Consider the following 55236-nt stretch of genomic DNA (forward strand, 5'->3'; position numbering starts at 1 on the left):
ATAGCGATTGCGCGAGCGGTGTAAACCCGTGTGTTCGGTGCCAGATAGGCTGAAAGGCTCGTGATGAGTGCATCTGGCGCTGTAAGTGTCTTGTTTATGCACAAAGATGGGGCGATCTGCGCAATTGTTGCGTCGGTGTTGTGCTGTAACTCACGTTTTATTGCAAGTCTTTGTTTTTATTGAATTTATGAAATTGGCTGAAAATTGGTCAGCTGTTCGCAGGGCGCTTTGGCTGGGCGTTTGCGGCATTTGCCCAGAAAGGCTCAACAGACTTATCCACAGCTTGTGTGGGCAACTCAGGGGCGTTCGGCCAGCAGAAGCAGGTTGCGTGGACTCAGTCGGTAGTCGCAGAAGCTGCCGAGCCTGACGCTGTAGCCCTGTTCCATCAGGTAAAGAGCCCGATCGAGCAGCAGCCAGAGTTCCAGCGGTCGGCGGAACAGGTTGCGCAGCAGTTCCAGGTTGCGTACTTCGGCCAGGCGTTGCCAGCCGCGTGCTTCCAGATCCTGCCAGTCCTGGGAGCCAGGCGATGGCAGGTTTCGCAGGTTGGCGAGATCCTCGCAGAACTGCGGGAAGGGCTTGTCGAACCAGTGACCGGGTAGCGAGGGGGTCGGCAGGTACTGGTCGATATTACGCAGTTGGCGCTGTAGCAGGTCGAAGGCTAGTCGCCAGGCCATCGAACGGTCGCGCAAGCGGCGTACTCGGGCGCCTGCGGTGACGGTTTCGCACAGGGGCAGGGCGAGGTCGTCGCGGCTAAGTAGCAGTTGTGAGGCCTGGGCTGCGGCAGAAAGTGGCTGGTAGTGCGTGCTGGCGATGCGGTTGTAGCAGCAGGGGGCGACCGCCAGCTGCGTGCAGCCGCGACTACTGGCCAGTTGTAGCAGGCGTACGTGCAGGTCGCCGCAGGCATGCAGGGCGACCGGTGTGCGTGTCGCGTCGAGGTGGCGGTCGCTGTCTGCGGCCAATACGTCCTGTTGCAGGTGTTCGGCATCGACGCCCAGACGAAGGCTGAGCTGGTTGCCGGATTCGACCAGTGCCGGGTCGTACTCCAGGCAGGTCAGGCGCTGCTGTGCCTGCGTCAGCCAGCGGCCGAGATGCCCCTTGCCTGAGCACCAGTCGACCCAGTGACGGGGTTGGCGGGCGAAGGGCAGGTGGCTGGCGAAGGCCTGAATTTGCGCCAGTTTGCGTCCGGGCACGTCGACGCTGAAGCTGTCCGGGTGTGTCAGGGCGCTGCTGCAGGGCAGCTCGCCGAGGGCGGCAAGGTGAAAGGCCTGGCGGGCCAGTTCGGGAAAAGGCTCCGGTGCTGCCAGATTTGCCAGGCAGGCATCGCTTTCCTTGGCCTGTTCCAGCGTGCGGCTGCGCAGCCAATTGGCCAGCTCCGGAAATTCGGCTTCCCAGGGCAGGCTCAGGTGCTGGAACGGGCGCGGGCGCCAGAGGTGTTGGTGAGCGTGGAGAAATTGATCCAGTGCCTGGAAGCGCTCCAGCAACTCGTCGGAACAGAGAAAAGCGGTGGACATGTTTTCAGAGCGGCGAGGCCGGCCGCCGTTGCCGGCGGCCGGGAGGATGGTCAGCGGCCCTGGCAGGCGTCGACGCGCAGCCAGCGTTCAAGCAGGCGGAAGGCGCGAACCAGCACGAACGCGATCACCAGGTAGAACAGCCCGGCGGCGAAGAAGATCTCCACCGGCAGGTAGGTGCGCGCGATGATGGTGCGTGCCATCCCGGTCAGCTCCAGCAGGGTGACGGTGCTGGCCAGCGAGCTGGCCTTGAGCATCAGGATCACTTCGTTGCTGTAGGCCGGCAGGCCGATGCGCGCAGCTCGCGGCAGGATGATGTAGAACATCGCCTGGGCGCGCGACATGCCCAATGCCCGGGCTGCTTCGATCTCGCCGGGCGGTACGGCCTGGATGGCGCCGCGCAGGATCTCGGCGATATAGGCCGCGGTGTGCAGGGTCATGGTGACCACGGCGCAGACGAACGGATCGCGCAGGCCCTTGATGCGGAGGCTGAAGTCCCAGCTCCAGTCGCCGAGTGAGAAGCTGTGGGCCAGGGTCGTGCCGGTCCACAGTGCGCTCTGGCGTACACTTTCGAACTGCGATAGACCGTAGTAGAGCAGAAACAACTGCACCAGCAGCGGCGTACCACGGAAGAAGAAGATGTAGCCGTAGGGCAGAGCGCGTACGTACCAGTGCCTGGATGCGCGGGCGATGCCTATGGGCAAGGCGAGAATCAGCCCGGCGAGCACGGCGATGGCCACCAGCTCCAGGGTCAACATGGCCCCTTCGGCCAGGCGCGGCAGCCATTTGATGATGACTTCCCAGTTCATGATGCGCTCCGGATGAAGCCTCGGCTGGCGCGCTTCTCAAGGAAGTACAGGCCGATCATGGCGAGGATGGTCAGGCCCAGATAGATGAAGGCGGCGACCATGTAGAAGGTGAAGGGCTCCTTGCTGGCGGTCACGGCGATCTGCGAGCGGCGCATGATCTCTTCCAGGCCAATGACCGAGACCAGGGCGGTGTCTTTCATCAGGATCATGAACAGGTTGCCGAGGCCGGGCAGGGCGATGCGCCACATCTGCGGCAGGATCAGCTTCCAGAGAATGCGCGGGCGGGACAGGCCCAGTGCCAGGCCGGCCTCGCGGTGCCCCTTGGGAATGGCCAGGATGGCGCCACGGAACACTTCGGTGGCGTAGGCGCCAAAGCACAGGCCCAGGGCAATGGTGCCGGCGGCGAAGGCGGAAAGCTCCAGGCTTTCAACGCCAAGCAGGTCAGCCAGGCTGCGCATCAGGCCGACGGTGCCGAAGTAGATCAGCAGTACCCATAGCAGCTCGGGCACGCCGCGCACCAGAGTGGAATAACTGCCGCCGAGCCACTGTAGCAGCTTGTACGGCGAAGTCTTGGCCAGAGCGCCGAGCAGACCAAGCACCAGGCCCACCGCCAGCGCCGAGAGCGCCAGTTTGATGGTCATCAGAGTGCCGGCCGCCAGGGCGGGGCCGAATCCATGGAGATCGAGAATCATCGGAGGGCTCGAGCGATTGCGCCGCCGCAGGAGGCGGCGCAACGTCTTCAGGTCATCAGTAGATGCTGAACGGGAAGTACTTGTCGTTGATCTGCTTGTAGGTGCCGTCTTCGATGATGGCCTGCAGAGCAGCATTCAGCTTCTCGCGCAGCGGATCGCCCTTGCGCACGGCGATGCCGATCTTGTCGTTGTCGAATACCGGCTCCCCCTTGAACTCGAAGTCCTTGCCGGCGTCACTCTTGAGCCACTCCCAGTTGACGAAGGTGTCAGCCAGTACGCCATCGAGGCGACCCGAGGACAGGTCGAGGTAGGCGTTTTCCTGAGTGTCGTAGAGCTTGATGTCGACTACCTTGCCCAGGTTGTCTTCCAGCCAGGTGCCGGCGATGGTGGCGCGTTGGGCGCCGATCACCTTGCCCTTGAGGCTGGCTTCGTCGGTTTTGAAGTCGGCCGACTTGGGTGCGATGAACTGCAGTTTGTTGGTGTAGTAGGGCTCGGTGAAGTCCACGGCGGCCTGGCGTTCTTCGGTGATCGACATGGAGGCGATCAGGAAGTCGAACTTCTTGGCGTTCAGGGCCGGGATGATGCCGTCCCAGTCGGAAGTGACCACTTCGCACTCGACGGCCATCTTGGCACACAGCGCCTGACCGATTTCTACGTCGAAGCCGGTGACCTGGCCGCTGGCATCGATCAGGTTGAAGGGAGGGTAGGCGCCTTCGGTACCGAGTTTCAGTTTGTCAGCTGCGACAGCGCTGGTGCCGAAAGCCAGGGTAGCGGCTGCGGCCAGCAGGATCTTCTTATAGTTCTGCATGCGTGTTGCTCCGTATTAGCGATTGCTGGACATGAATTGTTTACAGCGTGCCGAGGTCGGGTTATCGAATACCTGAGCGGGTGGGCCCTGTTCCTCTACCAGGCCCTGGTGGAGAAACACCACCTCGCTGGAAACCTGGCGAGCAAAACTCATCTCGTGTGTTACCAGCAGCATGGTACGCCCCTCTTCGGCGAGCGCGCGAATCACATTAAGCACTTCTTGTACCATTTCCGGGTCGAGCGCCGAGGTCGGCTCATCGAACAGGATTACCTTTGGCTGCATGGCCAGAGTCCGGGCAATGGCTGCGCGCTGCTGCTGGCCGCCGGACAGTTGGTTGGGATAGACATGGCGCTTGTCGGCAATACCGACCTTGGCCAGCAGGGCTTCAGCTACCTCGATGGCTTCAGCCTTGCTCTGGCCCAGTACGCGGCGTGGTGCTTCGATAATGTTGTCGAGCACGCTCATGTGTGGCCAGAGGTTGAAGTTCTGGAAGACGAAGCCGATCTCGCTGCGCATGCGGTTGATCTGGCGGTTGTCCGCAGCGATCAGCTCGCCATTCTTGGCCGCCTTGAGCTTGAGCTCTTCGCCGGCGACGAAAATCTGCCCCTCGTGCGGGTTTTCCAGCAGGTTGATGCAGCGCAGGAAGGTGGACTTGCCGGAGCCGGAGGAGCCGAGAATGGAGATGACGTCGCCGTCTCTGGCCGTCAGTGAGATGCCCTTGAGCACCTCCAGATCGCCGTAGCGTTTGTGCAGGTTGCGTATTTCCAGCGCGGGCGTCGCCTGGGCCATGGGGTTGGATCCTCTTCTTCTTCGTATGCGCTCCGGCGACCTTCTGCCGGCCTGGCTGGCGGCCAACCTAGCATAGCGTTTCATTGAGCGCCAAGCCGTTTGCCCGGCTTGCGGCGGTTGCGTCGCTTGGTCGCAGCAGGTTGTCGCGAAGGCGCAATATTGCCGTATGGAATGACGAAGGACTGAAACAAAAAAGCCCCAGCGCATGGCTGAGGCTTTTTATAGGGGTATTCATGGTGCCCAGGGACGGAATCGAACCGCCGACACGGGGATTTTCAATCCCCTGCTCTACCAACTGAGCTACCTGGGCCAACGGGGCGCTATTAGACGGTTTTGATGGATCAGTGTCAAGCGCGAGTTGGAAAAAATTTAAATATATCGGGCGTTTAGCGTCACGGCGGGGCCGCACGGCGGCTTCAGGCCTCCGGCGGCACGTAGCCTTCGGCTTTGGCGTAGTCCTCGCCGGAGAGGAATTTGTCCATTTCGCTCTGCAGGAACTTGCGATCTTCGGCGTTCATCATGTTCAGACGACGCTCGTTGATCAGCATGGTCTGGTGCTTCTGCCATTCGTCCCAGGCCTGGCGGGAAACGTTGTTGAAAATGTCCTCGCCTTTCGGGCCGGGGTAGGGCGCGCGATCCAGGCCGGGCAGTTCCTGTTTGTACTTGCGGCACATCACAGTACGGGTCATGTCGGTTCTCCAGCAGTAATGGCTTGGGCCGCGCGTTTCAGTAGCTTTTTCACCGGGGCTGCCAGGCCCAGGCGCGGCGGGGTGGCGAGGTTATACCAGAGCCAGTCGGCCTCGGCCACGCGCTGCGGCTGTTCGCTGGCCGGTATCAGCCAAGGCTCGATGCTCAGTTGAAAGTGGCTGAAGGTGTGCACCAGGCGTGGTAGCGCGCGGGGCCGGCCGAGCTGCAGTTGCTGCTGGTGGCCCAGCTCGCTCAGCCGGTCGAGGCTGTCCAGTTCCGGCAGGCTCCATAGGCCGCCCCACAGGCCGCTGGCCGGGCGACGGTAGAGCAGGATCTCGCCGCTGGCGTTGACCAGCAGGGGCATTAGCGTGCGTCTTTGCGGTAGTGCCTTGCGCGGTTTGGGCATCGGATAGCTGGTCTCCCGGCCCTGAAGATGGGCCTGGCAGCCGCTACGCACTGGGCAGAGCAGGCAGCTTGGTTTGCTGCGGGTGCAGAGGGTGGCGCCAAGATCCATCATCGCCTGGGTGTAGTGGCCGACCCGATCGTGCGGCGTCAGGCGTTCGGCCAGTTCCCATAGCTGGCGGGCCACCTTCGGTTCGCCTGGATAGCCTTCCTGTGCGGCATAGCGTGCCAGCACGCGCTTGACGTTGCCGTCGAGGATCGGAGCGCGCAGGCCCATGCTCAGGCTGGCGATGGCTCCGGCGGTGGAGCGGCCGATGCCCGGCAGTTCGCTGAGGGCCTCGACGCTGCGCGGAAATTCGCCGCCATGCTCGCGCATGATGATTTGCGCGGTCTTCTGCAGGTTGCGGGCGCGGGTGTAGTAGCCCAGCCCCGTCCACAGGTGCAGCACTTCATCTTCGGGGGCTGCGGCCAGGTCTTTTACGCTCGGCAGGGTGGCCATGAAACGGTCGAAATAGCCGAGTACGGTGCTGACCTGGGTCTGCTGCAGCATGATTTCCGAGACCCAGACGCGATAGGGCGTGATGTTCTGCTGCCAGGGCAGATCCTTGCGGCCGTGCTGGTCGTACCAGGCTAGCACGGCGCTGTTGAACTGCTCGGGAGTCATCGGTTGAACAGACCCTTGAGCGCGTCTTTCAGATCCGGACTGACCTTGTCGCCGAGCTTCTTCTCCAGCTTCTCAGTCAGCTTGTTGCCGGCCAGGCGTGCGGCAATCTTGCCGAGACCATCCTGATCCAGGCGGCAGGCCTTGGCGCCCAGCTCCAGCGGGCCGCGGCAGCGCAGCGGCCACTCGATGCCGACGTAGCGTTCGTTGATCTGGCAGGCTGGATCCGGCATTTCGCGGCTGTCGCCTTCGAGAGTGACGCCGATGCGGTAGTCCAGGCCAAGTACGCGTAGGTCGAGGTCGCCGCTGCCGGCCACTGACAATCCGGGGATCTGTACCAGTAGGTCCGGGGTGTGGGCTATGCCGTTACGGACACTGAGGCTGCCCTTGAGTGTGCGGAAAGGGGTGTCGCGGCCTGAGGGTGGATTGCTCAGAGGCTTGCGGTTGAGTGTGGCGATGCCGCGACAGAGCTGCTGCTCAAGGTTGGCATCCGGCAGTACACCGTCATTGAGGACGAAGCCGGCGTCGCCATTGAGTGTCTCGATCCAGGCTTTCTGGCTGTTGCCGCGGGTTTCGAAGCGGGCATCCAGATCCAGCAGGCCACGAACCGGCGCGGGCTGGTTCTCCTGCTTAAGCAGTGGCTCGACGGGCAGGCGGCTGACGCGTTGCTCCAGAGTCAGTTGTGGTTCGGCCTGGCGTACGTCGATCCGTCCCTTGCTGTTGAAGCTGCCGCCGTGCAACTTGCCGCGTGCTTCCTCAAGGGTGATCAGTCCGGCGCGGCCTTTGGCCTTCAGATGCAGATCCTGCAGCGGGTACTGCTCGTACTGCAACTGACCGATGCTCAACACGGCTTCCAGATCAAGCTTGCGCAGCCGGTCCACGGGCAGCACTTGGGCGTCATTCCAGGCCTGCTGAGTGGGGGCGTTGGGCAGTGGCGTGGTACCGCTGGAGCCGGCGCTGGCAACGCTTTCCCGTACTTCGGCCCGGCGTGCCTCGGCGGGGCCGTCCTTATCCTTGGGGGGCAGGTAGCGGTTGAGGTCGAGGCGATCGGCCTTGAGTTCGGCGCGCAGTGCCTGGTGTGCCAGATCCGTAATGCCGAGCTGGCCGCTGAGGGTGGTGTCGTCGAGTTGCATCCGCAGTTCTTCGAACATCATGCCGTTGAGTGAGCCGTTCAGCCGGCTGGACAGCTCGAACTGGGCGAGGCTTTGCGCGTTGCGCATGGGCGGCAGTTCGATACCGATGCCCTGGAGAAATTCGCGCAGGTTGATGCTGGCAATGGACAGGCCGCCGGATATCTGCGGTTCCTTGTCCAGTTCGCGGACCTTCAGTTCGCCGAGGGCGCGCAGTTGGTTCGCCGACAGCTTCAGGTTGTTCCACTCGGCAATGTTGGCGGCCAGATCCACCAGCAGTTGGCCCTGGGCAGAGAAGTTGAGGGTCTTGCCCTTGAGCGGCTCGCCAGAGGCCTCACCGCTCAGGCGCAGATCTTCCAGCTGATAGCGACCGAGCTGGCGATCGAAGCGCAACTGGCCTTGGAGTTCGCTGCGGGCACGCAGCAGTGGCTGGTTGGTGCCGAAGAAGGCGCTGAAGCTGAGCGGAATGCTGCTGCCTTCACGGATGGCGCCGGTCTTCAGCTCGATGTTTTCGAGAGTGAACTGCTGGCCCTTCTGTGCATCGCTGTAGTCGATGCGCGAATTGCTCAGCGTCAGGCTGTCGATGTCCATCTTCAGCGGCTGGCTGGCGGGTTTTTCGCTCGACTGGTCTGGCGGCATGTTGTCACGCGGCGTCGATTCGCCGGGTGCTGGCTGTGCGGTGCTGGCCTGTGCCGGGCGGCCGATACCTTCCCAGTTGCCGCGGCCCTGTTCGTCACGCTGCAGGCTGAGGTTGAGGCCGTCGATGCGGATGTCGCTCATCTGCACTTCCTTGCGCAGCAGCGGCAGTACCCGAACCGACAGACCGAGCAGGCGCAGGTCGGCGAAGGGGGTGTCGGGGCTGTCGGCGCTGGCCAGGGTAGCATCGGTCAGTTCCAGACCCAGCCAGGGAAACAGGCTCCAGCCGATGTCGCCGCGCAGTTGCAGCTCCAGATTGGCCTTGTCGCGGGCAACCTGGCGGATCTCGTCCTTATAGTCGTTGGGATCGAACAGGTGTGTCAGGGCGAACAGCAGCGCCACGATGATCAGCAGCAGGCCGAGGATGAACAGGCCGAGAATCTTGCCTAGCGCTTTCATGGACGGTTCCTTGTTTGGTTGCAGGACGACAGCGGGCGCAAGAGGGCGATTATAGCGTCTTGCGGCAGCAGTCTGACGCCTCTGTCCACCGGCCCGGCAGGGGGTTGGATGCATGTCCGGTAATGCGGTTCCCTGTTTCTTTCGACAAGGTTTCTCTGTTCTCGGGAAGACTTCCCGAGCAATTCATCCTCTGCATGGGACGAAAGTCGTAGGTGGATCGATGTGCTCTATCGAGTGATAGATCGAGTCTTTTGTTTATTGCTAAAAATAAGAGAAAATCCAGATAAAAACTAAAAAAATACTGATTTTTTGGTGTTTTTTATCGCTGCATTGCTAGTCTTTGCCCGTCTATGGCTGCGGTTGGCTTTCGCGGTCGCCCTTGTTTGCACGAACCCATAACAAGAGATATTTCTCATGACTGACGCCTTCGTACTGGACGGCGCCGCCACGCGGCCGGCATTCCTGTCTAGGGAGCGCATCATTGCGCGTCCTGGTTTCAATCGCTGGCTGGTGCCGCCGGCGGCCCTCGCCATTCACCTCTGCATTGGCATGGCCTACGGTTTTTCCGTTTTCTGGCTGCCATTGTCCCAGTCCGTCGGCGCTGCCTGTGCTCCGGACATAGGGTTCTTTGAGCAGATATTCGCCAGCCACTGTGACTGGCCGATTTCCATGCTGGGCTGGATTTATACCCTGTTCTTCGTTTTTCTCGGCTGTTCGGCTGCCGTCTGGGGTGGTTGGCTGGAGCATGCCGGGCCGCGCAAGGCCGGTGTGGTATCGGCCCTTTGCTGGTGCGGCGGTCTGCTGATCTCGGCGCTGGGCGTATACAGCCACCAGATCTGGCTGATGTGGCTGGGCTCCGGGGTAATTGGTGGTATCGGTCTGGGGCTGGGGTACATTTCTCCGGTGTCGACGTTGATCAAGTGGTTCCCGGATCGTCGTGGAATGGCCACCGGCATGGCGATCATGGGCTTCGGCGGTGGGGCAATGGTCGGTGCGCCGCTGGCGACTCTGCTGATGAGCCATTTTGCTACTGACGGAGACGCAGGGGTATGGCAGAGCTTCGTGGCGATGGCGCTGATCTATTTCGTATTCATGATCGGTGGTGCGCTGTCCTATCGTGTGCCACCCAGTGGCTGGAAGCCTGCCGGCTGGGCTGCGTCGTCGGCCAGTACCGGCGGCATGATCACCCGTGGTCATGTGCATGTGAACACGGCCTGGAAAACCCCGCAGTTCTGGCTGGTCTGGGCGGTGCTGTGCCTGAATGTCTCGGCCGGCATCGGCATCATCGGCATGGCTTCGCCGCTGCTGCAGGAAGTGTTCGCCGGTCGCTTGATTGGTGTGGATCTGGCGTTCAACGAACTGAGCCCGGCGCAGTTGGGCGAGATCGCCGCGATTGCTGCCGGCTTCACCGGTCTGCTCAGCCTGTTCAACATCGGAGGGCGCTTCTTCTGGGCTTCCTGCTCGGATTTTATCGGTCGCAAGGGCACCTACTTCGTGTTCTTCGGGCTGGGGCTGTTGCTCTATGCCGCGGTGCCGATGCTCGGCCAGCTGGGTAGTCTGGCGCTGTTCGTGCTGGCGTTCTGCGTGATTCTGTCGATGTATGGTGGTGGCTTCGCTACGGTGCCGGCCTATCTGGCCGATCTGTTTGGTACGCAGATGGTCGGGGCGATCCATGGTCGCCTGCTGACTGCCTGGGCAGCTGCAGGGGTGCTGGGCCCGGTACTGGTCAACTACCTGCGTGAGTACCAACTGAGCCTGGGGGTGGAGAAGGCTGCGGCCTATGACATGACTCTGTACATCCTTTCCGGTCTGCTCGCGTTGGGTTTCATCTGCAACGCGCTGGTGCGCCCGGTTGCGCCGAAGTATTTCATGAGTGAGGCTGAACTGGCGGCCGAGTGCGCGCATGGAGAGCGCTCTGTGCCAGCGGAGAGCGAGTTGCAGTGGGCGGCGAATCCGTCCAGCCGGCCTTGGGTGGTGGCGGCCTGGCTGGTGGTCGGCATTCCTCTGGCCTGGGGGGTGTGGGTCACCCTGCAGAAGACCTTGGTGTTGTTCTGAGTCGCTGTTTGCGAGCACTTTTTCCGAGTGTTTTGCAGAGCTGCGCAGGGACCCGTTGCCTGTCGGCAGCGGGTCTTTCTTTTTATTAAGTGTCCTGTAGGTGTCCGCTGTCTGTTGGGCCGAGCGCTTCGGTAGCCCTTCATCGCCCGTCACGCCTATAATGCGAGCCTTTTCCCCCTGGCTATTTCGTGGAGCTGGTGATGGCCGAACGTACGGCGTCCGTCGAACGCAACACTCTGGAGACCCAGATCAAGGTCTCGATCAATCTGGATGGCACCGGCAAGGCCAAGTTCGACACTGGCGTGCCGTTTTTCGAACACATGCTTGACCAGATCGCCCGTCACGGGCTGATCGATCTGGATATCTACTGCAAGGGCGACCTGCATATCGATGACCACCACACAGTGGAGGATGTCGGTATCACTCTCGGTCAGGCTTTTGCCAGAGCCGTTGGCGACAAGAAAGGCATGACCCGCTATGGCCACTCCTATGTTCCGCTGGACGAAGCACTGTCGCGTGTGGTGATCGACTTTTCCGGCCGGCCCGGGCTGACCATGAACGTGCCATACACCCGCGCCACCGTCGGCGGCTTTGACGTCGACCTGTTCCAGGAGTTCTTCCAGGGTTTCGTCAACCACGCTCAGGTCACCCTGCACATCGACAACCTGCGCGGCAGCAACACCCATCATCAGATCGAGACCGTGTTCAAGGCTTTCGGTCGTGCACTGCGCATGGCGCTGGAGATGGATCCGCGCATGGCCGGACAGATGCCGTCGACCAAGGGATGCCTGTGATGCAAACCGTTGCCGTTATCGACTATGGGATGGGCAACCTGCACTCGGTGGCCAAGGCACTGGAGCATGTCGGAGCCGGCCGGGTGCTGGTTACCAGCGATGCTCGGGTGATCCGCGAGGCCGATCGCGTAGTGTTTCCGGGCGTTGGCGCGATCCGCGACTGTATGGCCGAGATCAGGCGGCTGGGCTTCGACGAACTGGTGCGTGAAGTCAGCGTGGATCGTCCGTTCCTCGGTATCTGCGTTGGCATGCAGGCGTTGCTCGAACGCAGTGAGGAGAATGACGGGGTCGATTGTATCGGCCTGTTCCCGGGACAGGTGCGCTTTTTCGGCAAGGATCTGAGCGAGGATGGCGAGCCTCTGAAGGTGCCGCACATGGGCTGGAATGAAGTCGCCCAGATCCATCATCACCCTCTGTGGCACGACATTCCGGATCGTGCCCGCTTCTATTTCGTGCATAGCTACTACGTCGAGGCGGCCCGTTCGCAGCAGGTGGTTGGTCGGGGGCACTATGGCAAGGATTTCGCCGCAGTACTGGCCGATGGTTCGCGCTTTGCCGTGCAGTTCCATCCGGAAAAGAGTCATCGCCACGGCTTGCAGTTGCTGCAGAACTTCATTGCCTGGGATGGCCGCTGGTAATGGCGTGCTCCAAGGGGCCAAGCCTGGCGCTGGAGCCTGTTCAGGAACGGGCTGCGCTGTTGCTGTTGCAGCGCTTTCTCGATGAGCGTTACGAGCTGCGTCTGGGCACCTTCGAGGTGCAGGAGCTGCTCGATCTGGTAACCCGTGAGCTGGCACCTCATTACTACAACAAGGCCATTCTCGATGTGCAGGAGCACCTGAAGAACAGGTTCGAAAGCATCGAGAGTGACCTATGGGCGCTCGAGAAGAGCTGACCCCACGGATTTTCCGATTCCACGATTTGAGCAGGTTCTACCGATGCTGATTATCCCCGCTATCGATCTTAAAGACGGCGCCTGCGTGCGCCTGCGTCAGGGCCGCATGGAAGACTCCACGGTGTTCTCCGATGATCCGGTGAGCATGGCGGCCAGGTGGGTCGAAGGCGGCTGCCGTCGTCTGCACCTGGTGGATCTGAATGGTGCCTTCGAAGGTCAGCCGGTCAACGGTGAAGTGGTCACCGCCATCGCCAGGCGCTACCCAACTCTGCCGATCCAGATCGGCGGCGGCATCCGCACCCTGGAGACCATCGAGCACTACGTGCGTGCCGGGGTCAGCTACGTGATTATCGGTACCAAGGCCGTTAAAGAACCCGAGTTCGTCACGGAGGCGTGCAAGGCCTTCCCGGGCAGGGTGATCGTCGGTCTGGATGCCAAGGATGGTTTCGTCGCCACCGATGGCTGGGCGGAAGTGTCCAGTGTGCAGGCGACCGACCTGGCCAGGCGCTTCGAAGCCGACGGTGTCTCGGCCATCGTTTATACCGATATCGCCAAGGACGGCATGATGCAGGGCTGCAACGTCGAAGCCACCGCCACACTGGCCGCGGCCAGCCGCATCCCGGTGATTGCCTCCGGCGGTATCCACAATCTGGGTGATATCGAGAAGCTGCTGCTGGCCCGTAGCCCCGGCATCATCGGCGCCATCACTGGCCGCGCCATCTATGAAGGCACTCTGGATGTGGCCGAGGCGCAGAGCTTCTGCGACAACTTCAAGGGTTAAGTCAGGCGTTGGGTGGAAAACCGCAAAGCGTTTTCCACCAGTCGATGGTGAGCAGACAGAGCATTGCCCACCCTAAAGAACTGCGAGAGCACCGATATGGCACTGGCCAAACGCATCATTCCTTGCCTGGACGTGGACAACGGCCGCGTGGTTAAGGGCGTCAAATTCGAGAATATCCGTGATGCCGGCGACCCGGTTGAAATCGCTCGTCGTTACGATGAGCAGGGCGCTGACGAAATCACCTTCCTTGACATCACCGCCAGCGTCGACGGTCGTGACACCACCCTGCACACTGTCGAGCGCATGGCCAGCCAAGTGTTCATTCCGCTGACTGTCGGCGGTGGCGTGCGCACCGTGCAGGACATCCGCAACCTGCTCAATGCCGGTGCCGACAAGGTGTCGATCAATACCGCTGCGGTGTTCAATCCGGAGTTCGTCGGTGAGGCCGCCGCGCGCTTCGGTTCGCAGTGCATTGTCGTAGCCATCGATGCCAAGCGTGTGGCGCCGGGGCGCTGGGAGATCTTCACCCACGGCGGGCGCAAGCCTACCGGCCTGGATGCCGTGGCCTGGGCAAAAAAGATGGAAGACCTCGGAGCTGGCGAGATCCTGCTGACCAGCATGGATCAGGACGGTGTGAAGAGCGGTTATGACCTGGGTGTGACTCGCGCCATAAGCGAGTCCGTACGCATTCCGGTGATCGCCTCTGGCGGTGTTGGCAATCTGCAGCACCTGGCCGATGGCATTATCGAGGGCAAGGCAGATGCGGTTCTGGCTGCCAGCATCTTTCACTTCGGTGAGTACACAGTGCCCGAAGCCAAGGCCTATCTGGCCAGTCGCGGCATCGTTGTGCGCTAGACCCTGCTGTCCCAGTGTCAGGAATGGACTCGTCTGCGGCTTCAGGCTGCGGGCGAGTCGACGGCAAATGATCCGCAGTTCGGCTAGGATTACCTCTGGTTTCCCTCCCACTCGTTTTTCGCCCTCAACATAAGAGCGAGCGTTCCGAGCATGTTCAATACGGAGATTTCATGTTCCTGCTTCGATTCGTGACTTTCCTGGCACTGTGCAGCAGCTTCAGTCTTGTTCGTGCGGAATCGCTGGTGCTGCTGACGGAAAACCTGCCGCCATTCAACATGTCGGTCAGCGGCAACAACTTCGCCCGTGACGCCAACGTGACGGGCGTGAGTTCCGACATTCTGCGGGCTGTATGCGAGCGTGCGCAGATCAAATGCCAGCTGATCCTGCGTTTCCCATGGCAGCGGGTCTACCAGCAGACCCTGGATGAGCCGGGTTACGGGCTGTTCTCCACTGCCCGCACGCCGGAGCGTGAAAAACTGTTCAAATGGGTGGGGCCGATTGCGCAGAACGACTGGGTGCTGTTTGCCAGGGGGGATAGCGACATCCGTCTGACCTCGCTTGAGGATGCACGACGTTACCGCATCGGCGGCTATAAGGGTGACGCCAAGACTCAGTTCCTGCTGGATCGTGGGTTGGAGGTACAGACTTCGCTGCGCGATACCGAGAATGTGCGCAAGCTGGAGCGCGGCCAGATCGATCTGTGGGTTGCCTCCAATCAGGCCGGTCGCTTCCTGGCACGCCAGGAAGGTATGGAAAACCTCAAGGTGGTACAGCATTTGTATGCGGCCGATCTATACCTTGCACTTAACCGGCAAACACCGGACGAACTAGTGCAAAAGCTGCAGCGCACTCTGGATAAACTGCGCGACGAAGGGGCACTGAAGGGCATCGAAGCCCGCTATTAAGGCATAGTGCCGCTAAGCGCTGGGCCAGGGCGAAGATGGCGAGTATGCTCATGGGGTCTGCCTTTAACAAAAAGAGAAACGTCATGCTCAAACGCCTGTTACTCGCGCTGGGTGGAACCCTTGCGTTACTGGCCGGCGCTGCACGTGCCGAAGTGAGTTCCGACTACACGGTAGTGCTGCTGACCGAAAACTTTCCTCCCTACAACATGGCGATTAACGGCAAGAACTTCGCACAGGAAGACAATATCGACGGCATCGCCGTGGATATTGTCCGTGAGATGTTTCGCCGGGCCGGGGTCAAGTACAACCTGACCCTGCGTTTTCCCTGGGATCGCATCTACAAGCTGGCGCTGGAGAAACCGGGCTACGGAGTGTTTGTCACAGCCCGTCTGCCCGAGCGTGAGGAACTGTTTAGATGGGTTGGCCCTATCGGTCCCGATGATTGGGTGATGCTGGCCAGGGGCGACAGCCAGATCAGTCTGGCCAGCCTGGATGACGCCAAGCGTTACCGCATCGGCGCCTACAAGGGCGATGCCATCGCCGAGTACCTGGTGGAAAAAGGCGTGGAGCACAGCACCTCGCTGCGTGACCAGGAGAACGCCCGCAAGCTGCAGGCCGGTCAGATTGACCTGTGGGCCACGGGCGATCCTGCCGGGCGCTACCTGGCCAGGCAGGAGGGCATTTCCGGTCTGAAGACAGTATTGCGTTTCGACAGTGCAGAGCTTTATCTGGCGCTGAACCGGGAGGTGCCGGACGAGATTGTCGGCAGGCTGCAAAGTGCGCTGGATAAGATGCGCAGTGAGGGCTTCGTCGAAGATATTCTGAACAACTATCTATAAGTGAAGAACCATGCGTCCGGCCAAAAGCCGGACGCATGCCATGGACGGCAGGGTTTCGAGTGCCAATTACAGGGTTCGAACCATGCACGGATGTCGCTAGCCATAATCACAAATCATGCGAGCGGAACGTCTTATGCTGAATATTTTCAAGAAAAGCCTGTTTGTAGCCTTGTTTCTCCTCTCCGGGTTGGCTCACGCGCAGTTGCCGGTCGATTACAAGGTGGTGCTGCTGACCGAGAACTTCCCCCCCTTCAATATGGCGGTGGACGACAAGAACTTCGCCCGCGACGACAGCATCGATGGTATCAGCGCCGACATCGTGCGCGAGATGTTCAAGCGCGCTGGCATCGATTACACCCTGACCCTGCGCTTTCCCTGGGATCGGCTCTATCGCCTGACTCTGGACAAGCCCAACTATGGCCTGTTCTCCACCACCTTTACTCCCGAGCGGCAACCGCTGTTCAAGTGGGTTGGGCCGCTGGCGAAGAGCGGTTGGGTATTGCTGGCTGCGCCGGGAAATGACATCCGCATTTCGAGTCTGCAGGAAGCTGCCAAGTTCCGCGTCGGCGCCTACAAGAACGACGCGGTCAGTCAGCATCTGGAAAGCCAGGGGTTGGCGCCGATCAACGCGCTGCGCGATCAGGAGAACGTGAAAAAGCTGGTGCGCGGGCAGATCGACCTGTGGGCTACCACGGATCCAGTCGGCCGCTATCTGGCCAAGCAGGAGGGGGTTACCGGGCTCTCCACGGTGCTGCGCTTCAATGACGCTGAACTTTATCTGGCGCTGAATAAGGACACGCCGGATGAAGTGGTCGAACGCCTGCAGAAGGCGCTCGACGACATGCGCCGCGAAGGCTTCATCGACGATATTACCGAAAGCTACCTGTAACTCCGGATGACGGTCGATGTTGCGCCGCCGGCGCGCCCGACCGCCCTCTTGCGTGCTCAGTCTCCACGGGTGACGTTCAGGCCCTTGAGCAGGTTGAGTGCCTGACTCAACTGGTAGTCATCGTCCTGCGGGCGTTGTCCGGTAGTTACCTTGCTGGCCTTGCTAGGTCGTTCTGAACCGCCGTTACCATTGCCCAGATGACCTTGCAGATCCGCCTCCTTGATGCCTTCGGCGTCCTGCTCGCGGGTGAGTTTGGCGCGGGCCACTTCGATGTCCGGGATGATGCCCTGAGCCTGGATCGAGCGGCCGCTGGGAGTAAAGTACAGTGCGGTGGTCAGCTTCAGGGCGCGGTCATTATTGAGTGGCAGCACGGTCTGTACCGAGCCCTTGCCGAAACTGTCGGTGCCCATCAGTACCGCGCGCTTGTGATCCTGCAGGGCGCCGGCAACGATTTCCGAGGCCGAGGCGCTGCCACCGTTGATTAGTACCACCAGCGGTACCCCTTCGCTGGCATCGGCCGGATCGGCGTTGAAGCGCAGCTCGGAGTTGGCCAGGCGACCCTTGGTGTAAACGATCAGGCCGCTTTTAAGAAAATGGTCAGCCACCTCCACTGCCGCCTGCAGCACGCCACCCGGGTTGTTGCGCAGATCCATCACCAGTCCGAGCAGCTTCCGATTGCCGTTTTCCTGGCGCAGTTTGTTCAGAGCCTTGCCGACTTCTTCGCCGGTGTTGACCTGGAATTGCGAGATGCGCAGGTAGCCGTAGCCGTCCTCAAGCATCTGGCTTTTAACGCTGCGTACCTTGATTACCGCGCGAGTCAGGGTCAGGTCGAATGGCCGGCCGCCGTCGCGCACCAGGGTCAGCTCGATTTTGCTGCCAGCCTTGCCGCGCATTTTGTCCACGGCTTCCATCATCGACAGTCCCTTGGTCGGCTGGCCGTCTATCTTGACGATCAGGTCGCCCGGCAGGATGCCGGCCGTGGAGGCCGGGGTGTCATCGATCGGCGAGACCACCTTGATGAAACCGTCCTCCATGCCGACCTCGATGCCCAGCCCGCCGAATTCCCCGCTGGTGCTTTCCTGCAGCTCCAGATAGGCCTGTGGCTCGAGGTAGGCTGAGTGCGGGTCGAGGTTGCTGAGCATGCCCTTGATGGCGTTCTCCAGCAGGGTCTTGTCGCTGACCGGCTCGACATAGGCGGCGCGAATGCGATCCATCACCTCGGCGAAGGTACGCAGGTCATCCAGAGGCAGTGGCGCCTGCTCGCTCGCCGCCGGCGCGGCCAGTGCCTCGTCGGCGTGCACGGCAGGAAGGCCGGGCAGCAGACCGAGGGCCAAAGCCAGGAGGGTAAGGCGAAAGCGTTGAGGCATGTCAAGCAACTCCTAAATGGATGGGGCGCCTACCAAAGTGGAGCGCGCCTGTCGGGCATCGGCGGCCTCGTCTGCAAAGCGGATCGAACTGCTCGTTTGCTCTGCATCCGTGACATCAGCCCTGTGTTCGGCACCACTGCGCGGGATCTGTCGGGCGGCCATTCTGGCGGATGGCGAAGTACAGGGCCGCAGTATCCTGGCCGCCACTGTTGCCCACGGTGGCAATGGCCTCTCCGGCACTGACCAGATCACCGGCGTTCTTGAGCAGGCTCTGGTTGTGACCGTAGAGGCTCAGATAACCGTTGCCGTGATCGAGAATCAACAGTAGTCCGGCACCGCGCAACCAGTCGGCAAATACCACCCGGCCACCGTGTACGGCTCGTACCTGGCTGCCGGCGGTTGCTCCGATAAGAACGCCGTCCCACTTAGTACGAGCGTCGCCGCCGCGTGGGGTTCCGTAACGTGCTACCAGTCGGCCATCCACCGGCCAGGGCAGTTTGCCCCGAGCGCTGGCAAATGGCCCGCCGTAGACCGCGCCGGAGCTGACCTGCTGGCCTTCGCCGGTATTCGGGCGGGTCTGCTGCGAGCGCTGTGCGGCGAGCTGACGCTGACGTGCTTCTTCGGCCTCACGGGCCTGGCGGGCCAGGGTTTCCTCGATGGTTTTAAGTACTCGGGCCAGCTCCGCCTGTTCCTGCTGACGGGCCTTGAGTCGCTGGTCGCGGCTGGCGTACTCGCCGTTGAGCTTGGCCAGTGCCTGTTGGCGCTCCTTGCGCGCCTGGGCCAGCTCGGCATGGCGCTGGTCGAGCCCGGCCTTCTGAATGGCCAGTTGCGACTGGTGGTGGCTGATCTCCTGCTCGACGTTGGCCAGTTGACGCAGCGTCTCGTTGAAGGTGGCCAGTTGTTCCAGACGGGCCTGGCTCAGGTAGTCGTAGTAGGTGAGGGTTCGCGAGAATTTTTCGGGGTTCTGCTGGTTCAGCAACAGCTTGACGTATTCCTGGCGGCCACTTTGGTAGGCGGCACGAGCCTGGATGGCAATCAGTCGCTGCTGCTCAGTGCGTGCGCTCTGGAGTTTTTTTTTCTCCTGATCCAGGCGTTGCAGTTCTTCCTCGCTGCTCTTGAGTTCGCGCTGAAGCTCCTTGACCTGGCTTTCGAGGTTGCCCATTTCGGTTTCGGTCTTTTTCAGCTGCTGCTGCACGCTGGACTTTTCCTGCTGCAGCTTTTCCAGCAGCTTTTTCAGTTCGGCCACGTCCTGGCGCGCGGCCTCCAGCTGGCGCTGGGTTTCGGCGCGCGAATCGGCGTAGGTCGGAGCAATCAGACTGCTGAGCAGGATCAGGGCAAGGATGCGAAGCATGGGCGAGGTGACACCGCAAGGCGAATTGAGGCCTAGTATGCCCGCGCCGCCAGGCAAAAAAAACGCCCCAGGCCTTCGGGCGCGGGGCGTTTCCTGTTTTCGTCGGGTTCCGTCACTCTTTTGGCGACGGCTGGCTCGCTTCAGTTGAACTCGACAATGCTGCGACCGGTCATCTCGCTCGGCTGCTCCAGCCCCATCAGCTTGAGCAGAGTAGGTGCCACGTCGGCCAGCACGCCGCCTTCGCGGATGCGTGCCGGGCGCTTGCCGACATAGATGAACGGCACCGGCTCGCAGGTATGGGCGGTGTGCGCCTGGCCGGTGCATTCGTCTTCCATCTGCTCGACGTTGCCATGATCGGCAGTGATCAGAGCCTCGCCACCGACCTTTCCCAGAGCATCGGTGATGCGGCCGAGGCAGTTGTCGAGGGTTTCCACGGCCTTGACCGCAGCCTCGAAAACGCCGGTATGGCCGACCATATCGCCGTTGGCGTAGTTGACGATGATCACGTCGTAGCGCTGGTTCTCGATGGCATCGACGATCCTGTCGGTAACTTCGGGGGCGCTCATTTCCGGCTTGAGGTCGTAGGTGGCCACATCCGGCGACGGGATGAGAATGCGTTCCTCTCCCTCGAACGGCTCTTCGCGGCCGCCGGAGAAGAAGAAGGTGACGTGAGCGTACTTCTCGGTCTCGGCGATGCGCAGTTGGGTTTTGCCGTTTTTCGCCAGGTATTCGCCAAGCACGTTGGTCAGCGCTTCCGGGGCGAAAGCTGCCGGAGCATCGATGCTGGCGGCGTACTGGGTGAGCATGACGAAGTTGACCTGCGGGGCGCGCTTGCGCTCGAATTCCTTGAAGTCGGGCTCGACGAAGGCGCGGGTCAGCTCGCGGGCGCGATCCGCGCGGAAGTTCATGAATACTACGGCATCGCCGTCCTCGACCTGCACCGCTGCACCGATGCTGGTGGCCTTGACGAATTCGTCGCTCTCGCCGCGTTCATAGGCAGCCTGTAGACCTTCCACGGCTCCGGCGGCGTTGAATTCGGCCTGGCCGTTGACGATCAGGTGATAGGCCTGTTCGACGCGATCCCAGCGGTTGTCGCGATCCATGGCGAAGTAGCGGCCGGTGAGGCTGGCAATGCGGCCCTTGCCGAGACGGGCGAAAGCAGTGTCGAGCAGTTCGATGGAGGGCAGGGCACTTTTCGGCGGGGTGTCGCGACCGTCGAGGAAGGCATGCAGGTAGATTTTCTCGGCCCCGCGGCGGGCTGCCAGCTCGGCCATCGCCACGATGTGATCCTGATGGCTGTGCACGCCTCCGTCGGAGAGCAGGCCGAGAATGTGTACCGCCTTGCCGGTGGCCACGGCCGTGTCTACGGCTTCGGTGATGACCGCGTTGTCGAAGAACTCGCCATCGCGGATGGCTTTGGTCACGCGGGTGAAGTCCTGGTACACCACGCGACCGGCGCCGAGGTTCATGTGGCCGACTTCGGAGTTGCCCATCTGTCCGTCCGGCAGGCCGACGTCCATGCCGCTGCCGGAGATCAGACCGTGCGGGTAGGTGGCGCGCAGGCGATCGTAGACCGGCGTACTGGCGGCGTGGATGGCGTTGTACTCGGGTTTGTCGCTGTGACCGAAGCCGTCGAGGATGATCAGAACCAAGGGTTTGGGCGTGGCGCTCATGAAGGTTGGCTCGCTCTGGGTCGATGGGCGGGAAACAAGGCCGTGCATTCTACGGACAAGCCTTTGCCGAGTCACTGTCGGACAGGCTTTGGCCGATCTTTGGGCCTGTGTATACTGGCCGGCATTTTACCGTCCTGGATCTTACAGATGTTCGCCAACCTGATTGAATTCGTCATTAACCACTATGTACTGAGTGGATTGTTCGTCATTCTGCTGGTGCTTCTGATCGTCACCGAGCTGCGCAAGGGTGGGCAGAGCCTGTCCAGCCGTGAGCTGACCGCGCTGGTCAACAGCGATAAGGGCGTGGTGCTCGATGTGCGTGCTCAGAAAGACTTCTCTGCCGGACATATCGTCGATTCGCTGCACATTCCCTACGACAAGCTGAAGGCCCGTATGGCCGAGCTGGAAAAGCACCGATCCAAGACCATCGTGGTGGTAGACGCCCTGGGGCAGCATGCCGGCAGCATCGCCCGCGAGCTGAAGAAGGCCGGCTATACAACCGCCAAGCTGTCTGGCGGCATTGCCACCTGGCGTGGCGACAACCTGCCTCTGGTAAAGTGATATGGCCGCAGTGGTCATCTATTCCAGCGACTGGTGCCCCTACTGCATCCGCGCCAAGCAATTGCTGGCGAGCAAGGGGGTGATCTACGAGGAAATCCGTGTCGACGGCCAGCCTCAGGTGCGGGCCGAGATGACCCGCAAGGCCGGCCGCACTTCGGTGCCGCAAATCTGGATCGGCGACACCCATGTGGGTGGCTGTGACGATCTCTATGCCCTGGAGCGCGCCGGCAAGCTCGACGCATTGCTGCAGAGGCCCGCTTGAAACCGCAACGTTGTTAAGGAAGGCAAACGCCATGACCGAGCAAGCCAACAGCGGCGCCGCCGCTGCCGAGCCGCAAACCCCGCAATTCTCCCTGCAGCGCATTTACGTCAAGGATCTCTCCTTCGAAGCGCCGAAGAGCCCGGAAATCTTCCGCCAGGAGTGGACGCCCAGCGTCGGTCTGGATCTCAATACCCGTCAGAAGGAGCTGGACGGCGACTTCCATGAAGTGGTGCTGACCCTGTCTGTGACCGTGAAGAACGGCGAGGACGTGGCCTTCATCGCTGAGGTACAGCAAGCCGGTATCTTCCTGATCAAGGGCCTGGATCCGGCTTCCATGAGCCACACCCTTGGTGCCTTTTGCCCGAACATCCTGTTCCCCTACGCCCGTGAGGCGCTGGACAGCCTGGTGATTCGCGGCTCCTTCCCGGCTCTGATGCTCTCGCCGGTGAACTTCGATGCGCTTTATGCCCAGGAGCTGCAGCGCATGCAGCAGGCCGAACAGACCCAGGTCGCGCACTGACGCCTGGCTCTGCCGAAAAGCGCCCTGCGGGGCGCTTTTTTGTGCGTGAAACTTTTAGTTGGCAGCGCCGGCAAAATCGTTCTGCCGCCATGCTTCGTACACTGTCACCGCCACACTGTTGGACAGGTTCAGGCTGCGGCAGCCAGGACGCATGGGCAGGCGTACGCGCCGTTCCGGTGGCAGCTCCGCGCGTACGTCCTCGGGCAGACCACGGCTCTCCGGGCCGAACAGAAAGGCATCGCCGGGCTGGTAGGACACCTCGTGGAAGGGCTGCGAGCCCTTGGTGGTAAAGGCGAACAGGCGCGGCTGGCCGAGGCTTTCCAGGCAGCCTTGCAGGTCGGCGTGACGGCGCAGTGTGGCGTACTCGTGGTAGTCGAGCCCGGCGCGGCGCAGACGCTTGTCGTCCAGTTCGAAGCCCAGGGGCTCGATCAGGTGGAGCTGGCAGCCGCTATTGGCGCACAGCCTGATAATGTTGCCGGTATTGGGCGGGATTTCCGGTTGGAAGAGGATGACGTGGAACATGCAGGGCTCCGTACACGAGGATGAGGGACATTCTACGCCGGTCGAGGATCCCCGGCCCCGGCTTCTCCGGCGTTTTCTCGCCTCGCTGGCGTTAATCGCCTTCCTGCTGGGAGTGTTGCTCGGGCGCCTGTTCGAGACGCCGCCGCTGTACATCGAAGAGGCCCAGGCCAGCGAGCGGACGCTGCAGTTGTGGTTCAACCGTGAGCCGCAGGCTAGTGCCGAGCATCTTGATGGCGCCCTGATCTACCGTTTTGCCGATGCCTACGGGCGCGAGCGTGCCGGGCGTCTGGTACTCGATGGCGTTCCGGTCAGCTGGCGTATCCGGCGTGACGGAAGGGATTTGCGTCTGCTGTTGTTGGCGAGTCGGCCCTTGTATGGGGACTGGCAGCTGAATAAGGAGGACGGGCGCTGGCGCTTGCAACTGACTTTGCAGTTCCTGTCGCCTGATGTCGGACAAGAGTAGAAGAGCGTATCTCTACGACGATTGGGAGGCTGTCATCGGGTCTGGCCGATGCGATACCGGCGCAGACCCGCAGCGGAATAAAAGAGGGGAATCCCCGGCCTGCCTGTACCAAGGCCCCCGAAACTGGTGGTACATGGCTATAAGCAGGAGGCGTGCCAAGTTTGTTTTTTCCGTCAAACCGTTATTTCGAGCCCTGGCGCGGTCGGTTCGGTAGGCGAAGCCGGCCGGCACCGGCCTTTGTGCGCCATCAAGGGGCACGGCCGGCACCGGATGGTGCATTTACGCGGCTAGCGCGGTTGCAGGCGCAGGGTGCTCTGGCGGTGGGCTGCTACGTCGGCCTCGCTCAGGTGCTGAGGCTGGTACTGACCGGCTACATGGTCCGCAGCCTGGTCGGCGTAGTGCCGGTCGAAGGGTACGCCGCTCTGCCCGACCGGAATGCCGCCGAGGGCTGTGCTGGCATCGGCCAGATCGATCAGGCGGCGGGTCGAAGGGCCGTAAACCACGTTCCAGGGCGCTGGGCCAACCCGGTGTGAGAGGTTGTTCGGCATCTCATGACCGCCTGGGGCGGCGAAAGGCCCGGCATTCAGCAGCCAGGCCAGTGGCTGCTGAACACCCAGCGGATGGGCGTGGGTCAGGGTGTGGGCACGTCCCCACTGCCAGTCTTGCGGGTTGTCACCCAACTCTTTGCGCAGGTGTGCCAGGCTGGCCTGCCAGGCCGCAGCCACTACCGCGGCGCGATCCACCGGTTGTTCGCTGCCGTTGCGCTGCCACCAGGGCGAATCTGCACTGGCGGTAAGGCGCGGCAGGGCACTGTCCAGCGCGCGGGTTTGCAGCAGGCTGTCGAAGAATACCTCGCCCAGTTCATCAGCCATCGCCTCGTGAGCCAACTGATAGGTCAACTGGTTGAACAGGGTGGCGGCTACCGAGTCGAGCCCGTGGTCGCCGTTCCAGGCTGCCAGTTGCTCCACCAGTGTGCGTTCCTGCTCGTCGGCGGCGGCCGCACGCAGCTCGTCCAGAATCGGTGCCAGCAGGCGCGGGCCGTAGCCGGTGCCCGGATCGAGTTGCAGCGCCTGGCTGTTGTATCGATCCCATTTCACCGTGGCGTCGCTCAAGCGCTGATCCAGCCGCTGGCCGCGATCCGGCAGGTTGTAGTAACCGGGAATCACGATGCCACTGGCTGGTACGGGCTGGTAATTGGCCGAGACGATGTAGCCGCGCGGCGGGTTTTCTTCCTGCGGGTTGGCGCTGAAGGGGTGGAAGCCGGGTTTATCAGCCTCGTTGCCGGCACCGTCGAGGATGAAGGCCGGGTTGACTCCGTCTGGGCGCATAGGCAGGCGTGCCGAGGCCCACCAGCCGATGTCGCCGGTTGCATTGGCCCACACGACGTTGAGCCCGGGAGCCTCGATCTTCTCGGCGGCGGCACGGGCCTTGTCCAGGGTGTCGGCACGACCGAGCTGGTAGAAGGCTTCGAGCAGCGGGTTGTCGGTTTCCAGGAAGGCCCACCACATGGCGATGGGTGTGCTGCCGCTGGTCTGGCCCAGGGCGTCATTGATGATCGGGCCATGGGGCGAGCGGCGCAGGGTAAGTTGTACCGGTTCGCCACCCTTGACCCGGATGGTTTCGTTGCGTTGTTCAAGGTCTACCCAGCGGTCTTTGTACCAGACCTGGTTGGGGTTGTCCGGGTTGACCCGTTCGGCGATCAGGTCGAGATCGTCGTTCTGGAACATGGTCAGGCTCCAGGCGAAGTCGCGGTTGTGACCGAGCATTGCGCTGGGGATCAATGCCTGGTGATAGCCGTACATTTCATAGCCTGGCGCCTGCAGGTGGGCCTCGTACCAGACAGCAGGCAGCGAGAAGCGGATGTGCGGGTCACCGGCCAGTAATGGCTTGCCGCTGGCAGTCCGGCTGCCGGATACGGCCCAGGCATTGCTGCCCTCGAATTGCGGCAGGCCGCTGTCGGCCAGGGCGCTGTCGCTGAGGCGGGCGAGGGCGGCCAGATCCTTCCAGTCACCTGCGGCCAGCGGCGTGCCAACCACCCCTTCGGGGTGCCAATCGAGATCGAAGATCTTCAGATAATCGGCACCCAGGCGGTCGCGCACATGGGTCAGCACCGGCTCGGTACGAAAGGCTGCAGCAAAACTGTAGGCCATGTAGCCGGCAACGCTGAGTGTGTCGGCGGCGGTGAAGGGGCGCGGTTCGATGCCCAGCAGGGCGAATTCCGGCGGCAGCGGGCGGCTGGCCTGAAACTGATTGATGCCTTCCAGATAGTGCTGCAACGCTTGCGCGGATGGGCTGCTGGGGTCAAGCCGGGCGGCATAGCGGTCGGCATGCTGGCGGATCTCCAGAGTACGAAACAGGCGATCCGTGTCGACCAGTTTCTCTCCCAGTACCTCGGCCAGCTCGCCGCGTGCCAGGCGTCGTAGCATCTCCATCTGGAACAGTCGATCCTGGGCGTGGACGAAACCCAGCGCACGCTGCATGTCGGCCTCGTTGTCGGCGCGAATATGCGGTACTCCGCGCTCGTCGTAGTCCACGGTGACAGGCGCCTGCAGGCCTTCGAGCACCAGCTCGCCATCGCGCAGCGGCTGCTTGGAATACAGGTACCAGCTCAAGGCTCCGCCGGTAGTGGCCAGGATCAGGGCAAGGGCGGTCAGGGAGCGTTTCATCTGGCGTTCCTTCTTGTAGTGGGGGCGCGAATCCGGTCGACGGAAGTGTCCGGATATCCGGCTGCATTGTGCTAAGACGCGGGCAGATCGGCATTGACCGAATGCATCAAGGCTGAAATTCTATGGTCAATTTAGGGTCGACCGGAGCCGACATGGACGACATCGCCTTCGTACCTCTGACGCATTCCTCAACTCTGCGTCGCCTGCTCTACGAGGCGCTGGCGGCTTTGGGCTTCGATCCTACCGATATCTACCGCCGCGCCTATGCCGGTGTCCCTCTGGCGGCGCCGTTGCTGGAGGCGCGCGAGGATCATGACAATGCCCCGCGTTTCTGGCAGGCGCTGCCGCAGATTACCGCTGATGTCGATATTGGGCTGCATTTGGGTGAGGTAATGCAGCCGCGTCCGATGGACGTGGTCGGTTACCTGCTGCTGGCAGCGTCGGATTTGCGCCAGGGGCTGCAGGCCTTCGTGCGTTTCCAGCACATCCTTTCCGGCGGTTTTGCCGCGCGTCTTGAGGAGGTGGGTGAGCAGGCGCGGTTGGTGATCGATCTGAACTATCGGGGTGTTGGCTCGCTGCGTCAGCAGATGGAGTGTCTGGCGCTGTTGCTGAGGAAGATGCTGGCAGAGGCCGGCGGCGACCTGCCGCTGCTGGGGGTGGAGTTCCGCCACCCGGCGCCACGCCGGCTCGGCGAGCACCGGCGCCTGCTGGGTGTCGAGCCGCGCTTCGGGCAGCCTCGCGACGCGCTGATTTTGCCGCGAGCGGCGCTGTCGCGCCCTTCGCGCAGTGCCAGTCCGAGACTGTTCCAGGTGCTGACCGAGGAAGCGGAGCGACAACTGGCCGGGCTGGTGGAAAACAGGTTGCTGGCGCGGGTGCGCTACTGGCTGGAGACCTGTTTGGGGCAGGCGCCCTGTTCGCTGGAGGACTGTGCCCGGGCGCTGGGCTGCAACCGCAGTGCTCTGCAGCGTAGTCTGGCCGAGCAGGGCAGCAGCTTTCGCAAGTTGCATGACGAGGTGCGCCGGTTGCGGGCCTTGCGACTGCTAGAGCAGGGGCAGGGCGTGCGTGAGGTAGCGCGGGCCTGCGGCTTTGCCGAGCTGTCGCCGTTCTACCGAGCGTTTCGCCGCTGGCAGGGCGGTACGCCGCGCGGACGCGCCTGAGGCTTTCAGTCGCTGTCGCCCCAGTCGCAGAAACAGCCTACGGCCAGGGTGTTGCCGGCATTGACCGGTCGGCCGGCGATCAGGGCGTCGAGCACGGGTTCGATGAAACTATTGCTTGAATTGCACACCAGCCCTTCGCTGTAGGGGCCGAAGTAGGCCAGTCGGCCATCGCGATCCCAGATAGCCACCGCCGGACTGGCCGGTAGGCCCTCGCTACCCGGTAGCGCCTTAAGCGGGTGCAGTGCAGACAGTTCATCGGGCAGGCGGCCATGGCTGCCCGGCTTTTGCACTACGTGGAATTCGACCCTGCCGGCGTAGCGCTCGATCAGCTCGGCCAGGTGTTGCTGGTTACCGACGTTGCACGGGCAGGCCGGATCCCAGAAATGCACCAGACGGATTGATTCACGGGCAGCCAGCTCAGGCGGCAGACGCAGTGCAGCACCGGAGAAGAACGCCGCGCGCTCGTCGAAAGGCCGCAGGTACCGGCTCTCGAACCAGCTATAGGCCAGCAGCAGGCTGCCCAGGCAGGCGAGGACTAGCAGTGCGACGAGCAGTTTCTTGGCAGGCAAACGAGGCATGGGGAGGTGACGGATTGAAAACAGGGACGTAGCTTGCCACGATGCGTCGGCCGACTGAATATCGTCATGACTGCAATAAACCCGGCGCTGATGTTTCACGCCTCCCTTGCCGACCACGGAAAGCCCGATGCCTGCGCCCTTTCAGCCCGATCAGCTACGCTCCCTGCTGCGACCCCTAGCCGCAGCGCGTCTGGAGCTGCCGGTACTGCAGGCCTACCGCCGCTTCTACGGGCTGGATCTGACCCAGCGCTTCGCCGGTCTGGACAACCGCCTGGGCAGCTTCACGGCAGCGGGCTATCAGATCGCCGTGCAGCTGTGGGCACCGCCGCAGCCGCGCGGCAGCCTGCTGCTGCTGCATGGCTACTACGACCATATGGGCCTGTACCGGCACGTGGTCGACTGGGCATTGAGCATGAACTTCGCCGTGCTGGCCTGCGATCTGCCGGGGCATGGCCTGTCCAGCGGCGTGCGCGCCAGCATCGATGATTTCTCCGAATATCAGCAGGTGCTCGCCGGACTGTTCGATCAGGCTGCGGCACTGGGGTTGCCGCAACCCTGGCATCTGTGCGGACAGAGCACCGGCGGGGCGATTCTGCTGGACTACCTGCTGCATGATGGCAAGCGTCCGGAACTGGGGCAGAGCATTCTGCTGGCGCCGCTGGTGCGGCCGCGCGCCTGGGGCTGGTCGAAGCTCAGCTACCGCCTGCTCAGACCGTTCGTGCGGGAAATTCCGCGGCGTTTCAGCGAAAACTCCAGCGATGCCGGCTTCATCGAGTTCGTCCACAAGCTCGACCCGCTGCAGCCGCGCACCCTGCCCACCGCCTGGGTCGGCGCGCTGGCGCAGTGGGTGCCGCGCATCGAGGCGGCCGCGCCGAGTGCGCACAGCCCGCTGATCGTGCAGGGCGAGGCGGACATGACGGTGGACTGGCAGCACAATCTGGCGGTGCTGCAGGACAAGTTTCGCCTGCCACAGATCCTGCGCCTGGGCGAGGCCCGTCATCATCTGGCCAACGAGAACGAGGCGTTGCGCCGGCGTTACTTTGAGTTCCTGCGGCAGTATCTGGAATAGCGCAGTAGCGTTTCAGATGCTCGAAGCCGGTGGCTCCAGGTCCGCACTGCTGGCGCCCACTGCCAGCCCGGCTCGCAGGGCTGCCAGGGTTGCTCGGTAATAGGCCTGACCGCCTTCGGAGCGGGCGAACTCAACGAATTGTTCCAGCTCCGGGTCGCTCAGCTCGCGATAGACATAGAGCAGGGTGTTGTCCAGATCCGGTTCGATCTGCTCCATCAGACGCTGTCGCTGACTTTCAAGCAGACCGCGCGCCAGATCGCCGCCAGGCAGGCCCGGAATCATCTGGCTGAGGCTGTCGGCGGCCACGCTGGCCAGCGCGAGGCTGACTTCTGCTCCCGCTTCCTTGGCTGGCAGGGCCTGCGCCAGATGGCGGATCAGCAGGCGACGGGTGGCCTCGGCTTCGATGCGCGGCAGACCATCGGCGTATTTGGCCAGCTGATCCTGGCGGGTAGCCAACTGTTCTGCCGCGACCACCCGCTGGCCCAACTCAGAGCGGAAGAAGGCCAGCGCCGGTTGCGGATCCTTCAACTGCTGGCGCAGGCTGCGCAAGGCGCGCTGGTCAATTGCGGTGCTGGCGAAGCGCCGGTTGCTGTTGTCCACCAGGGCCTGGTACATGGCGGGCGGCAGTGTGTGGCGATAGCGCTGCTGAGCTGCATCGAGCGCTTGAGTGAAGTGTTCGCGTTGTTGTGGCCAGCCGGCTGCCTGGTACAGTTTCAGGTAGTCTTCGGCCGACACTGACAGGGTCAGGCCAAATAGCAGCAGGGCTAACAGAAAACGCATTGAAGGCTCCTTGGCAAACTATCCGGGCTGGCCGCAGTTGCCTGCGGCCGGCTATTTTCAGCGGCGCGCCAGAGCTTGTCGAGCCGCTCGTGACACATCCTTGCTGCCTGCAGACTGCGACAGCGCAAGGCTGCCCGGTGTTCCCGGCGACTTGCTACAATCGCCGGCATGAACACATCTTCTGAAAACGATTCCTTTTCCAGTCTGATCGATGATCTGGCCGGTCGTGGCTGGGCGCAGCAGACGCTGTTCGCTCCGCCGGCGTTGACCCGGGAGCTGGCCGCCGAGTGCCTGCGGCGGGCGTATGGCGGGCAGTTAAGCCCCGCCGGCATCGGCCGTGGCAGCTCGCAGCAGGTGCAGGAGGGCATTCGTGGTGACCGCATTCAGTGGCTGGAGCCTGGTCAGCACGCCGCCTGCGATCAGTACCTGCAACTGATGGATGAATTGCGCCTGGCGCTCAATTGCAACCTCTACCTGGGGCTGGAGGACTTCGAGAGTCACTTCGCCTGCTATGAGCCGGGGGCTTTCTATCAGCGTCATCTCGATCGCTTTCGTGACGATGACCGGCGGACGGTGTCGGCGGTGTTCTATCTCAATGAAGACTGGCAGGCTGCACAGGGCGGCGCGTTGCGTCTGTACCTCAATGATGGCGGTGAGCATGAGGTGTTGCCACAAGCCGGTACTTTGGTGCTGTTCCTCTCGGCTGAAATGCCGCATGAGGTGCTGCCGGCAAACCGTGAGCGATTGTCGCTGACCGGCTGGTTCCGGCGTCGCGGCGATACGCCGCTCTGAGTGCTGCGCGATTCTCCGAGCCGATGTCTGGCCGAGGAAACAAATGATGGAAAAGATTCTGGTCAGCCGTTGCCTGCTGGGGCAGCGAGTGCGCTATGACGGCGGCACCCACGGGCCGTTCAGCGAGTTGCAGCGCTGGCAGGCCGAGGGGCGAATCGTCGGATTGTGCCCGGAAGTTGCCGGCGGTCTGCCGACACCGCGTCCTCCGGCGGAAATTCGCGACGGCCGTGGTGCGGCCGTGCTTGACGGGCAGCTGCCGGTTCTGACCAATGACGGGCAGGATGTCACTGCTGCCTTCGTCGAAGGTGCCAGCCAGGCGCTGGCGCTGGTGCGGCAACACAATATCCGCATGGCGGTGCTCAAGGCGCGTAGCCCTTCATGTGGCAACGAGCAGACCTATGACGGCAGCTTCAGTGGTACCCGCGTGGAGGGTGAGGGGGTTACTGCAGCGCTGCTCAGACGCCACGGTATCAAGGTGTTTCACGAAGGTCAGTTGGATCAGGCTGCTGCCTGGCTGGCGAATCTTGAGCGTTGAGCAGTAACGATTTTCATTGGTCGATGTCTATGGAGTGAGTTATTCACCCGAGCGAGACTGATTATATGAACAAGACACTTCACTCTCTGCTGGCCGGCGCCGTACTGCTGTCTGTCAGTGCTCTGAGCTGGGCAGATGTGCCCCGCACGCCTTCGCCCAAGGATGCGGAGGTCTATATCATCTCGCCTCAGGATGGTGCCACGGTTGATCCGACCTTCACCGTCCAGTTCGGCCTCAAGGGCATGGGTGTGGCGCCGGCAGGTGTTGTTCATCCGGATACCGGCCATCACCACCTGCTGATAGATGTGGAGTCATTGCCGGCAATGGGCCAGCCGCTACCGGCCAACGACCATATCATTCATTTCGGTGGCGGGCAGACGCAGACCCGGTTGACCCTCAAGCCGGGCAAGCACACCTTGCAGCTGCTGATGGGCGATCAGTACCATATTCCCCATGAGCCGCCGGTGTTGTCGAAGAAGATCACCGTGACCGTCAAGTAAAGGGGCGCGCACAAAAAAGGGAGGCTTAAGCCTCCCTTTTCCATGCTCCGTGTTTAGAACAATACGCGGCTGCGGATGGTGCCCGGCACCTGTTGCAGTTTCTCCAGGGCCAGATCCGAGTAGGCGGCATCGACATCGATTACCACGTAGCCGACCTTGTCGTTGGTCTGCAGGAACTGGCCGGAGATGTTGATGCCGTTGTCGGCGAACACCTTGTTGATGTCGCTCATTACACCCGGGATGTTGCGGTGGATGTGCAGCAGACGGTGCTTGCCCGGGTGTGCCGGCAGGGCCACTTCCGGGAAGTTGACCGAGGACACCGAGGTGCCGTTGTCGCTGTACTTGACCAGTTTTTCGGCCACTTCCAGGCCGATGTTGGCCTGCGCTTCGGCGGTCGAACCACCGATGTGCGGAGTCAGGATCACGCGATCCAGACCGCGCAGCGGGCTTTCGAATTCTTCGTCGTTGGATTTGGGCTCGACCGGGAACACGTCGATGGCGGCGCCGATCAGGTGCTCGTCCTTGATCGCCTCGGCCAGGGCTTCCAGACGCACAACGGTGCCACGGGCAGCGTTGATCAGGATGGCGCCCTTCTTCATGGCGCGGATTTCCTTCTCGCCGATCATCCACTGAGTCGACGGCAACTCCGGTACGTGCAGCGAGACGATATCGGCCAGGCCCAGCAGTTCGTACAGATCGCCGACCTGCTGTGCGTTACCCAGCGGCAGTTTGGTCACGGTGTCGTAGAAGTAAACCTGCATACCCAGGGCTTCGGCCAGAACCGACAACTGCGTGCCGATGGATCCATAACCGATGATGCCCAGCTTCTTGCCACGGATTTCGAAGGAGTTGGCCGCCGACTTGATCCAGCCACCACGATGGCAGGAGGCGTTCTTCTCCGGAATGCCGCGCAGCAGCAGGATGGCCTCGGCCAGCACCAGTTCGGCTACCGAGCGGGTGTTGGAGTAGGGGGCGTTGAATACGGCGATGCCGCGCTCGCGGGCTGCCTCCAGATCCACCTGGTTGGTGCCGATGCAGAAGCAGCCAACGGCAACCAGTTTCTTGGCACAGTCAAAAACATCGGCGGTCAGCTGGGTGCGCGAGCGGATGCCGATGAAATGAGCATCGGCGATCTTTTCTTTCAGCTCATCGCCTGACAGCGCGGTCTTGAGGTACTCGATGTTGCTGTAGCCGGCCGCCTTGAGCGTGTCTACGGCGTTCTGGTGCACACCTTCGAGAAGAAGGAACTTAATCTTGCTCTTGTCGAGAGAGGTCTTGCTCATCGGAGTACCTGTGGTCCCACTAATGGTGTCAGGAGAAGGGCTGGCGACAAGGCCGGCCGGTGCCCGAAGGCGCCCTGGGGGCGCGAATAACGGGGTGCGTATGCTAGCATGTTCTCCTTTTTCAATGCTCGGTTGCGACCTGAATGGTTCTCAGGGCGACCATGAATCCTTTGAGAGTTCCGTAGATGACCACCCCTGCCCAGATCGAAGAGCTGAAGACCCTGGTTGAACCCGGCAAGGTGCTGACCGATGCCGATTCACTGGAGGCCTACGGCAAGGACTGGACCAAGCACTTCGCCCCGGCACCATCGGCGATTGTGTTTCCCAAGAGCATTGAACAGGTGCAGGCCATCGTACGCTGGGCCAATACCCACAAGATCGCTCTGGTGCCGTCGGGTGGACGTACCGGCCTGTCCGCCGCCGCTGTAGCGGCCAATGGCGAGGTGGTGGTGGCGTTCGACTACATGAACCAGATCCTGGCCTTCAACGAGTTCGACCGCACCGTGGTGTGCCAGCCGGGTGTGGTGACCAAGCAGCTGCAGCTGTTTGCCGAGGAGCATGGGTTGTACTACCCGGTGGACTTCGCTTCCAGTGGGTCCAGTCAGATTGGCGGCAATATCGGCACCAATGCCGGCGGAATCAAGGTTATTCGCTACGGCATGACCCGCAACTGGGTGGCTGGCCTGAAAGTGGTGACCGGCACTGGCGAGTTGCTGGAGCTGAATCGTGATCTGATCAAGAACGCTACTGGCTACGATCTGCGTCAGCTGTTTATCGGCGCTGAAGGCACCCTGGGCTTTGTCGTCGAAGCGACCATGCGCCTGGATCGTGCGCCGAAAAACCTTACCGCCATGGTGCTTGGCACCCCGGACTTCGATTCGATCATGCCAGTGCTGCACGCCTTCCAGAGCAAGCTGGATTTGACCGCCTTCGAATTCTTTTCCGACAAGGCTCTGGCCAAGGTGCTGGCGCGCGGCGACGTTCCGGCACCCTTTGAAACCGAGTGCCCGTTCTACGCGCTACTGGAGTTCGAGGCCACCACCGAGGAAGTCGCCGAGGCGGCGCTGGCTACCTTTGAGCACTGTGTGGAACAGGGCTGGGTGCTTGACGGTGTGATGAGTCAGAGCCAGCAACAGCTGGAAAACCTCTGGAAGCTGCGCGAGTACATCTCCGAGACCATCAGTCACTGGACGCCGTACAAGAACGACATTTCGGTCACTGTCGGTCAGGTACCGGCCTTCCTCAAGGACATCGACGCCATCGTCGAGGCCAACTACCCGGATTTCGAGGTGGTCTGGTTCGGTCATATCGGTGACGGGAATCTGCACCTGAACATCTTGAAGCCCGAGGCCATGAGCAAGGATGAGTTCTTTGCCAAGTGCGCCGTGGTCAACCAGTGGGTGTTCGAGACGGTGCAGAAGTACAACGGTTCGATCAGTGCCGAGCATGGCGTGGGCATGACCAAGCGCGACTACCTGCACTACAGCCGCAGCGCGGCGGAGATCGCCTGTATGAAGGCCATCAAGGCTGTGTTCGATCCGAACGGGATCATGAACCCCGGCAAGATCTTTGCCTGAGCATTGCAAGCGCCCGCCTGACAGCGGGCGTTTTTGTATCCGGCCCTGTGTCGGTTAAGGTACGGCATCGGCCACAAGCCACGATGTCCACAATACGAACAACACAGGAGTCGGTGATGAGTTACCAGCACCAGTACGTCGACGGTACCACCGTCCACTTTCCCCTTGGCAAGGTGGTCTGCATAGGTCGCAATTATGCCGAGCACGCCCGGGAACTGAACAACCCGGTTCCCACCGAGCCGCTGCTGTTCATCAAGCCCGGTTCCTGCGTGGTGCCCATTGAGAAGGGGTTTCTCATTCCGGATGACCGCGGCGCGGTGCATTACGAGGCGGAAATTGCGGTACTGATTGGCAAGCCGCTGTCGCGTCATCCGGACGCCGAGGAAGTGCTCGATGCCATCAGCGGCTTCGCCCCGGCCCTCGATCTGACCCTGCGTGACGTGCAGGCCAAACTCAAGGAAAAGGGCTATCCCTGGGAGATTGCCAAGAGCTTCGACGGCGCCTGTGTGCTGGCTCCCTTCGTGCCGGGTGATGCAATTGAGGATCTGGCAGATATCGGCATTCGTCTGAGCATTAATGGTGAGCTTCGCCAGGACGGCAATAGTCGTGACATGCTCAACCCCATCGTGCCGATGATCCGGCATATGGCCGGACATTTTGCTCTGCAGCCCGGTGACGTGATCCTGACCGGCACGCCGGTCGGCGTTGGAGCCCTGAACAAGGGGGATGAACTGGTGCTGGAACTGGTTGGCCACAGCCGCTTTACCAGTTGCGTGCTCTAGTCGTCACGACAACAGCTGGCGCGTGCCGGGCGGGTCCAGGCCTGGGCGGTGTTGCAGCAGTCCTGTGGCATGCGCCATTGCAGCCTGTGCCGGGGCCGCGACCAGCTTTCAGCTTCGCTTAAGCTGTCATTCAGTCTGGCTTCAGCTAGCGCTACTAATCTGAACCTGTCACTTACGAACTACGAGGTTCACGTCATGAAACGTACCGCTTTCGCTCTGATGTTCCTGCCCCTTATCAGCGCTGGTGCCTTCGCTGCCGGCTACACCGGTCCGGGCGCTACACCGCAGGTCACTACTGTAGCTGGCGCACTGGAAGCTGCCGATGACGCCCAGGTGGTGTTGGAAGGGCAGATCGTCAAGCGCCTGGGAGATGAGCGTTATGAATTCCGTGATGCCACTGGCACCATCCAGGTCGAGATCGACGATGAAGACTGGCCGGGCCAGAGCGTTTCGGAGAATACCAAGGTGCGTCTGACCGGTGAGGTTGACAAGGATGTCAACCAGCTTGAAGTCGATGTGGATCGTGTTGAGCTGATCAACTGACCCGTGCTGATGCTTCGCTGTCCGCCACATTTGAATGTGGCGGGCTGGTTTACGTCTGTTCGAGAACTTTTCATGCGCCGCCTGCTTTCACTCAATCCCTGGCTCTGTCTGTTGCTCTTCGTATTGCTGGCAAGCAGCCTGTTGGCCCAGCAGTACCGTCTTTTCGAGCGTGGCTGGTTCGCGCTGCAGGCCTGGCAGAACAGCGAGGCGTGGAGCGAGCGTTCGCTATGGCTGGGTGATTACCAGGTGGTCATTGATGCCAGACCGATCGAGGGCATTCGCGATGTATCGGCTCTGACGTATGATCCCGACAGGAAAAGTCTGTTTAGCGTGGCCAATAAGCCGGCCCGGGTGCTCGAACTGAGTCTGGAAGGCGAGCTGCTGCGGATCATCGATCTGCAGGGCTTCGGTGATCCGGAGGCCATCGAATACATTGCGCCGGGAGTGTTCGTGATCGCTGACGAGCGCGAGCAGCGCCTGGTCAAGGTGCGTATCGACGATAACACCCGGGTGCTGGATGCGGCCCATGCCCAGCAACTGTCGCTGGGTATGGGCCTCAATGGCAACAAGGGGTTCGAGGGGCTGGCCTATGACCCGGCCCGCCAGCGGCTGCTGGTGGCTAAGGAGCGCGACCCGGTGCGGATCTTCGAAGTGCTGGGCTTTCCCCATACCGCTGACGATAAGCCGCTGACCTTGCAGATCAACACGGATCCCAAGCGTGACTCGCGGTTGTTCGTGCGTGACGTTTCGAGTCTGGACTTTGACGATGTCACCGGCCATCTGCTGGTGCTGTCGGACGAGTCGCGGCTGGTGATCGAGCTGGATAGCGATGGCAAGCCGATCAGCACCCTGTCGTTGCTGGCCGGCCAGCACGGCCTGCAACGCAGTGTGCCGCAGGCTGAGGGGCTGGCCAGCGATGGCAGGGGCAACCTTTATCTGATCAGTGAGCCGAATCTGTTCTATTCGTTCCGCAAATCTGTTCGTTAGCTACTCAGATCCGTCAGTGTGGCGTCGGTGGCATGGTTTATCACTGACTCCACACCGTTTCGGCAATTGGCGGCACTGGCGTACATCTGGCTCTGGCCGATTACCTGGCCATTGGTGGCCTTGAGCACGAAGTAGTGTTTGTCGTTGCTGGCGGCTTTGATCTCGAAGGCGCCTTCGCGCTGGGCGTTCCGGCGCACTGATTCGATACCGTCCAGCGCCGAGGTCTTGGCCTTGTACATCTCGCTGGCGAGAATCACCTGGCCGTTGCTGGCCAGCAGGTTGAAGTGGAACTGGCCGTCTTTGGCTTTTTTCAGTTCGAATTTTCCAGGCATATGTGTAATTTCTCCCAAGGCTGCGGCGCAATGCCGAAGTGATCCTTGGAAAACTCTAGTCCATCAGTGCGAATGGCTCCTCCCTACATGGCTGTGGCCGTCGTCCGGCAGAGCTTGCACTCCGCCGCTGGCATTGAGCTGGCGGAGAATGCCGCAGGCTTCGGACTCCTGGCCGCCACGGCAGCGCTCACGTAGCTCGCAGAGCTGCCGGCGCAGAGCCTGCAGACTGGCGATGCGGGCCTCGACGTGCTCAATATGCTCGTCCACCAGACCGTCGACACCGGCGCAGCTTTCCTGTGGCAGGTCGCGCAAGGCCAGCAGTCGGCGGATTTCTTCCAGGGTCATGTCCAGCGTGCGGCAGTTGCGGATAAACACCAGCCGTTCCAGGTGCTCGCTGCTGTACAGGCGATAATTTCCTTCGCTGCGCGCGGGCGCCGGCAGCAGACCCTCCCGCTCGTAATAGCGGATGGTCTCTACCTGGCAGTCGGCCTTTTTCGCCAGTTCGCCGATTTTCATTTCGCGTACTCCTTGGGGCTTGACCCTATAGTGACTACAGGGTGTCTACTCGGCAACAGTTACCTGACGGAGACTGTCCATGAGCTGCTGCAATCACATCGGGAAATCACACGGCCACGAGCCGGTGCACACGCCTCGGAACGAGGCACAGGAGCCTCTGAACGGCGCGCTGACCAGTCGGATTCGTATTGAGCAGATGGATTGCCCGACCGAGGAACGGCTGATTCGTGATGCCCTGAGCCGCCTGCCGGAAGTAGCCGGCCTGCGCTTCAACCTGCTGCAGCGGATACTGACCGTCAGTCACGCTGAGGGTGCGCTTGAGCAGGTGCTGGCGGCAATTCGTGAGCTGGGTTTTACCCCGCAGCTGGAAAGTGAAGGCAGTGCTGCGGCGGTACCCGAAGAGTCCGCACGGCAGCCTGGCTGGTGGCTGTTGCTGCTGGCCGGTGTGCTGGCACTGAGTTCCGAGCTGATCCACTTCATCGGGCTCGGCCCCGAATGGCTGAAGGCGCTGCCTGCGCTGGCGGCCATCGCCTTGTGCGGATTGTCTACCTATCGCAAGGGCTGGATCGCACTGAAGAATCGCAATCTCAACATCAATGCGTTGATGAGTATTGCCGTTACCGGTGCGGTGCTGATCGGCCAGTGGCCGGAAGCCGCCATGGTGATGGTGCTGTTCAGTCTGGCCGAGCGGATTGAGGCGTGCTCGCTGGAGCGGGCGCGTAATGCGATTGCCGGGCTGATGGAGCTGGCTCCGCTGCGCGCTACTGTGCAGCAGGACGATGGCAGCTGGCAGGAGGTTGATGTGCAGTCTGTTGCCTTCGGGGCGCGGATCCGGGTGCGCCCGGGTGAGCGCATCAGTCTCGATGGCGAGGTGGTTTCCGGTGAGTCGACGGTGAATCAGGCTCCGATTACCGGGGAGAGCCTGCCAGTGGAGAAGCGCACGGGTGATCCGGTTTTCGCCGGTACCATCAACGAAGCCGGCTCGCTGGAGTTTCGTGTCACTGCGGCGGCGCGTGACACCACGCTGGCGCGGATTATCCGCGCGGTAGAGGAGGCGCAGGGCTCGCGTGCGCCGACCCAGCGCTTCGTCGACCGCTTCTCGCGCATCTACACCCCGGTGGTGTTCGTTTGTGCGCTGCTGATTGCCGTGCTGCCGCCATTGCTGCTCGGCAGTGGCTGGTTCGACTGGCTCTACCGGGCGCTGGTGCTGCTGGTGGTGGCCTGTCCCTGCGCTCTGGTGATCTCCACCCCTGTGACCATCGTCAGTGGCCTGGCTTCGGCGGCGCGCAAGGGCATTCTGATCAAGGGTGGCGTGCATCTGGAGAGCGGCCGCCATCTGAAGCTGCTGGCATTGGACAAGACCGGCACCCTGACCCACGGTCGACCAGTGCAGACCGATTGCCTGGCGCTGACGGACGCCGACGCGACGCAGGCCGCTGGCTGGGCTGCCAGCCTGGCGGCACGATCTGACCATCCGGTATCCCGGGCACTGGCTCGCCGGGCTGCAGAGCAGGGGCTGGTGCTGAGCGAGGTCGAGGCTTTCGAGGCACTGCCTGGCCGCGGTACTCGCGGGCGTGTCGCTGGCCGCCTGCTGCACCTGGGTAATCACCGGCTGGTGGAGGAACTGGGCTTGTGTTCGGAGGCGCTTGAACAACGCCTGGAAACATTGGAGCGCGAGGGCAAGAGTGTGGTGGTGCTGTGTGACGAGCAGCGTCCGCTGATGCTGTTCGCCGTGGCCGACACCCTGCGCCAGAGCAGCCGTGAAGCGGTTGCCGAGTTGCATGGGCTGGGCGTGCGTACCTGTATGTTGAGCGGCGACAATGTCCATACCGCTGCGGCCATTGCCGGGCAGGCGGGTGTTGACGAGGCTCACGGTGACCTGCTGCCGGCAGACAAGCTGGCCTGGATCGAGGCGGCTCAGGCGAAGGGACAGGTAGTGGGTATGGTGGGTGACGGGATCAACGATGCGCCGGCGCTGGCACGGGCCGAGATCGGCTTTGCCATGGGGGCGGCGGGAACCGACGCCGCCATCGAAACGGCCGATGTCGCGCTGATGGACGATGATCTGCGCAAGATTCCCGCCTTCGTCCGGTTGTCGCGGCAGACCCATGCCATCCTGCTGCAGAACATCACTCTGGCGCTGGGCATCAAGGCGGTATTCCTTGGCCTGACACTGGCCGGGCAGGCGACCATGTGGATGGCGGTATTCGCCGACATGGGCGTTAGCCTGATGGTGGTGTTCAATGGTCTGCGACTGTTGCGCAAGTGAGGCTGGCCGTGGCGGCGCCGGTCGCTATTGGTTCGTAAACGGCCGCAGTGCGGGACAGCGTCACGCCTGCGGCCGCAAGCACTGGCCGAATCAGAAGTCGATGGTGGCCGACAACTGCAGAGTGCGAGGTGCGCCCAAGCCGCCGGAGAGGCCGTCACCGCCCTGGGTTGAGCCCAGCCAGTAGGCCTTGTTGGTGGCATTTTGCAATGTTGCGCGCAGGGTGACCGGGCGGGCAGCCACCTCGGTGCTATAGCGGGCGCCCAGATCGTAGAGAGTATGCGACGGCAGTTGCAGACGCTGATCCTCGGTGACGTAGCGCTCGCCGGTGTAGCTGGCGGCAGCGGTCAGGGTCAGGCCGGGAACGGCCTGCAGGTCGTACTCGGCGCCCAGTTTGGCGATCAGCCTGGGAATGCCGGAGATCTGATTGCCTTCGATGTTCCGGTTCAGCGCCTTGGTCATCTGCGCCTTGGTATAGGAAACGCCGCCCATCAGGCGCAATTCGGGGCTGGTCTCGCCAAAGAAGCTCCACTCGATACCGCGGTTGCGCTGCTCGCCGTAGGTGCCGTAGACATTGCTGACCGGATCCACATAGGCACTGGGTTTCTCGATCTGGAACAGCGCGACGCTGGTGGCGAACTGACCCAGATCCCACTTGGCGCCGACTTCGTACTGCTTGGTCACGTACGGGCTCACCACTTCACCGGCGTTGTTCGCAGTCAGCGGCGCGGTGCCGCCCTGGCTCAGGCCCTCGATGTAGTTGCCGTACAGTGACAGCTCGTCGGTGACCTTGAACAGCAGAGCCGTGGCGGGAGACAGCCGGTGTTCGTCGTACTTGGAGGTCTTGACCCGGGCACCGGTCAGGTTGGCGCTCTCCACGTTCTGCCGGCGCGCGCCGACAGTCCACTGAATCCGGTCGTCCCAGAACGACAGGGTGTCGAGCAGGGCCACGCTCTGTAGCTGCGCCTCGGTGTACTGGGTAATTGGCCCATGCCCCGGGAAGTTCGGTTTAGAGCCGAAATCGGGACGGTTGTAGTTGACTGTGACAAAGTTCGGCAGCATGGCATCGCGGAAGCTCCACTCCGATTCGTAGTGGGTCGCCGCCAGTGACCAGGCGTGGTTTACCGGGCCGGTGTCGAATTGCCCCTTGAGGCCGACCTCGCCGGATTTCTGGGTGCCATCGCGGATTGAGCGCACGGCGGTCACGTTGATGTCGCCGGCGTCGTTGAGCAGTGTGTCACGCAGGATCAAGGCGTTGTAGCCGCCATCACGCTGCCCCCAGGCGGCGTAGGCGGTCAGCTTGTCATTGAGGTCCACCTCGCCGCGCAGCAGGAAGGTATCGGTATCGTTGCGGGTATAGGCCCAGTCCGGGGCCAGACCGTGATCGCCTTTTTTCGGGCTGGGCAGGCGGTTCACCGTCGGTGCAATCGAGGAAATGCCGAAGTAGTTGACGCCGTGCAACAGTTCACGCTGTCGGTACATGTCCAGCGATAGACGAGCCCGTTCGCCGCGCCAGTCGAGCCCCAGCGAGGACAGTTCCATTCGCTGATCCTGATTGTCCACGGCAGTATCACCGTCGCGATAGACGCCGTTGTAGCGGATGCCGAATTCCTGGTTGTCACCGAAGCGCCGACCGATATCGACATGGCCGCCGAACAGGCCATCCGACTCGAAGGTGGTGGTCAGTCGGGTCAGCGGGTCGCTGCCCGCCCGCTTGGGAACCATGTTGATGCTGCCGGCCACGCTGCCATCCGGCGGCATGCCGTTGAGCAGAGCCGATGGCCCTTTCAGTACTTCGATGCGTTCGGCCATCTCGGTGGAGCTGCGCATGTTCGGTGCCATGCCGACCAGACCGTTATAGGTGATGTCGTTAGACGTGGTGGGGAAACCACGGATGATGAAGGTCTCGAAGATGTTGCGCTTGGAGGCGATGTTCACCGAGGGGTCGGTTTTGCCGATAACCGTGGCAATGTCCTGGGCCTGCTGGTTAAGCATGAATTCTTCGGTGTAGCTGATGGTGCTGAACGGGGTTTCGGTGAAGTCCTTGGTTCCCATCAGCCCGACCCGGCTGCCGGTTGCAACCTGTCCCCCGGCATAGGCGGGCGGCAGGTTGCCAGCCGAGTCCATGCTGCCCTGCACCATGGTATCCGGCAATTGCAGACTGTCACCGCCAGTCGCCTGGACTTGAGTTTCCGCGGCCAGTGCGCTCAGACCGCCGCCGCCAAGACCGACCAGCAGGGCTGCCTGTATGGCAGCCCGTAGGGCCTGGCGGGGGAGGAGGTGTTGGTGCCTGGGTGAGAGGGAGGATCGTTGGCAGCGTTCCGACATGCTGGTTTCCTTGCAAGCAGATGGATAAATGGAACCTTCGCAAGTCTTTCCGAAGCAGAACGCCATTTCCTCAATGCTATTGAGAATTATTTTTGATTTGTCCTGCCGCTATTCATAGCCTTTCAGCAGATCGTCGGCTATGCGGTTCAGGCAGGTGTAGCTGGCCGTGCACAGGTACCAGGTTTGCGAGTCGGCAAAGATCACCCGGTCATTCTTCCAGGCACGGGTCTGGCGCAGCAGCGGATTGTCCAGGGTTTCCCGGTTCAGTGCTGGGCGGCGCTCCATCACTGCGGTGCGGTCGATGATGTAGAGAATGTCCGGATCGGTCTGCTGGATGAACTCGTTGGAGATGGTCTGGCCGTGCAGACTGGAGGAGACACTGCTATCGGCCGGGTTGACCCCGAGGGTGTCGAAAATGTAGCCGTAACGCGAGGCCACGCCGTAAGAGCTGAAGGCTCCGTTGTTGTGCATGACCAGCAGGGCGCGCTCGGGGCGTCCCGCGGTGACACGGCGTACTTGCTCGATGCGTGCGTCCATCTCGGCGACTTTCTGTTGGGCCAACTGTTCCTTGCCGAAGATGCGTCCGAGGGTCAGCAGGTGTTCCTTGGCCTGAGTAAGGATGTCGCCGTTGCGGTTGCTGAAGTCCATGTCGAAGTGCAGGGTCGGCGCTATTTTCGACATTTCCTCGTAGTCCCGGGCCTGTAGCGCGGAAATCAGGATCAGATCCGGCTTCGCTGCATGCAGTCGTTCCAGGTTCGGCTGCACAGTGGCGCCCAGGTCGGCCACCGCCGGGTCGTCGCGGTAATGAGCCAGAAAGTCGGCCACATAGTCCTTGGCAATGCCTACCAGCGGGGCCCCGAGTTGATCCAGACTGTCGATCTCGCCCATGTCGAAGGCCACCACGCGCTGCGGTCGCTGCTCTATCAGGGTGGTGCCGAGCTGGTGACTGATGCGAATGGGCGGGTAGTCGGCCTGCCCCGTAGGCTTGCTGCTTGCGCCTGCCGGTGGTTCGGCGGGCTGGTCGCAACCCTGCAGGCCGGAGGCGATCACTGCCGTCAGCAGCAGGGTGGGAAGGCGTGGGGGGAACAGTCGGCTCATGGTGTTTCTCCCGAAGCGGGTGGATTGAAGTAGTCGCAGAGCAGCCCGCGCGCGTGGCGCATGATGCTGAAATCGATGCCGTACAACTGCTGCAGGTGTTCCCGGGTGACCACCTCGGATACCGGCCCCTGGCAGAACACCGCGCCACCCTTCATTGCCACTATGTGGTCGGAGTAGTTGGCGGCGAAGTTGATGTCGTGCACTACCAGGATCACCGTACGTCCCTGTTCGTCGCACAAGCGGCGCAGTGCCTGCATGATGTTTACCGCGTGCTTCATATCGAGGTTGTTCAGCGGTTCGTCGAGCAGCAGGTAATCGGTCTGCTGGGCGATGGTCATGGCCAGGAACGCCATCTGCCGCTGACCGCCGCTGAGCTCGTCAAGGTAGGCGCCGCGCAGTGCCTGCAGGCCAAGGAAGTCGATGGCCTGTTCGATTACCTGGTGGTCGTGACGGGTCAGTGCGCCCTGGCTGTAGGGAAAGCGGCCGAAGGCGACCAGCTCGTCGACGGTCAGGCGCAGGTTGAAGTCCGGCGTCTGGCGCAGGGTGGCTACACGTTTGGCGTAGTCGCGGATCGACAGGCTGGCAGCGGGTCGCCCTTCCAGCAGCAGTTCGCCGCCGTTGGCCTCGATAAGCCGGGCGGCCAGCATCAGCAGAGTGCTCTTGCCGGCTCCATTGGGACCGATCAGAGAGGTGATGCGGCGGGCCGGGAACTCGACGCTGACGTCGCTCAGTACTGTTTTGCCGCCATAGGCCTTGTGAATGTTGCGCAGGGTGATCATGTGGAGTCTCGAGGGCGAAGCATCAGAACCAGGAAGTAGGTGCCGCACACCAGGTTGACGAGGATTCCCACCGTCGTTCGGTAGTTGAACAGGTGTTCCACCAGCAACTGGGCGATGAGGAACAGAGTGATGGAAAGTACGCAGGACAGTGGCAGGGTGACTCGGTGGCGCATGCTGCCGGCCAGCATGTAGCTCGTGTTGGCGATAAACACCCCCATGAAGGCGGTTGGCCCAACCAGGCTGGTGGATACCGCCACCAGTACGGCGATCAGGGCCAGTTGCAGGCGCATGCCGCGCTGGTGATCGACGCCCAGCGAAAGCGCCTGCTCGCGGCCAAGGGCCAGCACGTCGAGAATGCTGAGCTGGCGCAGCACGATCAGGCACACGCCAAGTACCAGCAGCGCCGAACACAGCAGTTGCAGGGGGGGCACGCGGTTGAAACCGGCCTGACTGAAGCTCTGCATGATGGAGAACTCGCCCGGACTGATGCGCAGTTGGATGAATTGGGTGAAGGTGCTCAGCACCATCGACAGCACCAGCCCGACCAGCAGCAGATACAGATGGCTGCGTCCGGCGCGCAGCAGCCAGTGATGCAGTGCCCAGGAGTAGCCGAGCATCAACATGATGGATACGGCAGCGTTTGCCGGCGCGTTCAGGGTGATCAGGCTGGCGCTGCCCAGCAGCAGGATCAGTAGTGCCTGAAACATCAGATAGACCGCCTCGTAGCCCATGATCGCCGGAGTCAGGATGCGGTTGCCGAGCAGACTCTGGAAAATCACCGAGGACAGGCCGATGCACAGGCCGGCCAGGACGATGCTGCCCAGGCGCAACAGGCGTCTGGGAATCACGTAGGCGGTATCCAGCCCCGAGCCGTACAGCAGAAAGATCAGGCTCAGTGCCAGCGCCAGCAGGCCGGCGATCAGGAAGTTGCGTTGCGCGCTCATTTGCACTTCCACAGGATCAGCAGCAGGAAGGCCAGGCCGCCCAGGCTGCCGGCGGTCAGGCCGATGGGAACCTCGAACGGATAGATCAGCAGGCGGCCAAGAATGTCGCAGGCCAGCAGCATGATGGCGCCGGCCAGCGCCACTCGAGGCAGGCTGCGGGCCAGATTGTCGCCGTGGAACAGTGCCACCAGGTTGGGAATCACCAGACCGACGAAAGGAATCGCGCCGACCGTGATCACGGTTACTGCCACGCTCAGCGACACCAGCAGCAGCCCCAGTGTTGCGGTGGCGGTGTAGTTCAGCCCGAGGCTGGTCGACATGTCCTCGCCCATGCCCAGCAGCGTGAAGCGATGAGCGTAGAAATAGGTGAGCAGTACTACCGGCAGGATCAGGTAGATGATCTCGTAGTTTCCCTGAACGATTTTCGAGAAGTCCCCAAGCATCCAGCCCTGCATGCTTTGCAGGATGTTGTGGCGGTAGGCGTAGAACTCCGCCAGAGCACTCAGTACGCTGCCGAACATCAGCCCAATCACCGGCACCAGGATGGCGTTGCGCAGACGGATGCGGCGGATGATCAGGATGAACACCAGGCTGGCGGTCAGGCTGAAAAGCGTGGCGACCATCAGGCGGCTGCCGCTGCCGAGTGTGGGCATGGCGGTGGTGGCGATCAGCAGGCCCAGTCGTGCGGCATCCAGGCCGCCGCAGGTAGCCGGCTCGACGAAGCGGTTACGCACGATCTGCTGCAGGATCACGCCGCACATGGCCAGTCCCACGCCGGTCAGCAGAAGTGCCGCCAGGCGTGGCAGGCGGCTGGCACTCAGGGTCAGCCAGGCATCATCGGACAGCGCCCACAACTGAGCCCAGCTCACCGGCTTGACGCCGACGCACAGCGACAATATGCAAAGCACCAGCAGCAGTGCCGTCAGTGGAAGAGTTCTCAAGGTCTGCCCCGGTTATCCGCTGCCGCGCCGATGCGCCAGCCCTGCGCGGCCTGGCGGCTGACGAGCAGCCTTGCGTAGATGCCGTTGCGCTCGATCAGCTGCTGATGGCTGCCGGCTTCGACCAGGGCGCCGTCTTCCAGCACCAGGATCTGATCGGCCTGAGCCACGGTAGAAAGCTGGTGGGCGATTACAATCAGGGTGCGCGAACCGCGCAGACGTTGCAGCATGGCGCCAATAGCGGCCTGGTTTTCTGCGTCGAGTGCGGCGGTGGCTTCGTCCACCAGCAGGATCGGCGCATCCTTCAGCAGGGCGCGGGCGATGCAGATGCGCTGCCGCTCGCCACCGGAAAGGCGCACGCCAGCTTCTCCAACCTGTGTCTGCAGACCTTCGGGCAGGCGTTCGACAATCTCCCGCACGCCGGCAAGGTCGATGGCTTCCTGCAGCTCCTCGTCACTGGCCTCGGGGCTGCCCAGGCGAATGTTTTCGGCAATGCTGCCCTGAAACAGGTAGTTGTCCTGGAATATCTGACTGATCTGGCGTGCCAGCTGGCGGCTGCCCAGTTGGCGCACGTCTACCGTGCCGATGCGTACGCAGCCCTGGTTCGTGTCGAAGAAGCGGGCTATCAGTCGCAGCAGAGTGGTCTTGCCGGAGCCGGAGGCGCCCACCAGTGCAGTCATACTGCCTGCCTCCACGCGCAAGCTGATTGCACGCAGCGCGTCGTGTTGCTCGCCCTGGTAGCGGAAGCTGACATTTTCCAGTTCCACCGAGGCGTCAGCCGGCATCTGCGGAGTTTCCGGCTCCACCAGCGGAGTCTGGTTCAGCACCGCGCGAACCTGCTGCAATTGGTTGTGGGCTGCACGCAGCACTTCGCTGTAGCCGGCCACATCGAGCAGCGGTTCGACGAAGCGCAGGCACAACAGCAGGGCCAGAACCTGTGCCTGCGGGTTCTGCAGCTCGGAGCCGGGCAGCAACAGCGCGACGGCCAACAGGATGGCGAAACAGCTCTGCACGGCTGCGCTGTTGAACAGCACCGAGAGAGCGGACAGACGGATCATCCGCTGTGCCGAGGACTGTTGCTGGTTGATTGCCTGCTCCAGTGGCCGGCTGCCGCCGCCTTCGCCGTTGAACGCGCGTAGCGTCGCCTGGGCCTGGGCGAACTCCAGCATGCGCTGACTGGCCTCGGCGGTGCGGCTGCGGTAGGCCAGGTCGGCGCGCAGACCGATCCGGGCGCTGACGCTGAACACCAGGGCCAGCAGTGGCAGGGCCAGTGTGGCGATCAGGCCCAGGCGCAGATCCAGCAGCAGAAGAGCCGGTAGCAGTATCAAGGGTGTCAGCAGACCGCAGAGCAGAGGGGTGAAGACGTGGGCCGGCAGTTGCGCCAGCTCCATCATGCCTTGCGCCGCGAGATGGCCAACGCGGGCGCTGTTGCTGGCGCTGAACCAGCCCGGCGGCAGGCTGGCCAGGTGAGTGCCAAGCAGGTGCCGGCCATTCTGCAACACGGCGATACCGACGCGGACGCCGGATTTTTCCACACGCAGGCGTAGCGCCCGGCACAGCAGCAGCTCTGCCAGCAGCAACAGCAGCCAGTAGCCGGCGCTGTCCAGGCGCTGCTCCAGCAGGGCGCTCAGTATGGGCAGTACGCTGAGCAGGGTCAGTGCGCAGAGCGCGGCATAGGCCAGGGTGAGGATGAGGTAGCGGTGCAGCGCCGGTAGCTGATCTCCGAGTAGGCGGACGAAGGTTTTCAGCATGCCGGAAGTCCTCCGTCCTGCTGGTAGCCGCCCCGGGCCCAGAGCCGCGCATAGTGGCCGCCGAGGGCCAGCAACTGGTCATGCCGACCCTGTTCCAGGATCCGTCCCCGATCCAGCACGATGATCTGGTCGGCATGCTGGATGGTATCCAGGCGGTGGGCAATGACCAGTAGCGTCCGGCCGCGGGAGAAGTCCGACAGCGCCTGTTGCAGTTGCGCCTCACTGTCGGCATCGGCTGCTGCGGTCGGCTCGTCCAGAACCAGCACTGGTGGATTGCTGAGCAGTGCACGGGCAATGCTCAGGCGCTGGCGCTCGCCACCGGAAAGTTCGGCCTGCTCGCCCAGTAAGGTGGCGTATCCGTTTGGCAGGGCCAGGATGCGCTCGTGCAGCCCGGCCAGGCGCGCTGCCGCTTCGATCTCCTCCTGGCTGGCCTGTGGCCGGCCGAGGGCAATGTTGTCGCGCACGCTGGCGTGGATCAGTTGCACCTCCTGAAGGACAAAACCGACCATACGGTAGAGCTGGCTGGTCGGCATGTCGCGCAGATCCACTGCGCCAAGGGTGATGCGCCCTGCGTCCGGATCGAAGAAGCGCAGCAGCAGGCGCGCCAGGGTCGACTTGCCGGAGCCGGAGCTGCCTACTACGGCGGTTATCGTCCCGGGCTGCAGTTCCAGGCTGATGTCCTCCAGCACTGGTGCGCCAGGTTGATAGGCATAGCCAACCTGCTCGAAACGGACGCAGCAATCGGCAGGCACTGCCGAACCACTTTCCAGGCGTGGAGTGTGCAGCAGTGCCTCAACCCGTTGCGCGGCGGCTCCGGCGTGGTTGAGGTCGTGGCTGATGTACTTGAGCAGCAGCAGCGGGGCGCACAACCCGGGCGCCACCAGGGCAAAGGGCAGCACCTGCAGGGGTTCGACCCAGCCGAGGCTGACGAGCAGGGCGCCGCCGGCCAGCACCACACCCAGCACCGTGGCGGGTGCCAGCAGGGCATTAGCGTTGGCCATGCTGCCGGCCAGCGGCCGGGTGAAGTCGTCGAAGGCGCAGGCGAAGTCGTCTACCGCCCGGTGATAGGAGATGGCGCTGCGCTGCTCGGCAGCGAATGCCTTGACCACCGGCAGGCCGCGGACGTACTCGCCCAGCGCCGTGTTGATACGCAGCATGCCCTGGCCAAAGGTATCGAGATTGGCGGCGCTGGCGCGCAGGGCCCGACGGAAAAAGAGGAAAAACAGCAGAAACGGCAACAGCGCCACCAGCGTCATCCGCCAGTCCGTCAGCGTCAGATAGATCAGGGCAAGCAGTACCGTGCCCGCTGCCCGTCCCAGCGTGGTGAAGAAGTGTGCGACCAGCCCGTGCAGGGCACCGATATCGTCTTGGATGGCCTGTTTGACTTCGCCGGAGCTGCGCTTGGTGAACCAGCCCAGCGGTACCTGTGCCAGCCGCTGGACAATGGCTAGGCGCAACTGGCCGGTGATGCGATTGTCCGCCTGGTGAGCCACGGTTTCGCCCAGCGCCCACAGCAGCAGGCCGGCAAACAGACCGCCGAGACCGATTGCCAGCAGGGTGGTGGTCTCCTGCGGCGTTTCGGCCAGACGGGCGATGGCGGCCAGTGGCAGCAGCATCAGCATGCCGCCGAGTGCTGCCAGCAGGGTGGCCAGCAGCAGTTGACCGTGAACCGGTCGCAGCAGTCTGGCAATTGCCTTGCCCGGGTGTTCGGTATCCTCTGCGGCTGTCATCGGTTCTCTCGCTCTGCGCGGCGTCGACGGAAGTGCGGCGCCAATCCTGTTGTTTTCCGAACGGGGCGGAAAAAACCTCAATGCTTTTTCAGTTGCTTTCGCTCCGGGTGTCGCAAGCCGCCTGTCGGCAGCTCTTGAGTACCGCTGCCAGATACTTCTCAACCGAAGAGACCGAGACGTTCAGTTCCGTAGCGATATCCCGGTAAGCCTTGCCTTCCAGTCGATGCAGCAGCAGCGCCTGGCGGGCCTTGACCGGTTGACGGGAAAGAGTCGACGAGAGCTGTTCCAGGGCTTCGCTGGCCAGGGCTCGAGTCTCTTCCGAGGCGGTGTGCGGCTCCTCACGCTGGCTCAGCTCGCCCAGGTAGTCGGACTCAAGGGTGCGCCGGCGATACAGGTCGATCAGCTTGCAGCGGGCCATGCGGGTCAGGTGCCGGCGGCTGTCGCAGGCTTGCGGCAGCTGCCCTTTGCGGAACATGTGCAGGTAGATGTCGTGGGCCAGGTCAGCGGCATCCATGCTGTTGCCCAGTCTGCGACGCAGCAGGCTGCACAGCCAGTTGTGATGTTCGGCATAGAACTGCGCGAAAGCTTTTCTTGATGAAGTCCTGTCCACTCCAACCTCTCTGTTTAGAGCTGTGGAAACTTCTTGCAATACCTGGCTAATAATAATCATTATCATTGGATATTCAATCTTGCTTGCGCTGGTTTTTCCCGGAGACAGCTGCCGGACAGCCTTTGCGAGGAGAAATGGGCGCCTGTGAGCGCTGATCCGCATGTTCGACAACCTGGGAGACATCCATGAAGGACACTCATCCGCACAGCCCTTCGGCGACCGAAGAGCACATCTGGTTGCTACAGGAGCAGCAGCCTGAGCGCGTCCTGCAGACCCTCGAGGGCTGGCGGCTGCGCGGTCGCGAACAGTTGCCGCAGATCATCGAGGCGGTAAGGCGGCTGCTGGAGGCGTTGCCGCAGCTCAATGCCCGCTACCGTTTCAGTGAGGACGGCGAGTTGCACAGGCAGGTCGGTACGAACTGGCAGGATTGCCTGCAGTGGTTGCACGCGGTGGACGTGCGACAGGCCGTGGAGCAATTGCTCGAGCATCAGTTGCGTCCCTGGTGCGCAGCCAATGAGCCTCCGTTCAAGGTCTGGCTGGTGGAAGCCGGAGACGATCTGTACCTGGTGATGCAATTGCATCGCATCCTGGGGTGTGAGACGGCGCTGCTGGGCGAGCGACTTGCAGCGGCCGCTGCCGGTCGGCCTTTGGCGGCGCTGCCGGAGGCCGGGCAGACGCTGCTGGCAGAGCCGACGGCCTTCTCGCCGTTGCCGGGGTTGCGGCGCCAGGGCCGGACAGAACTGACGATCAGTGGCCCGTTCTGGGACGCTCCATTGTCTGAGGACGAACGCCTGGCTCTGCGCTGGCAGGCGCGGCTGCCGATGTCGGGGACAGAGTTGGAGCTGGCGTCGATCAGCCAGCAGTTCGCCCGCTTCGTAGCCCGGCTGGGCGGACATGAGGCACTCAAGCTGATGTTGCATCGGCAGGGCTGCTGTCAGGCGATTGTGTTGAATGAGCAAAGCGGCCCCGAAGATCTGCTGTACAGCGCCGCTGCGCAAAGCGATACAGGGCAAGCCAGCCTGCCGGAGGTTGCCGTGCACTGGCTGCCGGCTGCCAGCGAGTCGATGCAGGCACTGTTCGTCGGGCCGCTGGCGCTGCCGAGTGCCGAGCTGCGCGCGGATCTGCAGCTGAGTCTGCAGGCCTGGCCTGATGGCAGCCTGTGGCTGAGTTTGGAAACTGGTCAGGGCTTGTGGGCCTATGCCGGCAGTTACCTGCTGGGCAGTCTTCTCAGCAGCATTGCCGGTGGTTCATCTCTGGCTTTGCCGGCTCCGCTGCAAAGCGGGGCAGGGGACGAGATCTGCGGGATTCTGCTGGAGGCTTTCCGCGAAGCCCTGGGCGAGCCGCATCTGACGGCTGCAGACGACTTCTTCGATCATGGTGGCCACTCCATGCTGGCTACCATGATTATCGGCAGGCTGCGCAGTCAGTACGGCTTTGAACTGAGCCTTGGTGACTTCTTCAGCGCCTCCAGCGCCGCGAGCCTGGCCGCCCGGGTGCGGCGCACTGCCAGTCAGGAGCGCGATGAGCTGGTCGCCGAAACCATGGAGGACGCTCCGCTGGCACTGGCTCAGGCCTCGCTGGGACGTGCCTACCAGGCCTTTGATTTCGGTACGGTGTTCAACCTGCCGTTTGCCTTGCGCTTTCTTGATCCGGTGGACGAGCACTGTTTCGGGCAGGCCTTCGGAGATCTTCTCGTTCGCCACGCCAGCCTGCGCAGTACCTATCATTTCGAGCAGGGTGAGGGGCGCCAGCGGGTGGTGCCGGTCTGTCAGCTGTCGCGTTTCAAGTGGTTCTGGAGCAGTGCGGAAAGCACACGGGCCAGCCTGGCCAGTGAGGCCGCCTGGCGCTTTGATCTGACTCGCGAGTTGCCGGTGCGGGTGCGCTTTCTGCGTGAGCCGGGCAGCGATCAGCAGGTTCTGTCGATGCTGATTCACCATATGGCCATCGACGAGTGGTCGCTGAACGTCATGATGAAGGAGCTGGCACAGGCCTATCGCGCGCGGACTGCCGGCAGGGCGCCGCAGTGGGCTGCTCCGGTGCCGTCCTTCCACAGTTTCGCCGCTTTGCAGCAGTCTGCCGGTATCGACCGGCAACACCTGGCTCACTGGGTACAGCACCTGCAGGCGGCGCGTCGCGGGCTGATCCTGCCGGATAGCGGTGAGCCGCACGCGCAGCCAGTGGCCGAGCGTGCTGCCGCCTGGTTCGACATCATGCCCGGCGAAGGTGTCGCCGATGCCCTGCACAGCCTTGCCCGTCAGCAGCACGCCTCACTGTTCGGCGTGCTCTACGCTGCTATTGCCCTGTCGCTGCGGCAACTGGCTGGGCTGGATGAATTGCTGATCGGCACCTCAGCCTCCGGTCGCAGCGATCCGGCGTACTTCGGGACCGTAGGCTATTTCACCACTATGGTGGCGCACCGGGTGCAGTTCAGCGCCGGGCAGACGGTGGGCGAGCTGATCGCTCAGGTTACCCGTACCATCAGCGATTCCATGGCCTGGGCCACGGTGCCGCTGGAGCAGATCCAGCAGGCGCTGGGCATGACGGCGGCCGATGGCTTGCTGTTCGATGTGTATGTGCAGATCCACGCCAACAATGCGCTCAATGGCGCTCTTGAGGCGGCCGACGGCAGTTCCGTGCGTTACCGGCAGATCGACCCGGACAAGAGCGAGTCGATGTTCGGGCTGCAGTTCGAGATCATGGAGAACCAGCTCGACGGTGAGCGGCGGCTGCGTCTGGTCGTGACCTATCGACGTGACCGTTACACGCCGGGGCAGATGGCTTGCTTGCGTGAACTGCTCGACGCGCTAATCACCCGTCTTGCCCAGCCGGGTGCGGCTGCACTGAGCCTGTCCGACATTGCGGCATGAACCGCTCAGCCCCTGTGCCGGTCGGTGCAGGGGCTGCGGTGAGTCATCAATGTGATGTGGCTGTGCTGATCTGGTACAGGCTCAGCGGTGTTTTTCCAGACACCCTGTCAGAAGCTGATTTTCATCCGGCAAGGCTGCATCGGCAGGCTGTTGAGGCGGCATACCGTAGTGCTGGAAGGCAGAGCGCTGCGGGCGTCGGTAATGCTCATGGCCCAGCAACTGGTTGATTATGCTGATGTTGCGCATGGCGGCCAGGCCAAGATCCGGTGAGCCGACACCGTGCTGGAAAATCTCCGCGTTCTGTACGAAGACCCTTGCCTTGCCTGGAACTCGGCGGCGGGCCTGAAAGTTCGTCTCCACCAGGCAGTCGCCGTGCTCATCAACTTCCAGCAGCGTACCCTTGAGTCGCTCGAACCAGGCTGGCCAGACATGCTGGTAGCCAGTGGCAGCGATCAGTGCATCGGCCTGCAGGGTTCCGTCCCGCTGCAGCTGGCGATGGCGGAAGTGCAGGCACAGGGTGCCGTCTGCGGCGACTTGCAGATTTTCCACATCGCAGCTTGAAAAGAGTTTGAGGCCAGGGTCGCGGCCACCGATGGAGCGCTCGTAGAGCTGGTCGAAGACATCGGCGATGGTGCTGAAGCTGATGCCCTTGTAGAGCAGCGCCTGGCCCTTGACCAGTTCGCGGCGCCGTTCGCGCGGCAGACTGTGGAAGTAGTCCATGTAGGCCGGAGTGAAGCATTCCTGGCCAAGTTTGGAGAACTCCATGGGATGGAAGCCCGCCGAGCGGGTCAGCCAGAGGATCGAGGCACCGGTGTCCACCCGTTCGGGGCTTAGCTCGGCAAGCAGAGCCAGCACACATTCGGCAGCGCTCTGTCCGGAACCGACTACCACCACCCGCTGGCAGCGGGCCAGTTGTTCGCGGTAATAGGCAAAGTGTGCGGCATGCAGCACTGGCGCCGGGGTGTCCACTTCGGCCCATTTCGGCAGCTGGGGCGCGGTGCCGACGCCGACCACCAGATCGCGGGCGCTGTATTGGCGCAGCAGGCCGGCTGGCGAACGGCTGTGGATCCTGAAGCAGTCGGCTCTGCTGTCATAGGTGACATCACTGACCTCTTCGCCGAATTGGCAGCTCGGCAGTTTTTGTGACGCCCAGCGACAGTAGTGGTCGTACTCGCGGCGTGGGATCAGGAAAGTGTCGTAGTAGTAGAAGGGGTAGAGCCGGTCATGCTGATGGAGGTAGTTCAGGTAGCTCAGCCGGTGGGTTGGGTCGGCCATGGTCACCAGATCTGCGAGAAACGGTACCTGCAGAGTGGTTCCTGGCAGCAGCAGGCCCTCGTGCCAGCGGAACTGCGTCTTGCGCTCGAGGAACAGCGCGCGGATGTTGTCATGACCGGACAGCAGAGCGGCCAGTCCGAGGTTGAAGGGGCCAATGCCAATGCCGGCAACGTCCAGAGTGGGTTGATCGATCATCCGAATTGATTTCCGAGGTAATGCTGAAGATGGGTTTCCACGTCCGCGGCATTGCGCCAGCGCAGCAGTTGCGCAGGTGGTACGTCGGCGGCGAAGGTTTCGCGCAGGCGCGCGGAGATGGTTTTCAGGTGACTGGGGCGTAGCCCCAGGCTGACGAATTCAACGCTCGGATCGGTGCAGGCCGAGGGCGGCAGTCCCAGTGCCTCAAGGTAGATCGTCAGCAGTTGCCTGACTCTGGGCGAGACGCCTGCGACCGGTGTTGTGATTTCTGCGTCGGTTCGGGCACTCAGTAGTTGGCGGGCGCGATTGCGGTCCGGCTTGCCATTGGCGCTCAGTGGCAGGGCCTGTACCGGCAGGAAGCGTGATGGTACGTGACTCGGCGCCAGGCGCCGGCTGGCATGCTCGCGGAGTTGGGCGACGCTTGGGACATCAGCTCTGCGGCTGACGTAGAGCGCGCCGAGGGCGGCATCGCCCTGCCTGGCATCGCCGTAGTCGACCACCAGCACGTGCAGCAGATCCGGGTGCTCAAGCAGGGCCATTTCCACGTCCGGCAGGGACACCCGCACGCCACGGATCTTCACGTAACCGCCCACCCGGCGGGCGAACATCAGTATGCCGTCGCGTCGGTAGAAACCGCAGTCGCCGGTGCGGAAGGCGCGTGTCGGCTGGCCCTGGTCGTCCTCTACGGTGACGAAGTCGGTCTGCAGCAGACAGCCGTCCTGTAGATAGCCCAGTGCCAGATTCGCGCCGGCAGTGTGGATGCGTCCCACGACTCCGGGCGGGCTATGTCGGCCGGATTCGTCGAGCAGCAGGTAGCGGTTGCCGGGCAGTGGTCGGCCATAGGGGATGGCCTTGCCGTCGGCAGCAGTGATCTCGTGCCAGATGCTCCAGATGGTGGTCTCCGTCGGGCCGCCCAGGGATATCAGGCGGGCATCCGGCAGCAGCCGGCGCAATTCGTCGACTACCGCCGGCTTGATGTAGTCGCCGCCCTGGGCGATCAGGCGCAGGCTGCCCAGGGAGTGTTCGCCGCGACAGGCCAGCAACATCT

General features: G+C 62.5%; 52 protein-coding genes and 1 tRNA gene (1 of these 53 cut by a window edge). 24 read left to right on the top strand and 29 right to left on the bottom strand.

Features of this window, described 5'->3' with window-relative positions; translation table 11 throughout:
• Positions 1-296: 296 nt before the first annotated feature.
• The 9 genes from NCCP436_RS09510 to NCCP436_RS09550 form a co-directional block, all read right to left on the bottom strand.
• Positions 297-1511, bottom strand: a complete 1215-nt coding sequence (locus NCCP436_RS09510; protein WP_220803756.1) for a methyltransferase — start codon at positions 1509-1511, stop codon at positions 297-299.
• Between the two features lie 50 nt (positions 1512-1561).
• Entirely contained in the window at positions 1562-2317 is a 756-nt protein-coding gene (locus NCCP436_RS09515; protein ID WP_220803757.1) for an ABC transporter permease, read from the bottom strand.
• A complete protein-coding gene (locus tag NCCP436_RS09520; RefSeq protein WP_220803758.1) occupies positions 2314-3009 on the bottom strand; it encodes an ABC transporter permease in 696 nt (231 codons plus the stop codon). The genes NCCP436_RS09515 and NCCP436_RS09520 overlap by 4 nt, the downstream gene beginning before the upstream one ends.
• Before the next feature lie 55 nt (positions 3010-3064).
• Positions 3065-3817, bottom strand: a complete 753-nt coding sequence (locus NCCP436_RS09525; RefSeq protein ID WP_220803759.1) for an ABC transporter substrate-binding protein — start codon at positions 3815-3817, stop codon at positions 3065-3067.
• A gap of 15 nt (positions 3818-3832) precedes the next feature.
• A complete protein-coding gene (locus tag NCCP436_RS09530) occupies positions 3833-4606 on the bottom strand; it encodes an ABC transporter ATP-binding protein (RefSeq protein ID WP_220803760.1) in 774 nt (257 codons plus the stop codon).
• 234 nt (positions 4607-4840) lie between these two features.
• Positions 4841-4916, bottom strand: a tRNA-Phe gene (locus NCCP436_RS09535).
• Positions 4917-5022: 106 nt separating this feature from the next.
• Positions 5023-5295, bottom strand: coding sequence for an oxidative damage protection protein (locus NCCP436_RS09540; RefSeq protein ID WP_220803761.1), 273 nt, complete (start codon positions 5293-5295; stop codon positions 5023-5025).
• Positions 5292-6359, bottom strand: a complete 1068-nt coding sequence (mutY, locus tag NCCP436_RS09545; RefSeq protein ID WP_220803762.1) for an A/G-specific adenine glycosylase — start codon at positions 6357-6359, stop codon at positions 5292-5294. Before mutY ends, NCCP436_RS09540 begins: the two co-directional genes overlap by 4 nt.
• Entirely contained in the window at positions 6356-8581 is a 2226-nt protein-coding gene (locus tag NCCP436_RS09550; protein ID WP_220803763.1) for an AsmA family protein, read from the bottom strand. The genes mutY and NCCP436_RS09550 overlap by 4 nt, the downstream gene beginning before the upstream one ends.
• Before the next feature lie 414 nt (positions 8582-8995).
• Here NCCP436_RS09550 and NCCP436_RS09555 point away from each other — a divergent pair, with 414 nt between their 5' ends.
• The 9 genes from NCCP436_RS09555 to NCCP436_RS09595 all read left to right on the top strand — a co-directional run bounded on the left by NCCP436_RS09555 (position 8996) and on the right by NCCP436_RS09595 (position 16591).
• Positions 8996-10636, top strand: a complete 1641-nt coding sequence (locus tag NCCP436_RS09555) for an OFA family MFS transporter (protein WP_220803764.1) — start codon at positions 8996-8998, stop codon at positions 10634-10636.
• A gap of 200 nt (positions 10637-10836) precedes the next feature.
• Positions 10837-11430: an imidazoleglycerol-phosphate dehydratase HisB gene (gene hisB / locus NCCP436_RS09560; RefSeq protein ID WP_220803765.1), complete on the top strand. Its 594-nt coding sequence runs from the start codon at positions 10837-10839 to the stop codon at positions 11428-11430.
• The gene (gene hisH, locus NCCP436_RS09565; protein WP_220803766.1) at positions 11430-12068 is read left to right on the top strand and encodes an imidazole glycerol phosphate synthase subunit HisH; all 639 of its coding nucleotides are present in this window, start codon (positions 11430-11432) and stop codon (positions 12066-12068) included. The genes hisB and hisH overlap by 1 nt, the downstream gene beginning before the upstream one ends.
• Entirely contained in the window at positions 12068-12322 is a 255-nt protein-coding gene (locus tag NCCP436_RS09570) for a DUF2164 domain-containing protein (RefSeq protein WP_220803767.1), read from the top strand. The genes hisH and NCCP436_RS09570 overlap by 1 nt, the downstream gene beginning before the upstream one ends.
• A gap of 43 nt (positions 12323-12365) precedes the next feature.
• Positions 12366-13103 (top strand): 1-(5-phosphoribosyl)-5-[(5-phosphoribosylamino)methylideneamino]imidazole-4-carboxamide isomerase, encoded by a 738-nt coding sequence (hisA, locus tag NCCP436_RS09575; protein WP_220803768.1) that lies wholly within the window; start codon positions 12366-12368, stop codon positions 13101-13103.
• A gap of 96 nt (positions 13104-13199) precedes the next feature.
• A complete protein-coding gene (gene hisF, locus NCCP436_RS09580; protein WP_220803769.1) occupies positions 13200-13958 on the top strand; it encodes an imidazole glycerol phosphate synthase subunit HisF in 759 nt (252 codons plus the stop codon).
• Between the two features lie 170 nt (positions 13959-14128).
• Positions 14129-14863, top strand: coding sequence for an ABC transporter substrate-binding protein (locus tag NCCP436_RS09585; RefSeq protein WP_220803770.1), 735 nt, complete (start codon positions 14129-14131; stop codon positions 14861-14863).
• Positions 14864-14946: 83 nt separating this feature from the next.
• Entirely contained in the window at positions 14947-15702 is a 756-nt protein-coding gene (locus NCCP436_RS09590) for an ABC transporter substrate-binding protein (protein ID WP_220803771.1), read from the top strand.
• A 133-nt stretch (positions 15703-15835) separates the two neighbouring features.
• Positions 15836-16591, top strand: coding sequence for an ABC transporter substrate-binding protein (locus NCCP436_RS09595; RefSeq protein WP_220803772.1), 756 nt, complete (start codon positions 15836-15838; stop codon positions 16589-16591).
• Positions 16592-16647: 56 nt separating this feature from the next.
• Here NCCP436_RS09595 and NCCP436_RS09600 read toward each other — a convergent pair whose 3' ends face one another.
• The 3 genes from NCCP436_RS09600 to gpmI all read right to left on the bottom strand — a co-directional run bounded on the left by NCCP436_RS09600 (position 16648) and on the right by gpmI (position 20982).
• Positions 16648-17958: a S41 family peptidase gene (locus tag NCCP436_RS09600; protein ID WP_220803773.1), complete on the bottom strand. Its 1311-nt coding sequence runs from the start codon at positions 17956-17958 to the stop codon at positions 16648-16650.
• Between the two features lie 115 nt (positions 17959-18073).
• Complete coding sequence (locus NCCP436_RS09605; protein ID WP_220803774.1) at positions 18074-19309, bottom strand: murein hydrolase activator EnvC; 1236 nt, start codon at positions 19307-19309, stop codon at positions 18074-18076.
• 140 nt (positions 19310-19449) lie between these two features.
• A complete protein-coding gene (gene gpmI / locus NCCP436_RS09610) occupies positions 19450-20982 on the bottom strand; it encodes a 2,3-bisphosphoglycerate-independent phosphoglycerate mutase (RefSeq protein ID WP_220803775.1) in 1533 nt (510 codons plus the stop codon).
• A 147-nt stretch (positions 20983-21129) separates the two neighbouring features.
• On the opposite strand from gpmI, the gene NCCP436_RS09615 reads away from it, so the two are divergent.
• The 3 genes from NCCP436_RS09615 to secB are packed head-to-tail and all read left to right on the top strand — an operon-like array spanning position 21130 to position 22325.
• Entirely contained in the window at positions 21130-21543 is a 414-nt protein-coding gene (locus tag NCCP436_RS09615) for a rhodanese-like domain-containing protein (RefSeq protein WP_220803776.1), read from the top strand.
• Position 21544: 1 nt separating this feature from the next.
• Positions 21545-21805, top strand: a complete 261-nt coding sequence (gene grxC, locus NCCP436_RS09620) for a glutaredoxin 3 (RefSeq protein WP_220803777.1) — start codon at positions 21545-21547, stop codon at positions 21803-21805.
• 31 nt (positions 21806-21836) lie between these two features.
• Entirely contained in the window at positions 21837-22325 is a 489-nt protein-coding gene (secB, locus tag NCCP436_RS09625; protein ID WP_220803778.1) for a protein-export chaperone SecB, read from the top strand.
• Positions 22326-22379: 54 nt separating this feature from the next.
• Here the strand turns inward: secB and trmL are convergent, their stop codons facing one another.
• Positions 22380-22847: a tRNA (uridine(34)/cytosine(34)/5-carboxymethylaminomethyluridine(34)-2'-O)-methyltransferase TrmL gene (gene trmL, locus NCCP436_RS09630; protein WP_220803779.1), complete on the bottom strand. Its 468-nt coding sequence runs from the start codon at positions 22845-22847 to the stop codon at positions 22380-22382.
• On the opposite strand from trmL, the gene NCCP436_RS09635 reads away from it, so the two are divergent.
• A complete protein-coding gene (locus NCCP436_RS09635) occupies positions 22846-23310 on the top strand; it encodes a hypothetical protein (RefSeq protein ID WP_220803780.1) in 465 nt (154 codons plus the stop codon). The two genes, trmL and NCCP436_RS09635, sit on opposite strands and share 2 nt — an antisense overlap.
• 287 nt (positions 23311-23597) lie before the next feature.
• On the opposite strand, the gene NCCP436_RS09640 is transcribed toward NCCP436_RS09635, so the two are convergent.
• Complete coding sequence (locus tag NCCP436_RS09640) at positions 23598-25976, bottom strand: penicillin acylase family protein (RefSeq protein ID WP_220803781.1); 2379 nt, start codon at positions 25974-25976, stop codon at positions 23598-23600.
• 152 nt (positions 25977-26128) lie between these two features.
• Here NCCP436_RS09640 and NCCP436_RS09645 point away from each other — a divergent pair, with 152 nt between their 5' ends.
• Entirely contained in the window at positions 26129-27133 is a 1005-nt protein-coding gene (locus tag NCCP436_RS09645; RefSeq protein WP_220803782.1) for an AraC family transcriptional regulator, read from the top strand.
• A gap of 5 nt (positions 27134-27138) precedes the next feature.
• Here NCCP436_RS09645 and NCCP436_RS09650 read toward each other — a convergent pair whose 3' ends face one another.
• Positions 27139-27711, bottom strand: a complete 573-nt coding sequence (locus tag NCCP436_RS09650; RefSeq protein WP_220803783.1) for a DUF6436 domain-containing protein — start codon at positions 27709-27711, stop codon at positions 27139-27141.
• Between the two features lie 127 nt (positions 27712-27838).
• On the opposite strand from NCCP436_RS09650, the gene NCCP436_RS09655 reads away from it, so the two are divergent.
• Positions 27839-28780: an alpha/beta hydrolase gene (locus NCCP436_RS09655; RefSeq protein WP_220803784.1), complete on the top strand. Its 942-nt coding sequence runs from the start codon at positions 27839-27841 to the stop codon at positions 28778-28780.
• 12 nt (positions 28781-28792) lie between these two features.
• On the opposite strand, the gene NCCP436_RS09660 is transcribed toward NCCP436_RS09655, so the two are convergent.
• Entirely contained in the window at positions 28793-29560 is a 768-nt protein-coding gene (locus NCCP436_RS09660; RefSeq protein WP_220803785.1) for a hypothetical protein, read from the bottom strand.
• Positions 29561-29728: 168 nt separating this feature from the next.
• On the opposite strand from NCCP436_RS09660, the gene NCCP436_RS09665 reads away from it, so the two are divergent.
• The 3 genes from NCCP436_RS09665 (at position 29729) to NCCP436_RS09675 (ending at position 31387) form a co-directional block, all read left to right on the top strand.
• Positions 29729-30352 (top strand): 2OG-Fe(II) oxygenase, encoded by a 624-nt coding sequence (locus tag NCCP436_RS09665; protein ID WP_220803786.1) that lies wholly within the window; start codon positions 29729-29731, stop codon positions 30350-30352.
• Positions 30353-30398: 46 nt separating this feature from the next.
• A complete protein-coding gene (locus NCCP436_RS09670) occupies positions 30399-30887 on the top strand; it encodes a DUF523 domain-containing protein (protein WP_220803787.1) in 489 nt (162 codons plus the stop codon).
• Positions 30888-30952: 65 nt separating this feature from the next.
• A complete protein-coding gene (locus NCCP436_RS09675; protein WP_220803788.1) occupies positions 30953-31387 on the top strand; it encodes a DUF4399 domain-containing protein in 435 nt (144 codons plus the stop codon).
• A gap of 53 nt (positions 31388-31440) precedes the next feature.
• Here the strand turns inward: NCCP436_RS09675 and serA are convergent, their stop codons facing one another.
• A complete protein-coding gene (gene serA, locus NCCP436_RS09680; protein WP_220803789.1) occupies positions 31441-32670 on the bottom strand; it encodes a phosphoglycerate dehydrogenase in 1230 nt (409 codons plus the stop codon).
• Positions 32671-32855: 185 nt separating this feature from the next.
• On the opposite strand from serA, the gene NCCP436_RS09685 reads away from it, so the two are divergent.
• The 4 genes from NCCP436_RS09685 (at position 32856) to NCCP436_RS09700 (ending at position 36559) form a co-directional block, all read left to right on the top strand.
• Positions 32856-34247, top strand: a complete 1392-nt coding sequence (locus NCCP436_RS09685; RefSeq protein WP_220803790.1) for an FAD-binding oxidoreductase — start codon at positions 32856-32858, stop codon at positions 34245-34247.
• A gap of 116 nt (positions 34248-34363) precedes the next feature.
• Positions 34364-35029 (top strand): fumarylacetoacetate hydrolase family protein, encoded by a 666-nt coding sequence (locus NCCP436_RS09690; RefSeq protein WP_220803791.1) that lies wholly within the window; start codon positions 34364-34366, stop codon positions 35027-35029.
• 195 nt (positions 35030-35224) lie between these two features.
• Positions 35225-35572, top strand: coding sequence for a YgiW/YdeI family stress tolerance OB fold protein (locus tag NCCP436_RS09695; protein WP_220803792.1), 348 nt, complete (start codon positions 35225-35227; stop codon positions 35570-35572).
• Positions 35573-35644: 72 nt separating this feature from the next.
• Positions 35645-36559 carry an SdiA-regulated domain-containing protein gene (locus NCCP436_RS09700; RefSeq protein ID WP_220803793.1) on the top strand — a complete coding sequence of 305 codons (915 nt, stop codon included), beginning with the start codon at positions 35645-35647 and terminating at the stop codon, positions 36557-36559.
• Here NCCP436_RS09700 and NCCP436_RS09705 read toward each other — a convergent pair.
• Entirely contained in the window at positions 36556-36891 is a 336-nt protein-coding gene (locus NCCP436_RS09705; RefSeq protein WP_220803794.1) for a YegP family protein, read from the bottom strand. The two genes, NCCP436_RS09700 and NCCP436_RS09705, sit on opposite strands and share 4 nt — an antisense overlap.
• Positions 36892-36954: 63 nt before the next feature.
• On the bottom strand, positions 36955-37407 hold the full coding sequence (cadR, locus tag NCCP436_RS09710) for a Cd(II)/Pb(II)-responsive transcriptional regulator (protein WP_220803795.1): 453 nt from the start codon (positions 37405-37407) through the stop codon (positions 36955-36957).
• 79 nt (positions 37408-37486) lie between these two features.
• Between cadR and NCCP436_RS09715 the strand changes: the two genes are divergently transcribed.
• Positions 37487-39676 (top strand): heavy metal translocating P-type ATPase, encoded by a 2190-nt coding sequence (locus NCCP436_RS09715; protein ID WP_220803796.1) that lies wholly within the window; start codon positions 37487-37489, stop codon positions 39674-39676.
• Between the two features lie 90 nt (positions 39677-39766).
• Here NCCP436_RS09715 and NCCP436_RS09720 read toward each other — a convergent pair whose 3' ends face one another.
• The 8 genes from NCCP436_RS09720 to NCCP436_RS09755 form a co-directional block, all read right to left on the bottom strand.
• Positions 39767-42001 carry a TonB-dependent siderophore receptor gene (locus NCCP436_RS09720; RefSeq protein ID WP_220803797.1) on the bottom strand — a complete coding sequence of 745 codons (2235 nt, stop codon included), beginning with the start codon at positions 41999-42001 and terminating at the stop codon, positions 39767-39769.
• A gap of 108 nt (positions 42002-42109) precedes the next feature.
• Positions 42110-43099, bottom strand: a complete 990-nt coding sequence (locus NCCP436_RS09725) for a siderophore ABC transporter substrate-binding protein (protein ID WP_220803798.1) — start codon at positions 43097-43099, stop codon at positions 42110-42112.
• A complete protein-coding gene (locus NCCP436_RS09730) occupies positions 43096-43878 on the bottom strand; it encodes an ABC transporter ATP-binding protein (protein ID WP_220803799.1) in 783 nt (260 codons plus the stop codon). Before NCCP436_RS09730 ends, NCCP436_RS09725 begins: the two co-directional genes overlap by 4 nt.
• The gene (locus NCCP436_RS09735; RefSeq protein ID WP_220803800.1) at positions 43875-44822 is read right to left on the bottom strand and encodes an iron chelate uptake ABC transporter family permease subunit; all 948 of its coding nucleotides are present in this window, start codon (positions 44820-44822) and stop codon (positions 43875-43877) included. Before NCCP436_RS09735 ends, NCCP436_RS09730 begins: the two co-directional genes overlap by 4 nt.
• On the bottom strand, positions 44819-45763 hold the full coding sequence (locus NCCP436_RS09740) for an ABC transporter permease (protein ID WP_220803801.1): 945 nt from the start codon (positions 45761-45763) through the stop codon (positions 44819-44821). Before NCCP436_RS09740 ends, NCCP436_RS09735 begins: the two co-directional genes overlap by 4 nt.
• Positions 45760-47511 (bottom strand): ABC transporter ATP-binding protein, encoded by a 1752-nt coding sequence (locus NCCP436_RS09745; protein ID WP_220803802.1) that lies wholly within the window; start codon positions 47509-47511, stop codon positions 45760-45762. Before NCCP436_RS09745 ends, NCCP436_RS09740 begins: the two co-directional genes overlap by 4 nt.
• Entirely contained in the window at positions 47505-49241 is a 1737-nt protein-coding gene (locus NCCP436_RS09750) for an ABC transporter ATP-binding protein (protein WP_220803803.1), read from the bottom strand. The genes NCCP436_RS09745 and NCCP436_RS09750 overlap by 7 nt, the downstream gene beginning before the upstream one ends.
• An 88-nt stretch (positions 49242-49329) precedes the next feature.
• Positions 49330-49851 carry a sigma-70 family RNA polymerase sigma factor gene (locus NCCP436_RS09755; protein ID WP_259651476.1) on the bottom strand — a complete coding sequence of 174 codons (522 nt, stop codon included), beginning with the start codon at positions 49849-49851 and terminating at the stop codon, positions 49330-49332.
• 185 nt (positions 49852-50036) lie between these two features.
• Between NCCP436_RS09755 and NCCP436_RS09760 the strand changes: the two genes are divergently transcribed.
• A complete protein-coding gene (locus tag NCCP436_RS09760; protein WP_259651477.1) occupies positions 50037-52718 on the top strand; it encodes a condensation domain-containing protein in 2682 nt (893 codons plus the stop codon).
• Positions 52719-52799: 81 nt separating this feature from the next.
• Here the strand turns inward: NCCP436_RS09760 and basC are convergent, their stop codons facing one another.
• Complete coding sequence (basC, locus tag NCCP436_RS09765; RefSeq protein WP_220803804.1) at positions 52800-54188, bottom strand: putative histamine N-monooxygenase; 1389 nt, start codon at positions 54186-54188, stop codon at positions 52800-52802.
• Positions 54185-55236, bottom strand: the 3' end of a protein-coding gene (locus NCCP436_RS09770; RefSeq protein WP_375709482.1) for an amino acid adenylation domain-containing protein. The gene runs 3313 nt beyond the window's last position; 1052 of the gene's 4365 nt are visible here — the last part of the coding sequence; its start codon lies beyond the right edge, outside the window — the gene reads right to left on this strand; its stop codon occupies positions 54185-54187. The genes basC and NCCP436_RS09770 overlap by 4 nt, the downstream gene beginning before the upstream one ends.

The organism is Pseudomonas sp. NCCP-436, from assembly GCF_019656335.1.
Taxonomy (GTDB): domain Bacteria; phylum Pseudomonadota; class Gammaproteobacteria; order Pseudomonadales; family Pseudomonadaceae; genus Aquipseudomonas.

Excerpts from the sequence above, each read along its gene's own strand:
- NCCP436_RS09675 (WP_220803788.1), top strand. The coding sequence starts at position 30,953 with ATGAACAAGACACTTCACTCTCTGCTGGCCGGCGCCGTACTGCTGTCT.
- NCCP436_RS09700 (WP_220803793.1), top strand. The coding sequence starts at position 35,645 with ATGCGCCGCCTGCTTTCACTCAATCCCTGGCTCTGTCTGTTGCTCTTC.
- NCCP436_RS09510 (WP_220803756.1), bottom strand. The coding sequence starts at position 1,511 with ATGTCCACCGCTTTTCTCTGTTCCGACGAGTTGCTGGAGCGCTTCCAG.
- hisH (WP_220803766.1), top strand. The coding sequence starts at position 11,430 with ATGCAAACCGTTGCCGTTATCGACTATGGGATGGGCAACCTGCACTCG.
- NCCP436_RS09550 (WP_220803763.1), bottom strand. The coding sequence starts at position 8,581 with ATGAAAGCGCTAGGCAAGATTCTCGGCCTGTTCATCCTCGGCCTGCTG.
- hisA (WP_220803768.1), top strand. The coding sequence starts at position 12,366 with ATGCTGATTATCCCCGCTATCGATCTTAAAGACGGCGCCTGCGTGCGC.
- NCCP436_RS09650 (WP_220803783.1), bottom strand. The coding sequence starts at position 27,711 with ATGCCTCGTTTGCCTGCCAAGAAACTGCTCGTCGCACTGCTAGTCCTC.
- grxC (WP_220803777.1), top strand. The coding sequence starts at position 21,545 with ATGGCCGCAGTGGTCATCTATTCCAGCGACTGGTGCCCCTACTGCATC.
- NCCP436_RS09695 (WP_220803792.1), top strand. The coding sequence starts at position 35,225 with ATGAAACGTACCGCTTTCGCTCTGATGTTCCTGCCCCTTATCAGCGCT.
- NCCP436_RS09690 (WP_220803791.1), top strand. The coding sequence starts at position 34,364 with ATGAGTTACCAGCACCAGTACGTCGACGGTACCACCGTCCACTTTCCC.
- NCCP436_RS09640 (WP_220803781.1), bottom strand. The coding sequence starts at position 25,976 with ATGAAACGCTCCCTGACCGCCCTTGCCCTGATCCTGGCCACTACCGGC.
- NCCP436_RS09615 (WP_220803776.1), top strand. The coding sequence starts at position 21,130 with ATGTTCGCCAACCTGATTGAATTCGTCATTAACCACTATGTACTGAGT.
- basC (WP_220803804.1), bottom strand. The coding sequence starts at position 54,188 with ATGATCGATCAACCCACTCTGGACGTTGCCGGCATTGGCATTGGCCCC.
- NCCP436_RS09730 (WP_220803799.1), bottom strand. The coding sequence starts at position 43,878 with ATGATCACCCTGCGCAACATTCACAAGGCCTATGGCGGCAAAACAGTA.
- NCCP436_RS09585 (WP_220803770.1), top strand. The coding sequence starts at position 14,129 with ATGTTCCTGCTTCGATTCGTGACTTTCCTGGCACTGTGCAGCAGCTTC.
- NCCP436_RS09735 (WP_220803800.1), bottom strand. The coding sequence starts at position 44,822 with ATGAGCGCGCAACGCAACTTCCTGATCGCCGGCCTGCTGGCGCTGGCA.
- NCCP436_RS09515 (WP_220803757.1), bottom strand. The coding sequence starts at position 2,317 with ATGAACTGGGAAGTCATCATCAAATGGCTGCCGCGCCTGGCCGAAGGG.
- NCCP436_RS09525 (WP_220803759.1), bottom strand. The coding sequence starts at position 3,817 with ATGCAGAACTATAAGAAGATCCTGCTGGCCGCAGCCGCTACCCTGGCT.
- NCCP436_RS09530 (WP_220803760.1), bottom strand. The coding sequence starts at position 4,606 with ATGGCCCAGGCGACGCCCGCGCTGGAAATACGCAACCTGCACAAACGC.
- NCCP436_RS09520 (WP_220803758.1), bottom strand. The coding sequence starts at position 3,009 with ATGATTCTCGATCTCCATGGATTCGGCCCCGCCCTGGCGGCCGGCACT.
- serA (WP_220803789.1), bottom strand. The coding sequence starts at position 32,670 with ATGAGCAAGACCTCTCTCGACAAGAGCAAGATTAAGTTCCTTCTTCTC.
- NCCP436_RS09705 (WP_220803794.1), bottom strand. The coding sequence starts at position 36,891 with ATGCCTGGAAAATTCGAACTGAAAAAAGCCAAAGACGGCCAGTTCCAC.
- NCCP436_RS09745 (WP_220803802.1), bottom strand. The coding sequence starts at position 47,511 with ATGCTGAAAACCTTCGTCCGCCTACTCGGAGATCAGCTACCGGCGCTG.
- NCCP436_RS09725 (WP_220803798.1), bottom strand. The coding sequence starts at position 43,099 with ATGAGCCGACTGTTCCCCCCACGCCTTCCCACCCTGCTGCTGACGGCA.
- NCCP436_RS09665 (WP_220803786.1), top strand. The coding sequence starts at position 29,729 with ATGAACACATCTTCTGAAAACGATTCCTTTTCCAGTCTGATCGATGAT.
- cadR (WP_220803795.1), bottom strand. The coding sequence starts at position 37,407 with ATGAAAATCGGCGAACTGGCGAAAAAGGCCGACTGCCAGGTAGAGACC.
- NCCP436_RS09660 (WP_220803785.1), bottom strand. The coding sequence starts at position 29,560 with ATGCGTTTTCTGTTAGCCCTGCTGCTATTTGGCCTGACCCTGTCAGTG.
- NCCP436_RS09605 (WP_220803774.1), bottom strand. The coding sequence starts at position 19,309 with ATGCTTCGCATCCTTGCCCTGATCCTGCTCAGCAGTCTGATTGCTCCG.
- hisB (WP_220803765.1), top strand. The coding sequence starts at position 10,837 with ATGGCCGAACGTACGGCGTCCGTCGAACGCAACACTCTGGAGACCCAG.
- mutY (WP_220803762.1), bottom strand. The coding sequence starts at position 6,359 with ATGACTCCCGAGCAGTTCAACAGCGCCGTGCTAGCCTGGTACGACCAG.
- NCCP436_RS09750 (WP_220803803.1), bottom strand. The coding sequence starts at position 49,241 with ATGACAGCCGCAGAGGATACCGAACACCCGGGCAAGGCAATTGCCAGA.
- trmL (WP_220803779.1), bottom strand. The coding sequence starts at position 22,847 with ATGTTCCACGTCATCCTCTTCCAACCGGAAATCCCGCCCAATACCGGC.
- NCCP436_RS09655 (WP_220803784.1), top strand. The coding sequence starts at position 27,839 with ATGCCTGCGCCCTTTCAGCCCGATCAGCTACGCTCCCTGCTGCGACCC.
- NCCP436_RS09635 (WP_220803780.1), top strand. The coding sequence starts at position 22,846 with ATGCAGGGCTCCGTACACGAGGATGAGGGACATTCTACGCCGGTCGAG.
- secB (WP_220803778.1), top strand. The coding sequence starts at position 21,837 with ATGACCGAGCAAGCCAACAGCGGCGCCGCCGCTGCCGAGCCGCAAACC.
- NCCP436_RS09760 (WP_259651477.1), top strand. The coding sequence starts at position 50,037 with ATGAAGGACACTCATCCGCACAGCCCTTCGGCGACCGAAGAGCACATC.
- NCCP436_RS09555 (WP_220803764.1), top strand. The coding sequence starts at position 8,996 with ATGACTGACGCCTTCGTACTGGACGGCGCCGCCACGCGGCCGGCATTC.
- gpmI (WP_220803775.1), bottom strand. The coding sequence starts at position 20,982 with ATGAGCGCCACGCCCAAACCCTTGGTTCTGATCATCCTCGACGGCTTC.
- hisF (WP_220803769.1), top strand. The coding sequence starts at position 13,200 with ATGGCACTGGCCAAACGCATCATTCCTTGCCTGGACGTGGACAACGGC.
- NCCP436_RS09570 (WP_220803767.1), top strand. The coding sequence starts at position 12,068 with ATGGCGTGCTCCAAGGGGCCAAGCCTGGCGCTGGAGCCTGTTCAGGAA.
- NCCP436_RS09720 (WP_220803797.1), bottom strand. The coding sequence starts at position 42,001 with ATGTCGGAACGCTGCCAACGATCCTCCCTCTCACCCAGGCACCAACAC.
- NCCP436_RS09540 (WP_220803761.1), bottom strand. The coding sequence starts at position 5,295 with ATGACCCGTACTGTGATGTGCCGCAAGTACAAACAGGAACTGCCCGGC.
- NCCP436_RS09590 (WP_220803771.1), top strand. The coding sequence starts at position 14,947 with ATGCTCAAACGCCTGTTACTCGCGCTGGGTGGAACCCTTGCGTTACTG.
- NCCP436_RS09595 (WP_220803772.1), top strand. The coding sequence starts at position 15,836 with ATGCTGAATATTTTCAAGAAAAGCCTGTTTGTAGCCTTGTTTCTCCTC.
- NCCP436_RS09670 (WP_220803787.1), top strand. The coding sequence starts at position 30,399 with ATGGAAAAGATTCTGGTCAGCCGTTGCCTGCTGGGGCAGCGAGTGCGC.
- NCCP436_RS09685 (WP_220803790.1), top strand. The coding sequence starts at position 32,856 with ATGACCACCCCTGCCCAGATCGAAGAGCTGAAGACCCTGGTTGAACCC.
- NCCP436_RS09645 (WP_220803782.1), top strand. The coding sequence starts at position 26,129 with ATGGACGACATCGCCTTCGTACCTCTGACGCATTCCTCAACTCTGCGT.
- NCCP436_RS09715 (WP_220803796.1), top strand. The coding sequence starts at position 37,487 with ATGAGCTGCTGCAATCACATCGGGAAATCACACGGCCACGAGCCGGTG.
- NCCP436_RS09600 (WP_220803773.1), bottom strand. The coding sequence starts at position 17,958 with ATGCCTCAACGCTTTCGCCTTACCCTCCTGGCTTTGGCCCTCGGTCTG.